Annotated in this window: 47 protein-coding genes, 1 tRNA gene and 8 pseudogenes (2 of these 56 cut by a window edge); 31 read left to right on the top strand and 25 right to left on the bottom strand. The window is 43.8% G+C overall.

Annotated features, from left to right (window positions below):
* From betA to choV, 4 genes are all read left to right on the top strand, one after another.
* Positions 1–1600 carry the 3' portion of a choline dehydrogenase gene (gene betA / locus AC3D28_RS19400; RefSeq protein WP_488536387.1) on the top strand. The gene continues 116 nt to the left of window position 1, outside the view, so the window shows 1600 of its 1716 coding nt (coding positions 117–1716); its start codon lies beyond the left edge, outside the window; its stop codon occupies positions 1598–1600.
* A 38-nt stretch (positions 1601–1638) separates the two neighbouring features.
* Positions 1639–2577: a choline ABC transporter substrate-binding protein gene (locus AC3D28_RS19405; RefSeq protein ID WP_488536388.1), complete on the top strand. Its 939-nt coding sequence runs from the start codon at positions 1639–1641 to the stop codon at positions 2575–2577.
* An 81-nt stretch (positions 2578–2658) separates the two neighbouring features.
* Positions 2659–3501 carry a choline ABC transporter permease subunit gene (choW, locus tag AC3D28_RS19410; protein WP_098413813.1) on the top strand — a complete coding sequence of 281 codons (843 nt, stop codon included), beginning with the start codon at positions 2659–2661 and terminating at the stop codon, positions 3499–3501.
* A gap of 2 nt (positions 3502–3503) precedes the next feature.
* On the top strand, positions 3504–4679 hold the full coding sequence (gene choV / locus AC3D28_RS19415) for a choline ABC transporter ATP-binding protein (RefSeq protein ID WP_488536389.1): 1176 nt from the start codon (positions 3504–3506) through the stop codon (positions 4677–4679).
* A gap of 195 nt (positions 4680–4874) precedes the next feature.
* On the opposite strand, the gene AC3D28_RS19420 is transcribed toward choV, so the two are convergent.
* The gene (locus tag AC3D28_RS19420) at positions 4875–5687 is read right to left on the bottom strand and encodes a slipin family protein (RefSeq protein ID WP_488536390.1); all 813 of its coding nucleotides are present in this window, start codon (positions 5685–5687) and stop codon (positions 4875–4877) included.
* Positions 5688–5696: 9 nt separating this feature from the next.
* Positions 5697–7073: an NfeD family protein gene (locus AC3D28_RS19425; RefSeq protein WP_488536391.1), complete on the bottom strand. Its 1377-nt coding sequence runs from the start codon at positions 7071–7073 to the stop codon at positions 5697–5699.
* A 418-nt stretch (positions 7074–7491) separates the two neighbouring features.
* Between AC3D28_RS19425 and AC3D28_RS19430 the strand changes: the two genes are divergently transcribed.
* The 3 genes from AC3D28_RS19430 to AC3D28_RS19440 all read left to right on the top strand — a co-directional run bounded on the left by AC3D28_RS19430 (position 7492) and on the right by AC3D28_RS19440 (position 9816).
* Entirely contained in the window at positions 7492–7614 is a 123-nt protein-coding gene (locus AC3D28_RS19430; protein WP_488536392.1) for a hypothetical protein, read from the top strand.
* A gap of 326 nt (positions 7615–7940) precedes the next feature.
* A complete protein-coding gene (locus AC3D28_RS19435; RefSeq protein WP_488536393.1) occupies positions 7941–8951 on the top strand; it encodes a DUF2804 domain-containing protein in 1011 nt (336 codons plus the stop codon).
* Between the two features lie 7 nt (positions 8952–8958).
* Complete coding sequence (locus tag AC3D28_RS19440) at positions 8959–9816, top strand: sterol desaturase family protein (protein WP_488536394.1); 858 nt, start codon at positions 8959–8961, stop codon at positions 9814–9816.
* Between the two features lie 34 nt (positions 9817–9850).
* On the opposite strand, the gene AC3D28_RS19445 is transcribed toward AC3D28_RS19440, so the two are convergent.
* Together AC3D28_RS19445 and AC3D28_RS19450 are read right to left on the bottom strand one after the other, a co-directional pair.
* Positions 9851–10636 (bottom strand): ABC transporter ATP-binding protein, encoded by a 786-nt coding sequence (locus AC3D28_RS19445; RefSeq protein WP_098413819.1) that lies wholly within the window; start codon positions 10634–10636, stop codon positions 9851–9853.
* Positions 10637–10710: 74 nt separating this feature from the next.
* Complete coding sequence (locus AC3D28_RS19450) at positions 10711–11469, bottom strand: siderophore ferric iron reductase (RefSeq protein ID WP_488536395.1); 759 nt, start codon at positions 11467–11469, stop codon at positions 10711–10713.
* A gap of 218 nt (positions 11470–11687) precedes the next feature.
* On the opposite strand from AC3D28_RS19450, the pseudogene AC3D28_RS19455 reads away from it, so the two are divergent.
* The 5 genes and pseudogenes from AC3D28_RS19455 (at position 11688) to AC3D28_RS19475 (ending at position 19813) form a co-directional block, all read left to right on the top strand.
* Positions 11688–12597, top strand: a pseudogene (locus tag AC3D28_RS19455) (AraC family transcriptional regulator).
* 209 nt (positions 12598–12806) lie between these two features.
* The gene (locus tag AC3D28_RS19460; protein ID WP_488536396.1) at positions 12807–14954 is read left to right on the top strand and encodes a TonB-dependent siderophore receptor; all 2148 of its coding nucleotides are present in this window, start codon (positions 12807–12809) and stop codon (positions 14952–14954) included.
* A gap of 166 nt (positions 14955–15120) precedes the next feature.
* On the top strand, positions 15121–15999 hold the full coding sequence (locus AC3D28_RS19465; RefSeq protein WP_488536812.1) for an iron-siderophore ABC transporter substrate-binding protein: 879 nt from the start codon (positions 15121–15123) through the stop codon (positions 15997–15999).
* Positions 15999–17993, top strand: coding sequence for a Fe(3+)-hydroxamate ABC transporter permease FhuB (fhuB, locus tag AC3D28_RS19470; RefSeq protein ID WP_488536397.1), 1995 nt, complete (start codon positions 15999–16001; stop codon positions 17991–17993). Before AC3D28_RS19465 ends, fhuB begins: the two co-directional genes overlap by 1 nt.
* 446 nt (positions 17994–18439) lie before the next feature.
* On the top strand, positions 18440–19813 hold the full coding sequence (locus tag AC3D28_RS19475) for a carbohydrate porin (protein WP_488536398.1): 1374 nt from the start codon (positions 18440–18442) through the stop codon (positions 19811–19813).
* A gap of 119 nt (positions 19814–19932) precedes the next feature.
* Here AC3D28_RS19475 and AC3D28_RS19480 read toward each other — a convergent pair whose 3' ends face one another.
* Positions 19933–20919: a LacI family DNA-binding transcriptional regulator gene (locus tag AC3D28_RS19480; protein WP_488536399.1), complete on the bottom strand. Its 987-nt coding sequence runs from the start codon at positions 20917–20919 to the stop codon at positions 19933–19935.
* 235 nt (positions 20920–21154) lie between these two features.
* Between AC3D28_RS19480 and AC3D28_RS19485 the strand changes: the two genes are divergently transcribed.
* From AC3D28_RS19485 to AC3D28_RS19500, 4 genes are all read left to right on the top strand, one after another.
* The gene (locus AC3D28_RS19485; protein ID WP_488536400.1) at positions 21155–22594 is read left to right on the top strand and encodes a sucrose-specific PTS transporter subunit IIBC; all 1440 of its coding nucleotides are present in this window, start codon (positions 21155–21157) and stop codon (positions 22592–22594) included.
* A 163-nt stretch (positions 22595–22757) separates the two neighbouring features.
* Positions 22758–23717 (top strand): fructokinase, encoded by a 960-nt coding sequence (gene cscK, locus AC3D28_RS19490; protein WP_488536401.1) that lies wholly within the window; start codon positions 22758–22760, stop codon positions 23715–23717.
* Positions 23714–25159, top strand: a complete 1446-nt coding sequence (locus tag AC3D28_RS19495) for a sucrose-6-phosphate hydrolase (protein WP_488536402.1) — start codon at positions 23714–23716, stop codon at positions 25157–25159. The genes cscK and AC3D28_RS19495 overlap by 4 nt, the downstream gene beginning before the upstream one ends.
* Positions 25160–25413: 254 nt before the next feature.
* The gene (locus tag AC3D28_RS19500; protein ID WP_488536813.1) at positions 25414–25467 is read left to right on the top strand and encodes a hypothetical protein; all 54 of its coding nucleotides are present in this window, start codon (positions 25414–25416) and stop codon (positions 25465–25467) included.
* 558 nt (positions 25468–26025) lie between these two features.
* Here the strand turns inward: AC3D28_RS19500 and AC3D28_RS19505 are convergent.
* The 4 genes from AC3D28_RS19505 to AC3D28_RS19520 form a co-directional block, all read right to left on the bottom strand.
* Positions 26026–27747, bottom strand: a complete 1722-nt coding sequence (locus tag AC3D28_RS19505) for a SulP family inorganic anion transporter (RefSeq protein ID WP_488536403.1) — start codon at positions 27745–27747, stop codon at positions 26026–26028.
* Positions 27748–27782: 35 nt separating this feature from the next.
* Complete coding sequence (locus AC3D28_RS19510) at positions 27783–28193, bottom strand: protein tyrosine phosphatase family protein (RefSeq protein ID WP_488536404.1); 411 nt, start codon at positions 28191–28193, stop codon at positions 27783–27785.
* Between the two features lie 15 nt (positions 28194–28208).
* The gene (locus tag AC3D28_RS19515) at positions 28209–29072 is read right to left on the bottom strand and encodes an MBL fold metallo-hydrolase (RefSeq protein WP_488536405.1); all 864 of its coding nucleotides are present in this window, start codon (positions 29070–29072) and stop codon (positions 28209–28211) included.
* A gap of 109 nt (positions 29073–29181) precedes the next feature.
* Positions 29182–29832 (bottom strand): peroxiredoxin, encoded by a 651-nt coding sequence (locus AC3D28_RS19520; protein ID WP_488536406.1) that lies wholly within the window; start codon positions 29830–29832, stop codon positions 29182–29184.
* A gap of 181 nt (positions 29833–30013) precedes the next feature.
* On the opposite strand from AC3D28_RS19520, the gene AC3D28_RS19525 reads away from it, so the two are divergent.
* Positions 30014–30841 (top strand): AraC family ligand binding domain-containing protein, encoded by an 828-nt coding sequence (locus AC3D28_RS19525; protein WP_488536407.1) that lies wholly within the window; start codon positions 30014–30016, stop codon positions 30839–30841.
* Here the strand turns inward: AC3D28_RS19525 and AC3D28_RS19530 are convergent.
* From AC3D28_RS19530 to AC3D28_RS19540, 3 genes are all read right to left on the bottom strand, one after another.
* A complete protein-coding gene (locus AC3D28_RS19530; protein WP_488536408.1) occupies positions 30838–32154 on the bottom strand; it encodes an NAD(P)/FAD-dependent oxidoreductase in 1317 nt (438 codons plus the stop codon). The genes AC3D28_RS19525 and AC3D28_RS19530 overlap by 4 nt on opposite strands.
* A 140-nt stretch (positions 32155–32294) precedes the next feature.
* Positions 32295–32636: a carboxymuconolactone decarboxylase family protein gene (locus AC3D28_RS19535; RefSeq protein WP_488536409.1), complete on the bottom strand. Its 342-nt coding sequence runs from the start codon at positions 32634–32636 to the stop codon at positions 32295–32297.
* A gap of 30 nt (positions 32637–32666) precedes the next feature.
* A complete protein-coding gene (locus AC3D28_RS19540; RefSeq protein ID WP_488536410.1) occupies positions 32667–33647 on the bottom strand; it encodes an SLAC1 anion channel family protein in 981 nt (326 codons plus the stop codon).
* A gap of 336 nt (positions 33648–33983) precedes the next feature.
* Here AC3D28_RS19540 and AC3D28_RS19545 point away from each other — a divergent pair.
* Together AC3D28_RS19545 and AC3D28_RS19550 are read left to right on the top strand one after the other, a co-directional pair.
* Positions 33984–34172: pseudogene (locus tag AC3D28_RS19545) on the top strand (integrase core domain-containing protein); the annotation flags it as partial.
* A 193-nt stretch (positions 34173–34365) separates the two neighbouring features.
* Positions 34366–36384: a methyl-accepting chemotaxis protein gene (locus AC3D28_RS19550; protein ID WP_488536411.1), complete on the top strand. Its 2019-nt coding sequence runs from the start codon at positions 34366–34368 to the stop codon at positions 36382–36384.
* 86 nt (positions 36385–36470) lie between these two features.
* Here AC3D28_RS19550 and AC3D28_RS19555 read toward each other — a convergent pair.
* The 4 genes and pseudogenes from AC3D28_RS19555 to AC3D28_RS19570 all read right to left on the bottom strand — a co-directional run.
* A pseudogene (locus tag AC3D28_RS19555) lies at positions 36471–37126 on the bottom strand (integrase core domain-containing protein); the annotation flags it as partial.
* Positions 37127–37458: 332 nt separating this feature from the next.
* Complete coding sequence (locus AC3D28_RS19560; protein WP_488536412.1) at positions 37459–40116, bottom strand: alpha-amylase family glycosyl hydrolase; 2658 nt, start codon at positions 40114–40116, stop codon at positions 37459–37461.
* A 129-nt stretch (positions 40117–40245) separates the two neighbouring features.
* A complete protein-coding gene (locus tag AC3D28_RS19565; protein ID WP_488536413.1) occupies positions 40246–41682 on the bottom strand; it encodes a helix-turn-helix domain-containing protein in 1437 nt (478 codons plus the stop codon).
* 788 nt (positions 41683–42470) lie between these two features.
* A pseudogene (locus AC3D28_RS19570) lies at positions 42471–42653 on the bottom strand (IS110 family transposase); the annotation flags it as partial.
* On the opposite strand from AC3D28_RS19570, the pseudogene AC3D28_RS19575 reads away from it, so the two are divergent.
* Positions 42651–42770 (top strand): annotated as a pseudogene (locus AC3D28_RS19575) (IS3 family transposase); the annotation flags it as partial. The pseudogenes AC3D28_RS19570 and AC3D28_RS19575 overlap by 3 nt on opposite strands.
* A 116-nt stretch (positions 42771–42886) precedes the next feature.
* A complete protein-coding gene (corA, locus tag AC3D28_RS19580; protein ID WP_488536414.1) occupies positions 42887–43843 on the top strand; it encodes a magnesium/cobalt transporter CorA in 957 nt (318 codons plus the stop codon).
* 58 nt (positions 43844–43901) lie between these two features.
* On the opposite strand, the pseudogene AC3D28_RS19585 reads toward corA, so the two are convergent.
* Together AC3D28_RS19585 and AC3D28_RS19590 are read right to left on the bottom strand one after the other, a co-directional pair.
* Positions 43902–44089: pseudogene (locus tag AC3D28_RS19585) on the bottom strand (integrase core domain-containing protein); the annotation flags it as partial.
* 114 nt (positions 44090–44203) lie between these two features.
* Positions 44204–44416, bottom strand: a complete 213-nt coding sequence (locus AC3D28_RS19590) for a hypothetical protein (protein WP_488536415.1) — start codon at positions 44414–44416, stop codon at positions 44204–44206.
* Positions 44417–44592: 176 nt separating this feature from the next.
* Here AC3D28_RS19590 and AC3D28_RS19595 point away from each other — a divergent pair, with 176 nt between their 5' ends.
* A complete protein-coding gene (locus AC3D28_RS19595; RefSeq protein WP_488536416.1) occupies positions 44593–44817 on the top strand; it encodes a helix-turn-helix domain-containing protein in 225 nt (74 codons plus the stop codon).
* Positions 44818–45054: 237 nt separating this feature from the next.
* On the opposite strand, the gene AC3D28_RS19600 is transcribed toward AC3D28_RS19595, so the two are convergent.
* Positions 45055–45129 (bottom strand) — tRNA-Gly (locus AC3D28_RS19600).
* A gap of 253 nt (positions 45130–45382) precedes the next feature.
* Between AC3D28_RS19600 and AC3D28_RS19605 the strand changes: the two are divergent.
* Positions 45383–45494 (top strand): annotated as a pseudogene (locus AC3D28_RS19605) (DUF4136 domain-containing protein); the annotation flags it as partial.
* 257 nt (positions 45495–45751) lie between these two features.
* On the opposite strand, the gene AC3D28_RS19610 reads toward AC3D28_RS19605, so the two are convergent.
* The 3 genes from AC3D28_RS19610 to AC3D28_RS19620 all read right to left on the bottom strand — a co-directional run bounded on the left by AC3D28_RS19610 (position 45752) and on the right by AC3D28_RS19620 (position 47558).
* Positions 45752–46075, bottom strand: coding sequence for a hypothetical protein (locus AC3D28_RS19610; RefSeq protein WP_488536417.1), 324 nt, complete (start codon positions 46073–46075; stop codon positions 45752–45754).
* A gap of 19 nt (positions 46076–46094) precedes the next feature.
* Positions 46095–46649, bottom strand: coding sequence for a hypothetical protein (locus AC3D28_RS19615; RefSeq protein ID WP_257145707.1), 555 nt, complete (start codon positions 46647–46649; stop codon positions 46095–46097).
* 267 nt (positions 46650–46916) lie between these two features.
* Positions 46917–47558 carry a murein L,D-transpeptidase catalytic domain family protein gene (locus AC3D28_RS19620; RefSeq protein WP_488536418.1) on the bottom strand — a complete coding sequence of 214 codons (642 nt, stop codon included), beginning with the start codon at positions 47556–47558 and terminating at the stop codon, positions 46917–46919.
* A 488-nt stretch (positions 47559–48046) separates the two neighbouring features.
* On the opposite strand from AC3D28_RS19620, the gene AC3D28_RS19625 reads away from it, so the two are divergent.
* The 3 genes and pseudogenes from AC3D28_RS19625 to AC3D28_RS19635 all read left to right on the top strand — a co-directional run bounded on the left by AC3D28_RS19625 (position 48047) and on the right by AC3D28_RS19635 (position 49562).
* Positions 48047–48433: an MAPEG family protein gene (locus AC3D28_RS19625; protein ID WP_098413877.1), complete on the top strand. Its 387-nt coding sequence runs from the start codon at positions 48047–48049 to the stop codon at positions 48431–48433.
* Positions 48427–48959 (top strand): annotated as a pseudogene (locus tag AC3D28_RS19630) (DNA mismatch repair protein). The gene AC3D28_RS19625 and the pseudogene AC3D28_RS19630 overlap by 7 nt, the downstream one beginning before the upstream one ends.
* Positions 48960–49247: 288 nt before the next feature.
* On the top strand, positions 49248–49562 hold the full coding sequence (locus AC3D28_RS19635) for a DMT family transporter (protein WP_488536419.1): 315 nt from the start codon (positions 49248–49250) through the stop codon (positions 49560–49562).
* A gap of 69 nt (positions 49563–49631) precedes the next feature.
* Here AC3D28_RS19635 and AC3D28_RS19640 read toward each other — a convergent pair whose 3' ends face one another.
* Positions 49632–50537: a DMT family transporter gene (locus AC3D28_RS19640; RefSeq protein WP_488536420.1), complete on the bottom strand. Its 906-nt coding sequence runs from the start codon at positions 50535–50537 to the stop codon at positions 49632–49634.
* 169 nt (positions 50538–50706) lie between these two features.
* Between AC3D28_RS19640 and AC3D28_RS19645 the strand changes: the two genes are divergently transcribed.
* Positions 50707–51255, top strand: a complete 549-nt coding sequence (locus AC3D28_RS19645; protein WP_488536421.1) for a GNAT family N-acetyltransferase — start codon at positions 50707–50709, stop codon at positions 51253–51255.
* A 130-nt stretch (positions 51256–51385) separates the two neighbouring features.
* Complete coding sequence (locus tag AC3D28_RS19650) at positions 51386–52798, top strand: coniferyl aldehyde dehydrogenase (protein WP_488536422.1); 1413 nt, start codon at positions 51386–51388, stop codon at positions 52796–52798.
* 68 nt (positions 52799–52866) lie between these two features.
* On the opposite strand, the gene AC3D28_RS19655 is transcribed toward AC3D28_RS19650, so the two are convergent.
* Positions 52867–54270, bottom strand: a complete 1404-nt coding sequence (locus AC3D28_RS19655; protein ID WP_488536423.1) for a DASS family sodium-coupled anion symporter — start codon at positions 54268–54270, stop codon at positions 52867–52869.
* A gap of 272 nt (positions 54271–54542) precedes the next feature.
* Here AC3D28_RS19655 and AC3D28_RS19660 point away from each other — a divergent pair, with 272 nt between their 5' ends.
* The gene (locus tag AC3D28_RS19660) at positions 54543–56117 is read left to right on the top strand and encodes an ATP-binding protein (RefSeq protein WP_488536424.1); all 1575 of its coding nucleotides are present in this window, start codon (positions 54543–54545) and stop codon (positions 56115–56117) included.
* Positions 56114–56791: a response regulator gene (locus AC3D28_RS19665; RefSeq protein ID WP_488536425.1), complete on the top strand. Its 678-nt coding sequence runs from the start codon at positions 56114–56116 to the stop codon at positions 56789–56791. Before AC3D28_RS19660 ends, AC3D28_RS19665 begins: the two co-directional genes overlap by 4 nt.
* A gap of 80 nt (positions 56792–56871) precedes the next feature.
* Here AC3D28_RS19665 and AC3D28_RS19670 read toward each other — a convergent pair whose 3' ends face one another.
* Positions 56872–57351, bottom strand: a complete 480-nt coding sequence (locus AC3D28_RS19670) for an aminoacyl-tRNA deacylase (RefSeq protein ID WP_098413884.1) — start codon at positions 57349–57351, stop codon at positions 56872–56874.
* Positions 57352–57495: 144 nt separating this feature from the next.
* On the opposite strand from AC3D28_RS19670, the gene AC3D28_RS19675 reads away from it, so the two are divergent.
* On the top strand, positions 57496–57671 hold the start of the coding sequence (locus AC3D28_RS19675) for a glutamate synthase-related protein (protein WP_488536426.1). Its footprint extends 1372 nt past the window's final position; only the first 176 of its 1548 coding nucleotides appear in the window; it begins with the start codon at positions 57496–57498; the stop codon falls past the right edge of the window.

Consider the following 57671-nt stretch of genomic DNA (forward strand, 5'->3'; position numbering starts at 1 on the left):
GGATAAAAGTATTTTTATCCAGATGCCGACGGCGCTTTCTTACCCGATGAACACCGAAAAATACGCGTGGCAATTCGAGACGGTAGAAGAGCAAGGTTTAGATGGACGCCAACTGCATTGCCCTCGCGGCAAAGTCTTGGGGGGGAGTTCGTCAATTAACGGCATGGTTTACGTTCGTGGCCACGCTTGTGACTTCGACCAGTGGGAAGAAGAGGGCGCGAAAGGTTGGAACTATCAAGCGTGTTTACCTTACTTCCGTAAAGCGGAATCTTGGGTTGGCGGTGCAGATGAATACCGAGGCGATAATGGTCCAGTCGGCACATGTAACGGCAACGACATGCAGCGCAACCCACTGTATCAAGCCTTCATTGAGGCAGGTAAAGAAGCGGGTTATCCAGAAACAAAAGATTACAACGGTTATCAGCAAGAAGGCTTTGGCCCAATGCACATGACGGTTGATAAAGGCGTGCGTGCTTCAACCTCTAATGCATACTTAAGCCGTGCTAAAAAACGCAAAAATTTCACCCTAATGAAGCGAGTCACGGTTCATCGCGTTTTACTCGAAGAAATCGGCTCTGAAGGTAAGAAAGCAGTTGGCGTTGAATTTGAAAAGTCAGGTTCCATTCAGCAATGTTTTGCAAATCGTGAAGTCATTTCGAGCGCGGGCTCGATTGGCTCTGTACAGCTATTGCAGCTTTCAGGCATTGGTCCTAAAGCGGTATTGGAAAAAGCGGGCATTGAGGTAAAACATCCGTTGGAAGGGGTAGGTAAAAACCTGCAAGACCACTTAGAAGTGTACTTCCAATATCACTGTAAACAACCTATCACGCTCAACAGCAAATTAGGTTTGGTGAGCAAGGGCTTGATTGGCACTGAGTGGATATTAACTCGCAAAGGTCTTGGGGCAACCAACCACTTTGAGTCGTGTGCATTCATCCGCTCTCGTGAAGGATTAAAATGGCCAAATCTTCAATACCATTTCTTGCCTGCCGCCATGCGTTATGACGGGCAAGCCGCCTTTGATGGTCATGGTTTTCAAGTTCATGTTGGCCCAAACAAGCCCGAGAGCCGTGGGACGGTAGCGGTAACGTCTGCGAACCCTAACGATAAGCCGAAGATTGAGTTTAACTACATCTCAACCGAGCAAGATAAGCAGGATTGGCGTGACTGTATTCGTCTAACCCGCGAAATTTTAAACCAACCAGTGATGGACGAGTTTCGAGGCGATGAGATCCAACCAAGTTTGAGCGTTACTACCGACGATCAAATTGATCAATGGGTAAAGCAGAATGTCGAGAGTGCTTATCATCCATCTTGTACCTGCAAAATGGGCGCGGATAACGACCCATTAGCGGTTTTGAATGAGCGATGCCAAGTACGCGGTATTCAAGGCTTGCGTGTGGTGGACTCTTCTATTTTCCCAACCATTCCGAACGGGAACTTAAACGCGCCAACCATCATGGTGGCTGAGCGTGCCGCAGATATGATTTTGGGCAACGCTTTAGAAACCTCTAACAACACACCAGTTTGGATTGCTCCGGACTGGCAAGAGATGCAACGAATGCATCCACCGAAAAGAGATCTTGATTCGATCTCATAACAATGAAAAAAGTCAGTAATCATTACAAGGAATTCAATATGTCTAAGACGACAAAAATCTTCTCAACCATCGCACTAAGTACGTTAGCAACAGGCGCTTATGCCAACCAATGTGAAACGGTACGATTCGCCGATGTAGGGTGGACCGACATTACCGCGACAACAGCAGTGACATCAGAGCTACTAAAAGGACTGGGTTACAAAACCAAGACTGATCTGCTGTCTGTGCCAGTGACTTATTCTTCAATGGCGAACGGCGATATCGATATTTTTCTCGGTAACTGGATGCCAACGATGGAAGGTGATATCGCGAAATACCGTGATGCAGGCACAGTAGAAACCGTCAGAGCGAACTTAGTCGGTGCAAAATACACACTCGCGGTACCGAAATACGTTTATGACGCAGGTGTGACAAACTTTGCTGATCTAATAAAACATGCCGACAAATTTAAAGACCGCATTTACGGCATTGAACCAGGTAACGATGGTAACCGCTTAATCCAATCAATGATTGATACTAACGCGTTTGGCTTGCAAGACTTCAACCTCGTTGAATCGAGCGAAGCTGGCATGGTGTCGCAAGTTTCACGTGCTGCACGTCGCAATCAGTGGATTGTTTACTTAGGTTGGGCACCACACCCAATGAACAGCAACGTTGAAATGGAGTACCTAGCGGGTGGTGACGACTTCTTTGGCCCAAATTACGGCGGCGCGAACGTCTACACAAACGTACGTAAAAACTACCTTTCTGAGTGTCCAAACGTAGGCCAACTGGTGAAAAACTTAGAGTTCAGCCTAGAAATGGAAAACGAACTGATGGAAGCGATCCTTAACCAGAAGCAAAAGCCAGCGAAAGCGGCCCAAGCGTGGTTAAACGCGAACCAAGACCAAATTGAAACGTGGTTAAAGGACGTGAAGGCGGCAGATGGTCAAGATGCAACGACAGCTATTACAAGCTATTTAAAAACCAACGCTTAAGTATCTGTTCTGCTTTTTTAGAAAGTTTTTTGAGAAAAAGGTGGGCAGCCATGCCCGCCTCATTAACACAAAGGTTTTATTTTGAATTTTATTACGGACAACAAACTACCGTTGGGCCAATGGATGGAAACTGGCGTCGATTGGTTAACCATCAACGCATCGGGTTTCTTTGATGCTATCTCTATTACACTAGAAACGGTCATTCTTTTTGTGGTGGACATTTTTAAATGGATGCCACCTGCCGCGCCAATCATTATGACCGCGGCAATTGCGTGGTTCTTACATCGCAGTGTTCCGCTTGTGGTATTCATTGTGTTGGCCTTGCTTGCAATTCTCAACCTTGGTTACTGGCAAGAAATGCTGGAAACCTTTGTCCTTGTATTTGCAGCGACAACGATTTCCGTATTAATTGGCGTGCCGCTGGGCATCATGGCGGCACACCGTCCTTGGTTATACACGTTATTACGGCCGATTCTCGACTTGATGCAGACCGTGCCGACATTCGTTTACCTGATCCCAACTTTGGTTCTGTTTGGTCTCGGGATTGTACCAGGGCTCATCTCGACCATCATTTTCGCTATCGCTGCGCCAATTCGTTTGACGTACCTCGGCATTATTAAAGTGCCAGAGGAACTACTTGAAGCAGGAAAAGCATTTGGTGCCAGCCGTATGAAGTTACTGTTTAAGGTGGAGTTACCTGCGGCGCTTCCGAGCATTATGGCTGGTGTCACACAGTGCATTATGTTGTCTCTTTCAATGGTGGTGATTGCTGCTTTGGTGGGGGCCGATGGACTCGGTAAGCCAGTCGTACGTGCCCTTAATACGGTAAATATCTCACAAGGTTTTGAGGCGGGCTTAGCCATTGTGCTTGTTGCCATCATCCTTGACCGCCTATGTAAAGCACCCAATCAGAAGGAGGCGTAATCATGGACGCAATTACTATTCAAAACCTTGATGTTGTCTTTGGTCAGCAACCGAAACAAGCGTTAGCACATTTGGATCAAGGTAAGTCGAGACAAGAAATTATCGACAAAACGGGTCAGGTTGTTGGCGTCGATAATGTTTCGCTGAATGTGAAGCAAGGTGAGATTTGTGTCCTGATGGGACTATCTGGTTCGGGAAAATCAAGCTTATTGCGCACGGTAAATGGATTGAATGAGATATCTCGTGGCTCTTTGAAAGTCAAAGATAGTGACGATATGGTTGAACTGTCAAACTGTGATGAACAGACGCTGCGTCACCTGCGTACTCATCGTGTATCGATGGTGTTTCAGAAGTTTGCATTGATGCCTTGGTTAACCGTATTGGACAACGTTGCGTTTGGTCTGGAAATGCAAGACATTGCGAAAGCGGAACGCCGTAAAAAGGCGCGAGAACAACTGGAAATGGTTGGTTTATCTGAGTGGGAAACCAAGTTTCCTCATGAACTTTCTGGTGGTATGCAGCAGCGTGTTGGCCTAGCTCGTGCCTTTGCCATGGATACCGATATCTTATTAATGGATGAGCCATTTTCAGCGCTTGATCCACTGATTCGAGCGCAGCTTCAAGATGAGCTAATGTTACTGCAAAAGAAACTGAACAAGACCATTTTGTTTGTCAGCCATGATTTGGATGAAGCACTTAAAATTGGTAACAATATAGCCATTATGGAGTCGGGTAAGCTGATCCAGCATGGCAAACCAGAACAGATCATTCTCGCGCCAGAAAACGATTATGTGGCTGACTTTGTGGCTCATACTAATCCGCTGAATGTTTTAAAAGGCCGTTCGTTAATGCTGCCGAGTGACACTCTTCCGCGTGAAGAGCGACGTGTTCTAGTTTGTCCAGAGCAAAATATTTGGGTAACCCAAGAGTCTCAGGGGCTCACGTTGGCAAACTCAGATAAGTCATTGTTTAATTGGGTAAGCGGTTCTTCTAATTTTGATGATGTGAATGAAAGTACGCTCGTACAAGCAAATCCAGATATTAGTATGCGTGAAGCGATAGAGCTTAAACAGCGCAGTAATCACCCCCTGTTGATGGTGGAGGATAATAAACTGGTGGGCGTATTAGGTAACAATGAACTTTATGATGCCTTACTGGGGAATTTCAAAGCCTACTGATTAATGATGCATTAAATCTAGAGGCTGGCGTCCATGTTACATTTTCTGTGAACCGAAATGACGCTGAATAGGTCGTCTTAGGGGTTAACCCAGATGATGTAATGAGGGGGCTGATAGTATGGCATCACAATGGTAGCCGCGCCTCGCCGATAGAGTCATAGGAAGCAACAATATATGTTGTTGCTTCCTTCTTATTTATCGTTCTTTATCTTTATCTTTATCTTTATCTTGAGTTTGTGTCGCTTTGTTTTGTTTAACGGCATCGGCAATGTCGCTTACCGCTTCAACCAGGTTAATTGGCATAGGGAAAATGATCGTGGACGTTTTATCTGTGGTGATTTCTGTTAGCGTTTGCATATAGCGTAATTGCAGCGCGTTGGGTGCTTCGTTCAGCATTTGTGCTGCTTCTTTCAATTTATTCGATGCTTCTAGTTCACCCATCGCGTGGATGATTTTTGCTCGGCGATTACGTTCTGCTTCGGCTTGACGGGCAAGTGCACGAACCATGCTTTCGTTCAAATCGACGTGCTTAACTTCAACGGTTGCTATTTTAATCCCCCAATCGTCGGTTTGTTGATCGAGGATCGTTTGCAAGTCTTTATTCAAGCGATCTCGCTCAGATAACAATTCATCAAGTTCATGCTGACCTAATACCGAGCGTAACGTTGTTTGTGAAAGTTGACTGGTTGCATCGCTGTAGCTTTCAATATTGTTAATCGCCATTTGTGGGTCAACGACACGAAAGTACACTACGGCATTGACACGAACAGATACGTTGTCTTTGGTAATGAGATCTTGTGTTGGGACATCCAAAACGATGGTACGCAAATCCACACGAACCATTTGTTGGATAAAAGGGATCAGGATGATTAAGCCGGGACCTTTGACTTCTTGGAATCGACCCAAGAAGAATACAACGCCTCGCTCATACTCTCTCAAAACCTTAAACACTTGTGTCGCAAGTGCAAACAGCAGCACCACGATCACCGAAACAGTATAAAGCATCATAAATGCCTCCTATTTTTTAGGGTGGTCTTTAGGCATCACGGATAAGGTCAGCCCTTTAACATTGACAATGGTGACTTGATCACCTTGTTTGAGTTCTTGATGGTCTTTGGTGGTTGCTTGCCAAAGTGCCCCGTCCATACGAACGCGTCCTTCACCGTCCACAAAATCATCGCTGACAACGGCAAGTTTACCGGGATAAGTTTCTAAACCTGTGGTTACACGCCGACGGCGTATGTTGAGTAACAGTCCGACGGTCAGAACAATCAATGCCACTGAGAATATAGAGATGCCAAAAATTAAAGGGAGAGCGATTTGAAACCCCGGTAAATCACTGTCCATAAGGAATATGGACCCTAAAACAAAGGCCACTACGCCACCAAGACCTAAAATGCCGAAACTTGGGCTAAAGGCTTCGGCGATCATTAATGCGATTCCTAGCAGCAACAGACCGAGCCCTGCGTAATTAACTGGCATCATCTGCAATGCGTACATCGCCAGCAATAAGCAAATCCCACCCAAGACACCGGGTAAACCAATGCCGGGGTTATAAAATTCAAGTAACAAACCATAAATACCAATGAGCATTAAAATATAGGCGACATTAGGGTTTGTGATAACGGCCAACATTTCTGCTCGCCAGTCAGGGGTTCTCTCAATCCAAACTGGGTTTTCTAGTGACAATGTCACTTCTTGGTTGTTGATTTTGACCGTTTTCCCATTAATGGCGGTCACTAAGTCTTCGGGCGAATTCGCAATATAGTCAATAACGTTGAGCTCCAGCGCTTCGGTCGCATCTAAGCTGGCGGCTTCGCTCACTGCTTTTTCTGCCCATTCTGCGTTTCGACCATGAAGTTTTGCTAGCCCTTTAATGTAGGCTTTTGCATCGTTAATGACTTTTTTTTCCATCGCTGTTTTAGCTGGGACTTTTTCTGAACTGTCACTGGCGTCTTGTGGTTTCTCTTCTGCCTCTTGGTTTTGTCCATCGTCAGAAGAGGGGGCTTGTGGCGCCCCACCTAAAGCGACAGGAGTCGCTGCCCCGAGATTGGTGGCCTCGGCCATTGCGGCTATATGACTGGCAAGTAAGATATATGTGCCTGCGCTGGCGGCCCTAGAACCTGAAGGTCCAACCCAAGTTGCGACGGGAGTTGTGGAAGTGGTGATAGCATGAATGATATCTCTCATTGCGCTGTCTAGGCCTCCTGGTGTGTCCATTTCCAAGATAACTAAACTAACGCCATTGAGCTGCGCTTGCTCTATTTCACGAGACAAGTAGTCACTGGTGGCGGGCCCAATGGCGCCTTTGACGGGGACAATCCAAACCGTATTTGCGAGTGCTTGGCTGGCAAGCATGAGTAGTGGTAAGGCCCATATCCATATTCGTTTCATCCAGTCCTCCTTGTGTGGTCACAGGGACTTATTAAAATCTATTTCAAGTATATACGCAGTAATACTAACCCAAGTAAGTAATTGATCATTCTCGTTGGCTAAATTGTTAGCGTTACAGGGGATGGAGAAAGGCATCACCGTTACTAACGCTGGTTTGCCCTTTTTTACACAACGATTTTTATTGGTGATTATTTTGGGTATTTAGGTAAGTAAACAAATCAAGTGCCCGTTAGTTTGAATCTACAATTAAACTCTTTGTGACGATGGGCATAAACAATGATGAACTGGCTTAGAGTGTCCCAAGCTTCTCCAGTGACTTTTTCATTTAAGTAGAGTTATGGACGTATTTTGAAGGTTCAATCGATATCTAAATCTCGTTTGAAGTAGTAAACTGCGCAAAAAACTGTAGGTAATCGTGATGTTTATTGTTCAACGCTTGGTCAAGTTGGCCATTATCTGTGTGATTTTCTTCACTATCTTTGATCTTATCTCTTACGGTGAGATAACATGGGTTCAGCGGCTACTGGCGGCGATAAGTTAAATCAAACTGACTCTTTATTGTCAGTAGACCGATGAAGCGAGCAAAATGTATTTCTGCTCGTTTTTTTGCTTCTTCCCACCTTGAACGTTACAGCAAAGCGGCGTTGCTCTTACTTGCATCACTGCGCTCTCAAAATGGAAAAAACCACAAGCGCGAAAGTACTCGAGGTAATCCTTTATACAGGATTGATAGACTGATGCTTGGGTAAGCAGTTTCACGGTAAGAGAATGACGCCTGTCTAAGCTGGCATTGTTGTGCGGTCACTCAAATCTTTATTGTTAATGAAGTGTTAATCTTGAAGGGTGTGAACTCGAAAAGATAAAAGCATGGACGTTCTTAACCCTCTAAATTCTTTTATTCGGCAGGATGGCATACCAACTTTTGGTCATCTTGATGGGATCCCCCAATCGTTGCAGCTTGAGAAGTTTACGTATTTCAATGAAATGGATAAACCAGCATCGAAGTGGAGACACTACTTCGACTTCAAGCAGTTTCAGTTCGTTAATTTAGTGACACCCGACTACGTTATTGGGGTTGCGATTGCAGATATCCGTTATTTGGCGTCTGGCTTTTGTTATCTATTTGATATAAAGAATAACGAGTTGATTGAGCAACAATGGCTGCAACCTTTTAACATTGGCTATGAGACTCAACCTTCTAGTTGGTCGAGCAACGCTCATTTTGCTAGCAAGAGTATTCAATTTTCTATCCGGAAAGGGCGTTGGCATATCCATGTTGTGAGCAAGTCTGTCAATGCGGATCTTCACTTATGTCCATTACATGAGAGTGTGCCGTTGATGTTGTGCACCCCAACGGGTTATGCAGGCTGGACATATACGCAAAAACACAATGCATTAACTGTACACGGCAACCTGTATATTTTAGGGAAGGAGCAAGATCTTTCCTCTGTCTCTGCGGGTTACGACTTCTCCGCGGGTTATATGAGAAGAGAAACCAGTTGGCGCTGGGCAAGTATTAATTGTCTGGATAGCAGCAAACGCTTTGGTTTGAACCTTGCTTCAGGTGTTAATGAAACGGGGTATTGCGAAAATGTAGTTTGGGTTAATGGTGAACGTCATCTATTACCACCTGTGCAGTTTCACTTTTCTAGAATGAATGAGAGCGACGCGTGGCGTATTACCTCACAAGATCTACGGGTTGATTTAACGTTCTTGCCTTTAAATCGACGCAGTGAAAAGAAAAACTTTTGGTTTTTGAAAAGTAATTTTCGTCAGTATATCGGTTATTTTTCTGGTCATGTAATGGATGACCATGGCATTAAGCACAAGCTAGATGGTGTCATTGGGCTTACTGAAGACCACTATGCTAAATGGTAGAAACACAATGGATTGGACGCAATTAATGGAACGCCCAGAATTACTCCTCATGATTCTGGCCCCCATTTTCATGCTGTGTATGGCCGCAGAATATTGGTTTGGACAGCGAAAAGGACGTTTACCGGAAAGCGCAAGGTATTCTATCCCGGAAGTTACCTGTAACTTTGTGTTAGCCGGTTTACATCAAGTGACCGATATTTTGGCAGGTTTACTGATCGCCCAGCTGTATTTGTGGTGGTTTGATTGGCGACTGTTTGATATCGAAATGGAGACTTCCGCTTTGGTATTGCTCGTTGTTCTTCAAGACTTTTTTTATTACTGGTTTCATCGCGCTAGTCACCGAATTCGTTGGATGTGGGCCGCACATGTGGTTCACCATAGCTCTGAAAGAATGAACTTCAGTACGGCATTTCGTCAAAGCCTGATGTATCCGTTAGCGGGAATGTGGTTATTCTGGTTGCCGCTGGTGATTATCGGTTTTGATCCCAAGTGGGTAGTTTTCGTTGTGCTGTTTAATCTCGGGTTACAGTTTTTTGTGCACACCCAATCCATTCGTTCACTGGGTCCTTTAGAATGGGTATTTAATACTCCTTCGCATCATCGCGTTCATCATGGTGTCAACCGTCAGTACATTGATAAAAACTATGCAGGCGTGTTGATTATCTGGGATCGGATTTTTGGGACATTTGAACCAGAGGTTGAAGCGGTTCGCTATGGTATCTCTAAGCCTGTAAATAGCTTTAATCCGATTAAGGTCACGTTTGCAGAATGGAAAGACATGTTTCATGAAGTCAGTCGACCAAACTTGACGTGGCAACAACGTTGGCGTTGCTTGTTTTCTCCGCCATCGGATTTTGTTGAGTAGTGACCGAGTGCCGAACTTGCTTGGATGGTTTTAATCATTCACAGACGACCGCAATTTTCTTACTAGCAGCGGTATTGGCTGGAACGGGATGATCGATCAGTCGGATAGGGGACTCATACAAGGTTGATAATGCTTGTTCATCAAGTAACTTGTCAGCATTACCTTCAAACGCGATTCGGCCTTTTTTCAGTGCGATAATTTGTGTGGCATAACGTAGTGCAAGGTTTAGGTCATGTAAAATGACGATCACCCCAATATTTTCGTTTTTATTTAGCTCAGACAAGAGTCTCATTAGCTGGAATTGGTGATGAACATCCAGTGCAGAGGTGGGCTCATCAAGGATCAGCACTGGAGATTGTTGGGCGAGTAACATAGATACCCACGCTCGTTGACGTTCTCCACCGGATAAGTCATCAGCCAATGCATGTGAAAACTCAGCGACGCCGGTTCTTTTCATCGCTTGTTGAATTATCTCTTTATCTTGAACATTCCAGCGACCTAACGCGCCTCTCCAAGGGAAACGCCCTAGACGAACTAGTTCTTCCACCGTTAAACCTGCCGAAGCAGGAAGCTTTTGCGGTAAATAGGCAATCCTTTTCGCTAAGTCCTTACTTTTAAATGTAGAAAGGGGGGTTCCATCTAATTCAACGTTGCCGTGATCTGGTGACATTTGTCCCGACAGCAAGTTAACTAATGTGGACTTTCCAGAACCATTATGACCAAGCACGACCGTCAGCTCATCGGTCGGAATAGTAAGCTCTTCAATAGAGAGGATTGTACGGTTATCTCGAACGATTTTTATGTTTGAAAGTTGAAACATGTCAGTCCTATACCTAGCTCGATAATGATGCTCAATGAAACAAATTTGTCGTATTGAGCTTTAAAAATATAGCGTTATGAAAGTTTTTTGTTATTGGGATGCCTTGGGCAATCGTCGCAATACACCCTAGAGTCGCATTTATAGACTAAGCAACAGCTGACTCTAACGAGTTTAAGCATTCCTGACTGGCTATCGATTTTAAGACTCTCTAAATGACTATTTGAAAGTTGGCACGCGTCTAACCAAAGCTGTGCTTGTGCAGTAATATAGTCGTTGGTTAGGCTAGGTTCGTGCTGCTGCAGTTTTATCAAGCTGCTTAACAACAGATCAGCAAGTAAATGATTGGTAAACCCTGGGCGAATACGCGTCCATTGACTTATCTGACTGCGGTAAAATTCGGCCAATGCAACAATGGCTTCACCGGCGAGTGGAATCAGCTCCTCTGGTGAACCGTACTGATGATCAGCATTGAAGAAGCGGTATCCAGTGACAAACTCTTTGTCTCTAAACTGACCGATGTTTTTGATATCAGGCAGTGAGTGAAGACCATAGATAGAAATGAAGGTCACATAGATTGGTTGCCAACACACCAGATCCCACGTTCGGGTTAACCAATATGCTTTGCCTGCTTCAGGGTGATTCTGCGCAAGGCCATCGTAAACGCGCTTGATTTCTTTATGGCTATTATCATTCGTTACAGCAATGACCTTATTATGCAGTACGCCAAAGCTTCCGCTTAAATAAGGAGTCATTTGTTTTGAGTACGCGAAGATTTTTTGATGTAGAGACGGCGCTCTTCTACGAGTGATAATACGGTGCAATTGGGAAAGCATTTTAAACTATTAAATGAGAATCAGTAGCGTTATCATAACGAACATAATTAAGGATAACCATACAAAATGGAGCATCTACTCGGCGGTTTTGCCTTGTTGATGATCTATACATGATGTGTGGCCTCTGCGTTTTAAGTGATAGCAGCCGTTTTGAATGATAAAAGCATTGATGAGTTTAATAGGTCACTGCCAATGATAGAGAAGACTAAAGTTTGAATATGAACACTCCAGCATTTGATCGTATTCAGCCGCGTTCTGGCTTATATCCATGCGAACCTTAATTCTGCGTTATCGCTAGAAGATATTGCGAAACAAAGCTGTTGGTCTCGCTGGCAACTTCAACGAGTCTTTCAAGCAGAAACAGGCCTTACCGTTGCAAACTATGTGAGAGAGCTAAAGCTAAGCCAAGCGGCAGAGTATCTGCTTGATGGAGAAGAGCGCGTCATTGATATCGCGCTCGGGCTCGGGTTCAATTCAGAAATCAGCTTTAGTCGTTCGTTTAAGCAAATGTTTGGGGCTAGCCCCAGCCAATATAGAAAAGCAGGCAAAAGAATAGGGTTAAGAAAGCCCATACAAGTTTCTGAAACAGGGGGGGCTGCAGAGAAAGGTGCGCTCAGTTTTGTGGAGGTGCGTATTGATGAAAGAGTATCATTCCTTGTTAAAGGTATGATGTCAGAAATCAGTGGTTTGTTTTCACTTACTCAAGACTTCGCCCAGAAAGTACCTCAGCTTTGGTCTCGTTTGGAGCATGAAGTCACGGTCCCAAATGATAACGTGGTTCAGTTTGTTGGTGTTGTTGATCTTACTCAGTCTTGTTTCGATGGCACGAATATTCACTATTGGGCTGGCGTTGAACTTCATGAAAGCATTTCAATCCCACAATTATCGAGCATTATCTCTGAACGATTAGAGGTGCTCACTATCCCAAAGCAAACCTATGCCGTGGTGAAACACTGTGGGCCTATTGAGAACCTTCGATATACCTTGAGCTGGTTTGTGCTTAATTGGCTGCCAAACTCGGGTTATCGTGGCGTTGATGGTTATGAACTCGAAGTGTACCCGTTGGGTTATGAGGCCCATGCTGCTAATGCGGAAATGGAGTACTGGGTCCCTATCATTAAAGCGTAAGCATATCCCGATTATTTTTCCTTCTAGAAAGCCTTTTTATAATCTAGGGGAGTTGTGTTTTTTTAACCAGCAATGGACTAAGCTCTTTGTAAATGAAGCCCAGTTCTTTTTGAATTTGCACCAAATTGTTAATTATTCTATCCCTAGACACATACAATGCAAATGATATTCGTTATTATTTGTATTAATTGTTGATGTCCGAGGGAACCATGACCACTCACACTTGTTTTAAGTATTCATCGATTGCAGTCGCGTTGCTGACTGTGTTCTCAGCGCCAGCTCTGGCAGCAGATCCTGTTACTTTGACTGACTCTAAAGTAGAAACTGTGACTATTATGGGTAAAGCTTATCGTAATACAGCAACGAAATCGGCACTTGCGCCAGAAGAAACACCCCAAGGTATTACGGTCATTGATGAAGAACAGTTAGAACACCGGGGGGTAAAGTCTCTCAACCAAGCGCTTAGGTATGCGCCGGGTGTTGTCACGGAGAAGAAAGGCGCATCGGTAACAATGTACGATACGTTTTCTATTCGTGGCTTTTCTAACAACCAAAGCTACTACGACGGCTTGGTGCTGCCTTTTTTGACCGGCTGGAATTTGCAGTCTCAGATTGATCCTATTGCGCTTCAACAAGTTGAAGTCTTTAAAGGGCCTACATCTGTATTGTATGGAGCGATGCCTCCGGGTGGAATGGTCAACATGATTGCGAAGACACCACAAGGCGATGATTCTACAATAGTTGGTGTATCTACGGGGTCAAGAAACTTAATGGAGGCCTCAATTGATACTTCAGGCCAGTTAGGTGACAGTGATTTTTCATACCGTTTGATAGCGCTAGCTCGCCAACAAGACAGCCAAGTTGATAACGCCGAAGAAGAGCGTTACGTCATTGCCCCATCGTTAAATTGGCAGGTGTCTGATAGAACTTTGGTCAACTTTAACCTGTACTATCAGAATGATCCTTCAATGGGGATTAACTCTGCAATGCCACTCGAAGCATTAAAGGCAAGTGATCCATCAGTGTCTATGGGAGACAAAAACTGGAGTGCCTTTGAGCGCGAAGTGTTGATGTTAGGCTATAAGGTTAACCACCAAATCAATGATAATTGGACCTTCCTGCAGAACGCTCGTTATTCCAATGCGTCGCTATATCAAGAAAACACATACCATCGTGGGACGAACTTTAACCCTTCGACTGGCCGTTTAATTCGAAACGTGTATAGCACGGATGAAGAGTCTCAAAGTTTTGTTATCGATAACCAAGTTTCAGGACTTGTCGAAGTTGCTGGCTTAGAGCACAACTTACTGTTTGGTGTCGATTACCTAAAACTGACAGGCGACTCTTTGTATCAAGAGTTCACCGCGAACGCTGGTTTTAACGGGTTTAATGCATACAACCCGAATAATGACCTGCTTGATAAGAGTCAGCTTCAGGAGAATTACCGCGAATCACATGACATAACGACCGAGCAATTGGGCTTGTACTTCCAAGACCAAGTTCGCTACGACGCCTTAGTGTTACTTGCTGGTGGACGTTACGACATGTTCAAGGCAAGTGATGATAAAACCAGTTCTTACCCAACAAGCGATGGCACAGAAGAAGCCGATCATAATCAGTTCTCGTACCGTGTAGGCGCCTTGTATGAACTAAAAAACGGCATCTCTCCATTTGTAAGTTATGCGACGAGCTTTGAGCCGGCTGCAGGTACTGACATTAATGGTAACGCCTTAAAACCTCAGTTGGGTGAACAGGTTGAGTTGGGGGTGAAATATCTTTCTGCTGATATGTCACAACAACTTACGGCGTCATACTTTAACATCACTAAGAAAGACTCAATTGCTGCCGATCCTTCTGATCCAACGTATCGCTCTAAGATTCAGTTAGGTGAAGTACGTTCTCAAGGGATGGAAGTTGAAGGTCGATGGTTTGTCACGGACAACTGGGATGTAAACGCCAGCTACACCTATATCGATATGGAAGTGACGGAAGATGTAAACCCAGATCTTGAAGGCACGACGCCAATTTATGTACCGACACATGCCGCTAACCTATGGAGTAATTATTATGTCTACGGTGGCCCCTTAGCCGGTACGCGTTGGAGTGCAGGTGCTCGTTATATGGACGAAATGGAAATGGATGCAGCTAATACCCAAGGCAAAGTGCCGTCTTACACGGTGGTTGATTTATCAGTGGGTTATGACTTAGGTGCGGCGAGCGATACGCTCTCTGGTGCAACAGCGAACCTACTCGTTAACAACCTGTTAAATGAAGAATACTACACCTGCTACGACCAATCTAACTGTTGGTTCGGTGCAGAGCAATCTGTTGAGCTTAGCGTTAATTATGAATTCTAATTAGGTTAGGGTTATCAATTTTAAAGCAGCCTTAACTAGGCTGCTTTTGTCGTTTGAAGAAATAGAGATTTTAGGTTTAATAGGCAAAAGTATGAATTCTAAACGAGTAGGTTCCCACTTTTCTAATGTAACGAGCGTAAATACAAAAGTCGTATTAACCGTGCTAATGGCTGCTTTATCGTTTCATGCGATGGCGGACTTTAAAGTTGAAGATAGTGAGGGTGTTAAAACTCTTGAAGCTCAACCAGTTAGAGTTGCCGCGCTGAGTTGGGATATCACCGAACAAGTGATTGAATTAGGTGTTACGCCTGTGGCGGTGCCTGATATTGCAGGCTATAGCGATTGGGTTGTTCAACCGGCGATTCCTGAAGGCGTGACCGATATAGGTACCCGCACGGAGCCTAACTTTTCAGTACTTAAGAAAATAAATCCTGATGTGATTTTGATCGCTTCTCCTCAAAAAGACCTTCAGGCTCGCCTTTCTGATATTGCACCAGTGCTTTACTACCAAACGTACAGTGAGCAGCATAGCAATGCAGCGGCCGCTATCGACAACTTCAAAATGATCGGTCAATTGCTGGGTAAGGAAGATGAAGCCAACAAGAAACTGGCTGTGATGGATGAACGTTTCGCCGCTCTTAAGGCTGAACTAGATAAAGCGTACCCGGGCGACAAGCCAGAAGTTACGTCCTTTCGTTTTGCGAGTACCACATCGGTGTATATTTACGGTGATAACTCGATTCCACAATACGCACTTGAAAAGCTAGGGTTTAAAAATGCGATGGATCTTCCCGCGAGTCAGTGGGGGATCAGCCAAAAGCGCATGACTGAACTTAAGAAGGTGAACGAGGGCATTGCGCTGTATTTTGAGCCTTTTCCGTATCAAGACAAGTTAAACCATTCGCCAATATGGAAGAGCATGCCTTTTGTTCGAAGTGGTCAATTTAGCCCGGTTGCAGCAAGTTGGAGCTATGGTGGCGCTATGTCGATTCTATATAACGCAGAAGCTATGGCGCAATCGCTCTTGAACTTAGCGGAGCAGTAATGAAATCCAGTGGTTTTATGATGGGGGCGGCCTTGTTTTTCGCTGCCCTTGTGCATTTATGGTTGGGGCAATCTGAGTTTGGTCCTGTTGGTGAGTTGTTCCAGGAAATCTCACAAGTTAGTGAAATGGCGTTGCTCAGTAGAATGGTCGATGAGTCATTCGAACTGATGGCATTCATCTATGTCAACTTACCGCGTTTGGTGATGGCTGTTTTAGTTGGTGGGACTCTTGGTACGATCGGCAGTTTATTTCAACAACTGACTCAGAATCGCATGATGTCGCCGCTGACATTAGGAACGTCATCAGGGGCATGGCTTGGTTTAGTCATATTGAATGTTGCCGCCCCGATGTTGGTGGCACAATATTCAGTCTGGTTTGCACTCATTGGTGCACTGCTTGCAATGGGGCTTATCGTTTCCATTGTTGGTATCAAAAACATGAGCGGCTTACCAATTGTACTCGCAGGTATGGCGGTCAACTTATTGCTCGGCGCATTCGCGACCGCGATTATTTTGCTCAATGACCAGTATGCACAGAACCTGTTTGTATGGGGGGCGGGCGACCTAGGACAAAATGGCTGGGAACAAGTGCTTTGGTTGATGCCTAAGTTGTTGCCGATCTTACCCATATTTTTATTGGCACCACGGATACTGACTCTGCTTTCGATAGGCATTGAAGGGGCGGCAGCACGTGGTCTCAATCTTGGCGCGACCTTCTTTGTTTTGATGACGGTCGGTGTTTGGTTGGTGTCAGTGTCGATTACCTCGGTGGGGGTGATCAGCTTTATTGGTTTGATCGCCCCTAATATTGCTAGATATTTGGGCTTTTTAAAGGCCAAATCCGAGCTCATCGCAAGTTGTATACTAGGCGCGGTATTACTTTGTACCACTGATAGTTTGGCGATTTTCTTGGCTCAGTGGTCTATGGATATGATCCCTACAGGGACGGCAACCGCAGTGATCGGGGCCCCTGCATTGATCATGATTGCTCGTAAGCAAATGTCTGCCCAAGACCAATTATTTTTCTCCATGCCGAAAGGGCCAAAGTCTATTTCAACTTTCGCTTACGTCTTGTTGTGTACAATAATTTTCGGGTTGTTGGTTCTTAGTGTGTTTTCACAGCCATCGTCTAATATGAGTTACTTTGTTGTCCCAGGTACTTTTGAATGGTCTATTCGCTGGCCGAGGATGTTAACCGCAATATTTGCTGGTGGTGGTTTGGCCGTTGCTGGGGTGATTTTGCAAAGGTTAGTCTACAACCCACTGGCGAGCCCAGACATTCTCGGGGTGTCTGCTGGTGCTGTTTTAGCTTTGATCTTTAGTAGCTTATTTATGGGGTATTCGATTCACTCATTAAGCCCTTGGGTTGCGTTTTTAGGCAGTGCGATTGCACTTTGTTTGCTGCTTCTCCTTGGAAGAAAGCATCAGTTTGCTCCGTCGATTTTGATTCTGACTGGGATTTCGCTTACCGCAGTATTGGAAGCTTTGGTGCAATTCTCTTTGACGCGAGTAGGTGAAGGAAAATATACCTTGCTGGCTTGGTTGGCGGGCTCTACATATCGTGTCAAACCCGAGTCAGCAATGATAATGGCAATCGTTATAACCGTTTGTATTTTTGTTGCTCTATTATTAAGTCGTTGGGTGACGTTGATAGCCATTGGCCGTCAGTTTGCGAGTGCTAGGGGGCTGAATCTCACTATCGCTTACGTAATATTGCTTTGTCTTGTTGCCGTCTTATGTTCGGTAGTGACAACCACAATGGGACCTGTTGCTTTTGTCGGGTTATTGGCACCACATATTGCAGCTATGGTCGGTGCCCGTTTGGTTCGAGAGCAGCTTATCTTGTCGTTTTTGGTTGGGGCTGCACTCATGCTATTTGCAGATTGGTTGGGGCAAGTGATGGTGTTTCCTGCACAATTAGCCGCAGGTACTTTAGTTTCTATTATTGGCGGTAGCTACTTTATCTTATTGTTGTTGAGGTCTGGCAGAGCATAGATCAAGCGTCCGATAACTGTGAGTCAGAGAATACTCATAAATGATGAACAAGATATGCGTTTCAAGAGTACAAAACATCATGACTGGTAATTTAGCCTACTTTTTCTAATCAATTTAGTGCCTAGTGAAATGGGGGGCTTATCAGGCATCGTTCGTTTCTCAGCTTACTTCTCCAAGACAATCAATGTGCGCGAGGCACTATTTTTCATTCATTAATCCATTCCACTTGTGACAAAGTTATCAGAATTATGCATTTACGGTAACGTTCCCGAAAATAAAGATCTATTATCCATCCAGAGATGAAAAGTGAAGTAATCAACACAACTGACTTTTATTTATTCTTTTATTTAGCGCTGGTGCATTAAAAGTATAGGCCAAGCTGTGCTTACGAATTATTTTGGGAACGTTTGCAGGTTACCTTAAATTATTAACGTGAGAACATAAGAATGAAACGACACACTTTAGCAGTTGCTGTAACAATGGGGCTAATGACGACATCGGTATTAGCAAGTGAAGACGTTGCTGCATTAGAGCAACGTATTAATGAATTAGAACAAAGAGTTGCACAAACGGAGCAGATCTCTAGCGAAGCCAATGAAAAGGCTTCTTCGTTTGAGTTTCACGGTTATGCACGTTCTGGGTTATTGATCAACGATGACCTGAACGGTGCAACAGGTACTGGACCTTACATGACAGCGGCGGGGGCAATTGGTGCGCCAGTTGGACGACTTGGTGTTGAAGATGACCATTACGTTGAAGCGAACTTGATTCATAAGCGTTTTGCGGACGATGGCTCTAGTGCTTTGTTTCGTATCATGTTAGCCGACAGCACTGAGACAAATAACGAGTGGACTGCCAGCGAAAGCCAGTTGAATGTACGACAAGTTTATTCAGAACTGAGTCGCCTAAGCATGTTCTCTGAATCAGAAGCATTCTCTGAAGCAATGTTTTGGGCAGGTAAACGATTTGATCGCGACAATTTTGATATTCACTTTTTCGATTCGGATATCATCTTTTTATCAGGTACTGGCGCGGGCGTTTACGATGTTCAAATGAGCGACAGCTGGAAAGCGAACTTTTCGATTTATGGCCGAGACTTCGGTGAGATCGACAGCTCATCGACTGATGTAGAAAACTACATAGCAACCATGAATAACCGTATTGGCCAATGGCAAGTGATGTTGAGTGGCATGACCTCAGCAGACAACGATAGCCGTCTAAATGGCGCTGCTGAAAGCGGTGTACACGCAATGTTTGCGTTCCATGGCGACAACTTCTATGGCTTGAGCGAAGGCTTTTCTAAAACCGGTATGTTGCTTGGTAGCGGATTAGGTGCGGAGCTAAAAGGCATCGGTTCCAATGGCGATCTACTGGATGATGCAAAAGCCGTTCGCCTGTTTAGCTACGGTGTGACTCGCATTGGCGATAACTGGCGTCTAGCACCTGCATTAATGGCAGAGCATAGCCAAGACCGTCTGAAGAAGAATGACGAATTCACATGGGCTTCTTTAAACGTTCGATTGGCTCAAGAGTTCACAGAGAACTTTGAGATGGTTTACGAAGGATCATTGCAGTACATGGACTTGGATAATGCGACGGAGCAAGCGAGCGGCGGTTTCTATAAAGCCACAGTTGCGCCAACGCTAAAGCTTTCAACCAGTACCGGCTTTTTTGACCGACCAGAACTGCGTTTCGCTGTGAGTTATGTGGATTGGAGTGAAGACCTGAATGGTTACTCGGTGAGCACCGATGCAGATGCAGCAACAATGGGCGAGGGTGGCGAGGTTCTGTTTGCATTGCAGATGGAAACTTGGTTCTAATTGCCAGATATATCGTTTAGATAGAGAGTTTTGTTCATGATGCGATAGCCGCATCAATAAAATGCCAACTTTATCGTTTTAACTTAAAGGTTGGCATTTTTGTATTGCTAGTTGACTAGTTAGCAAGACTCTCTTTCGATGATGCTAAAGGTCAGCACCACCTTACTCATTTCAAAGCCTTTCTTCTCAATGCGGTCGAGTAGCAACTTCGCTCCATTTTCTCCTGCTTTATCAAATGCATAGTTAAACGTGGAAAGCGTTGGAGTGCATACTGAAGCGAGTTCATCGTCACCGACCCCCAGCACCAATATATCCTTTCCAGGAACAAGCCCCGCTTCCTGAATGGCTCTAATCGCACCAATTGCAATACGGTCCGTCGCGCAGAACAAGCCGTCGAGCTTGGTGTGTTCTTTCAGGTATTGCTTAGCCAGCTTGTAGCCTGAATCTATGGTGAAGTCACCACGAGCGTGAAATTGCAATGTGAGGCCGTTGAATTGAAGCGATTGAGCGAACCCTTCTGATCTCATCTTATCAACCGCGATATCATCACCTTGTACGCCAATGAATCCCATATGCTTACAACCTTTCGAGATAAGTCGGTTGCCAGCTTCAAATCCTACACGGGCATCATCGTGAACAATACTTGGGATATTAAACATTGAACCGTCTTGACCAACCAACACCACGGGCACAGCAGAGTTTTGAACCGCTGTGATTAATTTGTTATCGAGGTGAGTGGCGTAGAGAATAATACCTTCTACGCGTTTTTGGTTAAATATTTGAATATATTCAATTTCTTTATGGTGTGTCTGGTTGGTGCTCGCTAAAAGAACATGCTTGCCAGCTTGCTCTAGTACCGTCGTTAACCCGTCGACACCTTGAGAGGTCGCGTGCGAAGAAACCCGAGGAACAATGACGCCAACCAAGTTGGTTTTCTGAGATTTTAGGTCTTTCGCGACTTGGTTTGGGAGATAGCCACACTCTTCTACCGCTTTACGAACCTTAACCTTGGTTGCGTCTTTTACGCCATATTCATCATTGATTACTCTTGAGACTGTCGACTTGGAAACTCCAGCGAGACGAGCCACATCATGAAGACTAGCCATTATAAATTATCCAATTGTAATTTTAGTTTTGGGATTGTTTTCAAACAGGCCATTTAAATTCCTTGCCTGCTAGAAGATTTTAACCTTGTCACCTTATCCTAAGGAGATAATTTGAAGATCATTCTCACACTATTGAGTCGTTATCTTTGATCATTTGTTGTTTATAGGCAAAAATTTGTTTTGCAAACGTTCCCGAAAGTTCAAGAGCCCAAATGATAATCCAATGGGGTATGTAATGAATTATCCAAACATAGCAAAAGAGCTGCTCATTCTACTAGGTGGTAAAAGCAATATCACTGCACTCGCACATTGTGCGACTCGTCTGCGTCTTGCTGTCGCAGATCAAGACAAAATTGATGAACAGGCGATTGACAACCTAGAAGGGGTCAAGGGCCAGTTTAAAGTTGCGGGTCAATATCAGATTATCTTTGGTTCCGGAGTCGTTAACCAAGTTTATGCTGAATTGGCTAAGCAGACTGAAATGACGGAAATGTCGACCAATGATGTGGCGTCTGCAGGGGCTGATAACCAAAATATTGTGCAACGTGCGGTGAAAGGTCTGTCTGATATTTTTGTACCAATCATTCCTGCAATTGTGGCTGGTGGTCTGTTGATGGGTATCTACAACCTATTGACGGCTCAAGGTTTGTTCATTGATGGCAAATCTTTAATCGACGCAAATCCGGGTTTAGCTGACTTAGCAAGTATGATTAACACATTTGCTAATGCCCCTTTTGTTTATTTACCTATTTTATTAGCATTCTCAGCGAGTAAAAAGTTTGGTGGTAACCCATACCTTGGCGCGGCTTTAGGTATGTTGATGGTTCACCCAGATCTTCTTAATGGTTGGGGATTCGGTGGCGCATCGGTATCTGGCAGTATTCCAGTGTGGAATATCATGGGTTTCGAGATTCAGAAAGTTGGATATCAAGGTTCTGTACTGCCCGTTCTAGTGTCTGCGTTCATTCTTGCGAAAGTCGAGCTTGGCTTGCGTAAAGTGATCCCTTCAGTTTTGGATAACTTGCTAACGCCGCTATTGGCTATTTTTGTAACAGGCTTGTTGACATTCACGATAGTGGGCCCATTCACTCGTGATATCGGTTTCCTGCTTGGTGATGGCCTAAATTGGCTATATAACAGTGCTGGCTTCATTGGTGGTACTGTGTTCGGTTTGATTTATGCGCCATTCGTTATCACAGGTATGCATCATAGCTTTATCGCGATTGAAACTCAGTTATTAGCCGATATTGCAACGACGGGGGGTACGTTCATTTTCCCTATCGCTGCGATGTCGAATGTGTCACAAGGTGCAGCTGCATTGGCCGTCGGCTTTATGAGTCGTGATAAGAAAATGAAAGGTATCGCCATTCCTTCTGGTGTAACAGGTCTGCTTGGTATTACTGAACCAGCAATGTTTGGTGTTAACTTAAAGCTTCGCTACCCATTTATTGCTGCCGTTTGTGCTGCTGCTGTTTCAAGTGCATTTATCACTATGTTTAATGTGAAAGCGCAAGCGCTTGGTGCGGCGGGTATTCCAGGGATTATCTCAATATCTCCAGAAAAAGTTGGTTACTACGTGGTAGGTATGCTTATCGCGTTTGTTACTGCTTTCACATTGACCGTGGTTTTAGGTCTGCGTGAGCGTAGTAAGCAAAACATTAAAGCAACAGCTTAACGTTTCTCCCTAGAAGTGAAATTCCTCCAATTTCACTTCATTTCTTAAGCTTTGGGTGCTAGCTAGGTGATTTGGTTTAGCTAGCCTTTTTATATTTATGCATGACAACGTGAACATTCACATGCATTCGGTTGTTATGATTTTGAGTTTTAAGGTAAGAAAGATGAATCAAGTTTGGGTCACTGGAGACGCCGTCGTCGACCTCATTCCGGAGACTGACGCGACATTATTGAAATGTCCGGGTGGCGCTCCTGCTAATGTCGCGGTAGCGATTTCTCGCCTTTTAGGCAAAAGCGCATTTTTCGGCCGAGTGGGTAACGACCCGTTTGGCACTTTTATGGCAATGACTCTGCAAAAGGAAGGTGTGAATACCGAGCGTTTGGTTAAGGACTCGGAACAACGCACGTCAACTGTGGTGGTTGATCTTGATGACCAAGGCGAACGCAGCTTTACATTTATGGTTAAACCAAGTGCCGACCAGTTTATGTCTGTTGAAGACATCCCCGAATTTAAGAAACACGAGTGGCTACACGTCTGCTCAATCTCATTGGCCAATGAGCCAAGCCGAAGCAGCACATTTGAAGCAATACGACGAATGAAAGAAGTGGGGGGGTACATTAGCTTTGACCCTAATCTTCGAGATGAAGTGTGGCAAAACCCATCTGAAATTAAACCTGTTGTCATGAGAGCGGTTGAGTTGGCCGATGTGGTTAAATTCTCAGAAGAGGAGTTGAATTTCCTGACCGACGCTACTTCTATGGAACAAGGGTTGGCTCATATTGCGGAGCTTAACAACACGCTTGTTCTGGTTACGCAGGGCGCAAAAGGCGTTTGGCGAGTATTTGAAAATCAAGGCGCGTTGATGTCAGGTCGCTCAGTGACACCAGTGGATACCACGGGTGCAGGCGATGCCTTTGTTGGTGGTTTACTGGCCAAGCTTTCACTGCATGAAGAGTGGAACAATCAACAAGTCGTCGACGCTGCAATTTTGTGGGCGAATGGCTGTGGCGCATTGGCGACAACGAAAAAAGGGGCGATGACAGCACTTCCAACGCAAGAGGCTCTTACTCAGTTTATTTATCCAGATGTCTCAAGCGCGGCCAACCCCGAGGGGAATGTATGAGCTTGAATTCGAACTGGACGGTGGAGCAAAGGTATTGCCGTGTAGAGCAGGTTTCTCAGGACAGTATTGACGCAATGGTCAAGCTTCGCAAGCAAGACTCTGGATACCCTGACTACCACATAGCGCCTAAGTTTGGCCTGCTTAATGATCCTAATGGCCTATGTTTCTTTAATGGTGAACATCACCTGTTTTATCAGTGGACGCCAGTTGGCCCTGTGCATGGTATGAAGTATTGGTACCACCTTTCTACCAAAGACTTCGTTCATTTCGAAGACCACGGCATTGGCTTACATCCAGACCAAGATTACGACTCTCACGGTGTTTATTCTGGTGGTGCGTTGGTTGAGAACGACAGTGCGTTACTGTTCTTTACCGGTAATAAACGTGATGACAATTGGCAACGAGTCCCCACCCAATGTTTTGCCAAGATGTCTTCCGACGGCAAGATTGAAAAGCACGGCGTGGTTATTAAAAACGAACACTACACCGAACATTTTCGCGACCCAAAAGTGTGGAAACAGGGTGACGATTATCTGATGGTTGTGGGTGCTCAAACTTTTGAAGAAACGGGTTCAATGGTTTTGTATCGCAGCCGTGACCTGATGAATTGGCAACACAAAGGGCCAATTAAAACCCGTTACAACAACCTTGGTTATATGTGGGAATGCCCTGATTTCTTTGAAATCGACAATCGTTCGGTGATGTTGTTTTCTCCACAAGGTGTGTCTAGCGATAACCCATACGATTTCAAAAACATCTATTCGGTGGCTTATATCGTCGGTGACCGTCTAAATCTAGATTCGGTGGAACTGGAAAACCACCAAGACATTGCGCAGCCAGATTACGGCTTTGATTTCTATGCCCCACAGACTTACTTAGATGATATAGGTCGCCGCATTCTGATTGCTTGGATTGGGCTTCCAGAAATTGACACGCCATCTGTCGAGTATCAGTGGGCGGGTATGTTGTCGTTACCGCGCGAGCTGAAAATCAAGGATGGTTATCTCGTTCAGTCTGCTTTACCTGAACTGAAAGCACTGCAAGGCGAAGCCGTTACGGTTAAGAATGCGTTAGAACTCGATACGACGAGCTTCATGGTTCAGCTCGAAACGGATACGGACGAGTTTGAGTTAACGCTTGCTAATGCTTCAGGTGATAATATCGTGTTCGCTGCCACAAAGACGGAGTTCATTTTTGATCGCAGCAAGATGTCTCACTTGTACGCTGAAGAGTTCGGGTGTGTGAGGAAAGCGCCTAGATTGAGCAAAAAGCAAACTATAGCGATTTATGTCGACAAGTCGGTTATCGAAATCTTCATCAATGGCGGTAAACATACAATGAGCAGTCGTTTTTTCATTGATGATTTAAGTTCGTTGTCCATCACTGACGACGTGAATACTGTTTATCACCCGATGAGCCCCATTAAAGGGTTAGATGACTAAATTACTTGAATAAAAGAGGCCGTATTATATACGGTTTCTTTTTATTGAGGGTATGTCAGATTGCGGTAGATGAGCGTTTGTAATTACGGAACTAGAAAATTCTCATACATGAAATAATCGACGAGCTATGGAATGTTCGGATGAAACCTATTTATTGGAGCTCTTTAATTGTTCGCGAATCACACGTGAGCCGTACTTAATGCACCCACTAAATTGTCACTTATGTACAAACTAAGTTTGGTCTCCGCTATTCCATTGCTGGAATGAACAAGTGGCTACATCATCACGGTTTCTTATATGAGAAGTAGAAAGCGGTACTGCTCAAGTTTAATTCAGAGAGGTAATAAGCATTTATCGAACACTAGGACAAGACGCTAAGAAATAGCGAAGACCCTGTGTTGTTCATGATGCCGTTCATCCCACGAAATCAACATAACTCAGTTATGGCGGGATACATAAAAACCAAGACAAAGACAAAGTTATTGAGCCCACAGGCAGTCGAACTCATCTTAATATTATCAGTGCGTTACCACTTTAAAAGCTTGGCGAAATGGTGTCAGAAATCTATGATTCCATAGCAGTAAGGGCATCGTTCAGGCCTGTTGAAGATGCGTCAAAAGTGCTCAATGTCGAGCTTCATTACTTACCTCCTCACTGTCCAAATTTAAATCCCAATAGAACCGCTTTAGAAAGTGATGAATGAGCATATGAGGAATAGTATTTACTTGTGCCCAATTCACCCATCAAAGAGTTTTTCGATGTAAAGCAACCAGAGGGTGCAGGAGAAATCTCACCCAGAATTACGGATAATTTTCAGATTTTGAAACCTGATTCTTCAAGTTGAAAGGGTATAATTATATTAATTCTTATTTTTCGATACACTTAAGAGAGTGATACGCAGTATATTGATCAAAATAGACATGTCCTGTAATACTTTGTATAAAATTAGTATGGTTAAGAATATCCATGACAGGCCCTTTAATTTCAGAAAAATGTACTGTAATACCTCGTTCTTGCAAATCTGACATTATTTTTTTAAGACTGTCTAAGGCACTCAAATCAACATCATTGACTCCTGAAAACATCAAGATTAAATGCCTAGTGAGTGGTTTGTGAGTGATGAATGAAGGGATTTTTTCTTCTAAATATTGTGAGTTCGCGAAATACAGGCTTTCATCAATTCGAATTGTAACAACCGAAGGCGTTGTCTCTACCTCATATCTGTCGACGTTGCGAAAGTAGTGAGTACCATGTACAAGACCGACAACTGCGATATGTGGGCGACTGGTGCGCCAGAGAAATAATACGAGAGATGCGACCAGTCCTGCAAACAAACCAATCTCAACGTTAAAGGCCAGTACACCGATAATGGTAAGAAACATGGCAATAGCATCACTTTTTGCACTTTTCCAAGTATGGATGATGGCTTTTACATCAATTAGTGCCGATACCGCCACGATAATGGTTGCCGCTAATACCGTATGTGGCAAATAGGTAAACAGTGGAGTGAAATAAAGCACCGTAATACCGATTCCGATTGCGGTAAATGTGCCCGCTAATGGTGTTTCGGCGCCGGCATCATAATTGACTACTGAGCGCGATAGACCACCGGTAACCGGAAATCCCCCGTTAATAGCCGAAGCGATGTTGGCACCACTTAAGGCAATCAGTTCCTGATTTGGCTCAATTCTCTGGCGACGTTTCGCCGCGAGTGTCTGGCCAACCGAAGCCGATTCGACAAAACCGATAATACTCAGCAGAATCGCGGCCGGAAGCAGTTCTCCAATTAGTGCGAGATCGAGTGATGGCAGTGAAAAGCTCGGCAAACCGCTTGGGATCTGGCCGACCACGCTCACGCCCTTTTTGTCCAGATCAAACAGGGCTACCAGTACAATACTCAATATCATCACTATCACTGGAGCCAGTTTGGTTACATGACCTGCCAGTTCTGATGAAAGTCCCAGCTTGATTAAATTGGGTCTAAGGCTCTTGCGTGCATAGATCAGGGCAATCAAGCAGGATACGCCAATCAGCAAGGTATAGAAATTGGTTTGGGGCAATGCAAGAATCAAATTGGTCAGGCGTTCAATCACATTTTCTCCGTGCAGTGGCACGCCAAGAATATGTTTAAACTGTCCGATAGAGATAAGAATACCGGAGGCGGTCATAAAACCGGAAAGCACTGGATGGCTTAAAAAAGTGGTCAGAAATCCCAGTCTAAGTACCGACATTAGCAACAGCACGATACCGGAAAGAAATGCTAATGTTGCAGCAGCCGTGATATAGCCTTGGCTACCCGTTTCAAACAACGGAGCAACGGCTTCTGCGGTCATTAGCGAGATAACCGCAACCGGACCGACAGCCAGTGTTTTACTGGTACCAAGCAGAGTATAAGCGATCAGCGGCAGGATACTGGCGTACAGACCAACAACGGGTGGTAGGCCAGCGACCATCGCGTATGCAAGGCTTTGAGGAATTAGCATCAAAGTCACGATGATAGCAGCTAAGCCATCTTTCGTCGCATCATGACGCGAATAGTCGGGCAACCAAGACGATATCGGCAGCCATTTCAACCAGGAATTTTTCATGCCTTGGTTATCCTAAGTAATGTGTGTGAACTCGGTTAATCGGGTTGCTTAACCCAACTCAGGTCAAAACCCATTTTGGCGGCTTGAGCAATGCGTTGATCAAATAAACCCAATTCGTTGCTGCTCATCGACCAGAGTACGCTGCAACGTGTTCCAGTGCGACAGAAAGCAAAAATTGGTTTAGGAGCCTGTGCAAAGAACTGACCAAACTGTTTCCCCTGCTCTTGAGTAATACTTCCGGAGATCACTGGTAGGTGAAAATAGGCTAAGCCCTGTTCTTTAGCCAGTTGTTCAATTTCTCTATTCAGAGGCTGACCATTTTCTTCCCCGTCCGGGCGGTTGTTGATGATCGACTTAAACCCCATTGTCGCCAGACGTGCTACGTCGCTGGGCTGAATTTGTGGTGAAACGGTAATTGAATCGGTTAAATAGATTGGTATCAGCATAACAGCAACTCCGTTTCAGACTTTATTCAATGGTATTTTCAGATAACGCACACCGTTATCTTCTTCCGGTGGTAATTTTCCGGCACGCATATTGACCTGAACCGAAGGCAAAATCAGGGTCGGCATATTCAGTGTGGCATCACGTCTTTCACGCATTTCAACAAATTGCTGCTCCGAAATATTCTGTTTGACGTGAATATTATGTAAGCGCTCATCACCGATCGTAGTTTCAAACTGGTACTTTTCTCGGTTTGGGGCTTTGTAGTCATGACACATAAAGACGCGTGTTTTATCAGGCAGAGCGAACAATTTCTGAATTGAGTGATAGAGGGTCGCTGCATCTCCTCCGGGGAAATCGCAACGGGCGGTGCCGTAATCGGGCATGAATAAGGTGTCGCCAACAAATACACAGTTATCAATAACATAAGCCATACAGGCAGGAGTGTGTCCCGGAGTATGGATTGCCTGTGCTTGAATCCCCCCAAGAGTAAAAGTTTCCTGATCAGCAAACAGGTGATCAAACTGGCTGCCGTCCATCGCAAAATCATTACCGGCATTAAACAGCTTGCCAAACGTATCCTGTACCACCGTGATTTTGTCACCAATACCGAGTTTGCCACCGAGTTTCTGTTTGATATAGGGGGCCGCGCTTAGGTGATCGGCATGAACATGGGTTTCAAGAATCCACTCAACCTTTAAGCCATTTTCCACAACAAACTCAATTAGTTTATCGGCCGTTTCGTATGAAGTTCTGCCTGATGCCGGATCATAGTCGAGCACTGAATCAATAACAGCACATTGTTGACTGGTTGAATCAACGACGACATAACTATAGGTGAAAGTTTTCAGATCAAAAAATTCGTAAACGTTGGGAGTCATATTACGTCCTTAGTTCGGTAAAGGATGAGTGATATGTGACCAAGATAACGAGTGCTGGTGAGCACCCGTTTACATAGTTACTCAGTTTATGGTCAGCAAAGTTTGCCGATTACAGCGTTTTTTTGCTGAAGTACCAGTCAACGTAGTTGTAACCTTGATCTTTACGCACTTCCGCTTCCTGAGTGGTTGTTGGTGGTGGAACAATTACTTCATCGCCAGGAGTCCAGCTTTCCGGAGTCGCACATGCGTTTGCATCGGTAGTTTGTAGTGCTTTAACCAGACGTAGTATTTCTGCAACTGAACGGCCGTTGCTCATTGGGTAGTAAAGCATCGCACGTAGTACGCCTTCAGGGTCGATAACGAAAGTGGCACGAACCGCAGAAGTATCACTTGCACCAGGTTGGACCATGCCGTAAGCGCCAGCGACTTTCATATTCAGGTCAGCGATAATCGGGAAGTTAATTTCAACACCAAAGTTATCTTTAATGCTACGAGCCCATGCGATGTGCGCATGGACACCATCAATAGACAGACCCATCAATTCGCAATTTAGCGCTTTAAAGTCATCACTTGCCTTCGCAAAAGCCATAAACTCTGTTGTACACACAGGCGTAAAGTCAGCAGGGTGAGAAAATAGCACAAGCCATTTGCCTTTGTAGTCCTCTAGCTTAAGCATTCCGTGTGTTGTCTTAGCATTGAATCGTGGTGCCGGTTTGTTTAATTGTGGCATTGCAACAACTTGGTTTTCATGTTCGCACATAGGTAACCCTTCTATTATGTTTCGGTCAATTAATTATCATTAGTTCAGTAATAACTAACTAGTTAAAAAGATATGGTTTAGTCTAATATCAAATAATCGCGTAAGTTATAAAATGGATTTACTCAATTCACCCTTTAACATTGAACAATCGACCAACCATATTTAGAGTATATATTTCTGAATGACAAAAAAGTCACTAAAAATGCCAACAAGTTATCCTAATACGACAATTCTCAAACCAAGCACCAAGGCATACATCCTTGATAGTACGAAGCCCGTGTTGATGGAAAAAAGACAGCTAGAAGCGGGCACTGGTGTTCCTGAACACCAGCATCCTAGAGGGCAATTTATTTGGGCTGAGTCAGGTACTTTCAGTATCCTTAGTAATAACAAGGTATGGATAGTACCGACATCATGCGGGATATGGATTCCGAGTAATGCCTTTCATGAGCTCTCCAGCGACACAAAAACAGTATTGTTGAGTTTATATGTCGATCCTTTTTATGAAGTTCTTTCAGAAAACGAGCACGCCGTCGTAATGAAACTAAGTAGTTTATTGAAAGACGTTATGAAAAGACTTGTTAGTGAAAATACCAATCAAAACTACAGTCGGTTGTTGGGGCTCGTTGTATTAGAGGAATTATCTTGTTTAGAACAAACGACTTATTGGATGCCATCTGGGACAGATCCTCGTCTAAAAAAATTATTAAGCTTACTGATTAATGAGTTTTCTTCTGACCACCAACTGCGCGCACTTGCACCTAAGGTTGGTGCGAGCCCGCGTACGATCGAACGGTTATTTATCAAAGAGATAGGACTCACGTTTAGAGCATGGAAAAGTCGATATAAGTTGATTCTGGCTAGGGACCTTATAGAACAAGGACTGACAACTAAATCTGTAGCACATGAAATTGGGTACAAGAGTATTCCAAGTTTCACTAGAGAATTTAGCAAATTTTTCGGAGTTCCTCCTCAGCAATGTGGAAAGTCCAAGTGCAATGATAACTAAATTGGCGTATACCCGTGTAACATCATGTCATATATCGGGCGGAGAAGTGTTTCCTCCATTCTCCAAGCTAACTTACTTTTTTCAAGTGGGTCAACGACTTGAAAAGGCAGCGCTGTGACTGGTTGTAATGAATAGTCAAACTCCCACAACATCGCATGGCCCACATCGAGAATCATTGGACATGAAGTATAACCGTCCCACTTGTGATGAGGTGTTTTACCTGTAAGCAGCGCACATATATTATTAGTAACAACTGGTATCTGTGACTTCACCGAAGCTGCGGTCTTACCAATGGGCGTTCCAACACAATCTCCAAGGCCGAATACATTCGAATAATGTATGTGCTGCATTGTATACTGATCAACGTTTAGATAACCTCTATACGTGTCGTTATTCGCCAAGTCAGACTCAATAACAACCTGTGGAGGAAGCATTGGCGGTACAACATGTATGAAATCCCAATCAAGTCTTTTTGTAGAGCCGTCTTTTAATATAAAGGTTACTGTTTTTTTGTCAGAATCTATGGAGCTTAAAATGTGCTCATAATTCGGTGTGATTTGCCGTTTATTCCAAATGTTTTTGATTCTTGTGTCAAAGTTTTTAACTGAGAAAAGCAACGATTCTGATGTGAAATATTGAAAATTAAGGCCATTGCGATTATCAGATTTCTGTGCAAAGCTTTCTACTAAATTCGTCGCTTTCATTGGTGCGCCTGCACATTTTATAGCACCCTGTGGTCGAGTAAATATTGCATTTCCTCCGCCCGGATTATCCAAAAATTGTTGAGCTTGTTGGTAACTTTTAATACCTGCTTCCGGGCTATGGTAAATGCTGGAGATTCCACTTTTTCCAATAAGGTTTGTATCTAGGCCGTCTATCAAGTCGTAGCGTAAGCTTAGTCCTGTCGAAACAACTAAATAATCGTACTGTATCGACTCTCCATCTGACGTTATTACCGTGTTCTTATCGGGAATGAACTCTCTCGCTGAGCTTCGTTTCCAGGTGACGTTGTTATTTATGTAGTCTCCAATTGGTCGTATGACATCACAGGTTTTGGAGTATGATCCCGCAAGAAACAGAGTTTGACCGGGTTGGTACCAATGAAAGTCTCTTGGTTCGATAATTGTTATCTGAGCGCCATCTAAATGGCGTAAAAGCATATTGGATAACCCAATACCTGCGGCACCACCACCAACAATCAATATTTTTGCATTGGTACTCACTTTCTGGCTTTCTTTATATGTAAGTCCAACTGCACCTAAAACACCCATGCCTATGCCAGACTTTATTAATGTTCTTCTGGAAATCTCCATTTCTAACTTCCTTAAACAATGAACGACTAAGCTTTTCATTTCACATAACGTTATGTGTCAAAAAATTAAGCGAGTGAATTGCCAGTTAATAAATCTTTATACGTCCTACTTGTCGCTCTAAGTAGGACGGGTATATTTAATTATTGGCTAAACTCGTCCACAGCAGCCAGAGCTTGTGTTCCATAAATTACAGCAGGGCCTCCGCCCATTAAAATAGCTACATTAATGGTCTCAACCAACTCTTCTCTGGAAGCTCCTGCTTTTACAGCCGCTTCAACATGGGAGCCAATACAGCCATCACAACGGACATTGATGGCAATCGCAACAGCGATAAGCTCTTTATATTTGGTTTCCATAGCGCCCGAAGAAAAAGCTGCTTTGTGAAGACTTAAAAAAGCGTTAAGAGTCTCAGGGCTCTCTTTTCGAAAAGCGGAACCTAACTTGCGTTGTTGCTGATTAATGTCTGTATAGTTTTTGCTCATAATTTACCTCAGTTGTATATTCAAATTTATTTACTCTGGCTTGCATATTTCACCAGCTTTTATGGCTTTGAATGTATTAAGTGAAAGCCACAGAATTAGAAGGGTCAAGCATCCTAATAGCGCTATCCCCACGTAGAAGTATGCAGGTGACTGAGCTAGCTCAGCATATCTAAACAGAGCGACGTTAAAAGCCGCTACCGGAAATGAAAAAGCCCAGGATGAAAGATAAAACCCACCTTTTCGAAATTGATTGATATTAAGCATCAGCAAAATAGCGGTGAATAGTGCAACAGAGGCAAGTATTCTAGAAAAGTCAGTCAGTTCTGGTACTAGCGAGCTATAGGAAACAAAACCAATGGAGGGCGGAGCTAACAAGATAAACAGCATAGGCTTAAAACGTGCTGGTAAAGCTTCATGAAAAATCAGCCGGTTAATAATGATGGTTAATAGTACCAGCCAGAAAATAATACCAACGCCGAAAAAGAACCAGCTTACTTCGATATAACCCAGTTTAGCACCGGTGATTGGAGCTATGATGTTACCGACAACCGGGATAAACCAACTCGGGTTAGCGTGCTCGAGTCGATAGTGCTCATGATGTATCCAGCTATGCATAACCATTAAAGTTAGCGAAAGCTGAACGAGAGCGCCAATACCCCACAAACAATAGGAAAGCGATTCAAACCTATGCCAAACGACGGAAAGAAGTAATAGGCTGATTGAGAAGGCTGCAAAGAAATTAATCTTAATTGGGTGTTTTGTTTCTGCAATCACTGCATTGGGATAGCGAAAGAGCTTTAGCAAATAAAGGCTACTAACCAGCAGCATAACGATGCTTGCTAAAACACTGGTGAATGCTGTCACCACAGGTAAAGACATCCCCAGAGCTTTTTGCCATGCGATTGAAAATCCGCTCAAACCCATAACGATAGAGAACATTGAAATAGGGAAATGTATTAATCGGCTTTCTACCTTTGCAGAGGATAGGTGGTTTATCGATAAATCGTTCATATCAAGCCTTTTCAGTTGGTAGCTGTGACCATTAGTTGAATCTAATATACTCTTATCTGGCTGACGTTTTTAGTCGAAAGCATGACAAGGAATATTCCTAATGCGACAAAAGGTTTTTTAACAAAATGAACTGTTATAGAGTGGTGTTATCGCCTTTTATGCAAAAGTAGATCTGAAAAGCATATCCTCGATAGAGTCTTCTATACTTATTTGCTAAATGTTTTCAATCAAGGAGTGTAGTGGCATAGTGAATTTGGTCACTTAGTTAGAGGTGATATCATCACCTCATAAGTTAACAGGTGACACTATGACAAAACGTACAAGACGACTATTTAGCGCAGAGGAAATTGCTGGGATAATGCGCCAATGGAGCGCTTCTTTAGAAGTCTGAAGACGGAATGGGTGCCAACTGTGGGTTATCGTAGCTTCGCTGAGGCTCAACAAGAGATCAACCGCTACATTATCGGATATTACTGCCAACTCAGGCCACATCAGTATAACGGTGGCCTAACGCCCAATGAATGAGAACGATTATATTGGGAAAACTCTAAAACCGTGGCCAATTTTAGTTGACCACTACACATCTCCATGACTTAAAACTGAAATATCAGTGTCATAACTAATGCCTACTATGGACTGAAAATCACGTTTTTGTCTCACTTATGTGGCGAACAAACGGAAAGTTGATTCAAAACCAAGAAAGAATATAAAATTGATTATGACAGAGCACAAACGTTTACGCCTTTCTCTTTCACTGATTCAAACTATCAGTGCAACATTTTTAACTATCATCGCACTTGTTATAGCCCTTTCTGTCTCAAGTTTCAAAGGAATGGAACGGATTGGCGAACAATTTGATGAGTTGTCTCAAAAAGCCTTACCCATGGCAATGGCAAATGCGACACTCACAAGGAATGTGTTAGAGCAGGTCAAATTGCTTAACTATGGAATGCAAATTACCGATCCGAATGAACTTCCTCTTATCACTTCTCAAATTGAAGAACTAGCACAGCAAAGTGATGGACTGATAGAGCAAACTTCCGGTGTTGCTGAACACCTATCAAGTATGCTCAAAGAAAACGTTGCTGAGTTGCATCAAGTCACCAATTCCATTTTATCTAAACAGTCTGCGGTGATTCAGATGCAAAGCGACATTAACTCGGCGGTCGGTGGGTTTCGATATGGGCTAAGTTCGATTGGTCCAGAGATGAATCGTATCAGCTCATTTCTAAGCAACGACAACCCTGAATCGAATGATGCGGCAAATCGCTTCATTGCATCTGCAAGCTCGATGGAAAGCACTTTCTTGGTCATGATGATGCAAACTGAGCTAGAGAAAGCGGAGCAAGAATACCGAGAAATGCGAAACCGTATCGCGGGTATTAATCTCGCTTACGATGACTTCAAAGAGTGGCACCCTGAAGTGAGTGAGTTCGCCAGCCTAACTGCGCCTTATGAGATGGTACAAGCTGGGTTCAAAGACGAAGGGGTTTTGCGCTTGATTCTAGCGAAACTTGAACAAAGCGAGCAGCAAAAAGCGGAGTTTCAACGAGCCTCTCAGCTATCAAACGAAACCATGTATTTACTCGATCAAGTGTCTGATTCTGCCTCAGCTCTTATTGATGAGCGTGAAACTGTCGTCCACAGTACCATTCAAAACGTCAGCTTGATGGTTGTTGTTGCGTCTGGCGTTATCTCGCTCGTAGTTTTAGTTACTTGGTTTGTCCTTCGAACTTGGATCAATCGAGGGTTGAAAAACATCCTTACTCGTCTCTCCATGTTAACAGAACATGATTTCCGAATTAAAGCGCAAGAGATTGGCCCGTTTGAACTTAAAGAAGTCGCACGCAAACTCAACCAAGTTATCGACTCAACACACGATTCGATTTCTACCGTCACGCGTAACTGCGAAAATTTGTACCAAACCGCTGAGATCAGCCACGATGCGGCAGAGCAAACAAAGCAAAGCTTAATTATACAAAATGAAGCGCTGGCGAGTATGGTTACAACCGTTACTCAGTTAGAAGCTTCGATTAGAGAGATCGCCACGGTGACGAACGCATCTTCCGAAGATTCACATTTAGCGACAGAACATACAGTGAAAGGTGTTGGTGTGGTAGAGCAAAACCGTCAGCGTTTGGAGTCACTAGAAAGCTCACTCAACACGAATGAACAATCCATGATAGATCTCGACCAAAAAGTTAAACAGATCCGCGAGATGGTAGACATGATCAGTGGCATTGCCGATAACACCAACTTACTTGCTTTGAATGCGGCGATTGAAGCGGCGCGTGCAGGAGAACAAGGGCGAGGCTTCGCGGTAGTCGCCGATGAGGTTCGCAAATTAGCCAGAGATACCTCGCAGCAGACCACCAATATTCGTGAAATGATGAATGAGTTAGTGGCGGCGGCAGAACGCTCACGCAAAGCGGTGAACGACTCACGTGAAGAAATGTCTTACGCGTTGCAGTCGAGTGATGAGGTGAAATCAGCGTTTTCAGACATCAACAAAGCGGTTCAACATATCCAACAACGTGTCGAACAAATTTCCGTTGCGACAGAAGAGCAAGAACGTGCGACGGCTGATGTATCACATGCGATCACGCATATTTCTGACCAAGGTGAACACACCAAACTCCAATTGGAATCCATGGTAGAAAGTTCGGAGCAAGTCGCAGACATCGCGGGTCATCAACAAGCGATGCTGCATAAATACGAACTACACCAAGTGAGTTGATCCAACTTGAGGTGATACTAAACGAACTTCCAATACGACCAAAGACAAGGCAATTGCGCTAATGCCGTTCACTTAAGGTGTGTGATTCATAGAGATGGTTTCAATTTTCTTAGCTGAGGATCGAGCTTGTAATTCTGCTCTTGAAACCGCTCTTTCTTGATCTGGTCATGCTGAGACACCTCTTCAGACAAAGGAGTTTGATCAGATATCTCAGTAATCCTGTCTATCGTTAGCCCATTTAACGAGCTATGGGCCGTTCCCAGTTGTAGTAGTGTTGCCATTCAGCTAGTAACAGATCCAGTTCTTTCAGCCCCACAGAGACATCTATGGTCGGATAGAATTCACTTTTATCTGTTTTCTGCGAGCGTTCCATTTTGCCATTCAGGTGAGGTGAGTCAGGCTTATTTGGGTGAAACTTGATCCCATAAATCATGAGTTGTTTCTGGACTTTTTCAGCAAAGAATTCACGCGCTCTGTCCGTCTGAATACGCTGGATAGGAAATGGCATCTCTTCCATGACACAATCGATAAAGTCAACTTTATTTGCTGCTGTTCGTCGAGAGTAGCACCTGAGAACCCGATAGCGAGAGCAGTCATCAATAGCTGTATACTGGTAAATTCCAGGCGCTATTTTACAGGTATTCATCTGGACTCTATCACCAGAAATTGGGCACTCATATCTTTGGAAATCTTTTTTGCTTCGGTAGGTTACGATGGGTTTGACTGATGCTTCGGATTGTAGTTGCTGTAGTGGAACGGTGAATTAGTTCCTTCCTAACGAACTTCTTCATACAGGACTCAGGTTAATTGGTATTGGCAGAAAATAGGTACAAATAGCATCGCTATTACTGGAGCAATATTGAATACCTGATTTAACTCGCCCTCTCTTGATGCGTAGCATCGATATCTTGGTGAGTTCTTTTAGTTGTTGATTTCATAACACTCTCCAATTTTTGGGTTGGAAAGTGTCAACCTTATTTAGGGCGGTACATTCATACAAAGAAAAGCAGCTGGAAGACAAGCTGCTTTTTACTTTCGTTGATTTTGTTTTGGTGCTTATTGCAGTTGCGGTGATTATTCAGACAAGGTTATGGTTGGTAAATCATCCCAAATCTTGCTCTCATCCGATGCGCCGCCAGAGAAGTTCCAAGGTCCTTTGTCTTGCTCTAGAGGACGGTAAGTAGCAGACAGTCCATCCAAGTCCCAAGTTGTGACATAGAAACGAATGCCATCCAGTGAATCAGGTCGACCTAGCGCATCACTCGCAAAGTCCATCGAAATGGTGTTTTTGGCTTTGTCTACTGTGACCATTGGCGCTGGTGTTACCGCTTTGCCCCATGTTGTCGTGTTTGAGCCTTGAGTGTTGTAAATCGAGCTTTGCCAGCCGAAGACCACGGCGTTACGGCTCCATGTTCCGCTTGGCATAGAAGCGTTGATTTTAGGCAGTTCCGTTAGGTTGGTTGCCGCTTCTTCCGGTAAATCAATGAAGATGGTGAAACCAATGTGGTCAAAGCCGTTTGGCGGCAACCAAGTGTCGGTGATCTTGTCCATGGTGAAGGTCAAGCGCACGTTACTGCCGACGGTGAATACCTCTGCTTTGTTGATCGCGAGTTGGCTGTTGTCTTTGTCGAACGTTGGGTCAGTTGGTAACGAGTAGTTACCGTTTGGACCGCCCATACCATCTTGCGCGTCGCCTGCGTCATCAATGGTAGCGTTTGGCGTGTATGACCAGCTTAAGTCAGACACAAAGTTCACATCTTCAATGCCTGCTTTTTCCTCTATTGAGTAAATAGCGAAGCGGTGTTGCTGCTCGCCAATCGCAAAGTGACGAGTAGATAAAGTCACGCTAAATTGACCGTCGGCACCGACGGTAATGGCTTGCGCTGTTTCTAGATTACCGTCAACGACGAGATGCAGCGCCTCGTTTGCGTTAGCAGTACCAGCAATCACGATGTCATCGGTGATGGTTTGTTCTTCCCAATCCTTCGCCAGTTGGATGTTGAGGTTTGGAGTATCTACAGATTGTGTGTCGTTTGTCTTCGAATAAATCACTGTAGACTTGGCTGGTAGCTCAAGCGATACGTGACCATTTTCATCTGCGACTAACTGTTCTGGAGCATCAGTCCAGTTCGACTTGATTTGTTGTTTGAAGACGGTGCCGCCAGCTTGCTCTACATCGAGTTGATTCATCAACATTGGTGAGTTCGATGTGTTCATTACCACCAAGATTTCGTCATTATACAACGTACGGGTAAAGGCGAACACACCTGCGCCGGCTTTATCGCTGCCAATTACTTTCATTTCGCCGCGTGTCATGACTTTGTTTTCGGTACGCAACTTAGCAAGCTCTTGGATGAACAAGTACATCTCGCTGTTTTGGTAGAATGAGTCTACGTAGTCGCCGTCTCCATTGTAACCGCCGGCAAACATCGCATCGCGCGCCGCTGACATCGCCTGTTCTGTACCTTGGTAAATCACAGGGATGCCCGGTACAGCCATCATGGTAATCAGTGCTTGCTTCATATCATTGACACTGCCTTGCGATAGAAAACGTGGCATATCGTGGTTATCAATGAAGTTCGGCATGATGTATGGATTAGGGAACATCTCCATCATTTTCTCAAGACGGAAGCGTAAGTAATCGGTTGGTTGTCCTGCAGCAAATACGCGCGTCATGGTCGCTTGTAACGGGAAGTTCAACACCGAGGTTAACTGCTCCGGTGAGCCACTTTCGCCGATGTAAGTCAGCATCTTTTCTTCACCTTCGGTGTTGTAAGGTGTAGACGTTTCGAATACTTCGCCAAAGGTCAGGAAGTTATCGCGACCAGTTTCAACCGCTTGAGTCATCACGCCATCATCAGCGTGTAGGAAGTCGTTCCAGAAATCGTGCTCAACAAACTTCACGGTATCGATACGGAAACCGTCAACGCCCACTTCTCGTATCCATTTACGGTAGCTCTCTTTTAGATAAGCGCGTACTTCAGGAACGGACGTATTTAGGTCATCCAGATCCGACAGTTGCCAGGTTTTTTCTTGTACGGGATCGTTGTGGTCGGTGATGCTTGGCGTCCAGTGGTAAATGCCAGTACCGTCTTCTTTACACTCATTCATGTTGAGCGGGTAAGGCAGTTCTTGCCCCGCTGGCAGTGCATTTTCAATCAAGCGGAAACCTTGGCAAGGTAGGCTAGGATCGTAATTGTATGGGTCATCGTAAGTGAAGAAATTACCCACATGGTTGGTCACGATGTCTTGGATCAAGAACATGTTACGAGCGTGCACTTCTCGCGCTAAAGCTTGGTAGCTTTCCATGTCACCAAAGTGTTCATCCACTTTTTGGAAATCACGCGCCCAGTAGCCATGGTAGCCGCCATAGTTTTGTTCTGCATCCCACCATTGGTTTGCCACTGGCGGCGTAATCCAGATAGCGGTAGCACCTAAGTCTTCGATGTAGCCCAGTTTGTCACTGACCCCAACAAGGTCACCACCACTGAATTTCTTGTTTGAGGAGGGGTCGTACTCATTCTGACCTTGATCGTTGAGAGTGTTGTCGCCGTCGTTAAAACGGTCGATCATCAAGAAGTAAATGATCTGGTCTTGCCAATCAGGAGATGCCACGTGGCTTCCTGTATCTGTTGGCGTGGTTTCATCGCTACCACAGCCAGAAAGAGCTAGGGCGATCGCTAAAGGTAGTATTTTTACTTTATTCATAGGGTTAAGTAAGGTTTCAAACACGGTTTTTGTCTCCGTTATGCAGAAATGCAGAAACAATAAAGCAAAGGTTTGAAATTTAGAGTGTCATTTAACGCCAGAATAGACGTGAAATGATGTCACGAAGTGCTGAATTTGAACTGTGCCACATATTTAACTGAGTGGTTGCACAATTGGGTATTGAATCGGATAATGTTCTTTGGCTAACTCATTACCAAAATGCTCGTAGAGTCGGAATCGACACTGTTTAGCCGTTTGAGTGAGGGGCAGTTTCAGCGCCCAGCATGTGTAATCTTCTGCATTCTGAGTCAGGTTCATTGTGTGTGGAGTTTGCGTGTCACCCACATAGCAATCGATCTTCGCCACGTCTTTTAATCGACACGCGAGTTCCACAATCAACGTGTACTGAGTGCCGAGTTGGATCTGTTGTCTAGTAGGGACAATGTATTCCGTTGCGCCAATTAAAAGCCCTTTAGAAACCACGTAATCACGCTGGTGGTTGTTATCAATGTAGCGTTCACCATCGACTTCATAACACAGTCTAAACGTAAGTGGATGAGCGACAGGAAGCTCTGTCGTCGCCCATAGTTCGGTGCCATTGTTTAAGAAGCGCTCGAAGAAGGCAGGGTAGCGACGCCACGCGCCATCACGATCTCGACACTCAACTGAGACCACTTTTTCAAACGCAATGTTATCCACTTCCATCCAGATTTTACCGACGGGCTGATCAATGTCGTTATCAGCTAGAGTATTGGCTTTGGCATAGTACAAGCGGATGGGTTGGTTATTGAGATGAGTGCTGTTATCCAAACATTGCTGGCGATACTGCATTGGCGAAAATGGATACCATCGGCGAAAGGTTCGGTGGAAGTTGGAAGGCTCTTCATAACCAAGCTGATAAGCGATTTGCTGCGTCGTGAGTTGAGTGTCTGCAAGTAGGGCAAGCGCGTGCTTTCTCTTAGCGAAGTCAACGCATTGCGAATAGCTTATTTGTTTTTCTTGCAGGCGACGTTGCAAGGTGCGCTTGGATACCCCCAGTTGCAGCGCGGCTTGCTCTAATTTCAGCGCATAATTGCTGTTTTTGACGAAGAGAGCATTAAGCACGCTCAACAATTCTGGCTGTTCAATTGGTTGATGAGAAAGCAGCAAATAGACATGTTTTACCAAATCGAACACTATTGAGTCCGGCGTTGATTTTATTTCTTCTTCTGGTTCGAAATAAGCAGAGTATGGGTCATGGCTATGAAGTTGAATGTGAACAGAATCACTCAACCTTAGAAGTTCTAATTGCATCATCAACAGATCATAAATCGATTCTGCCCAGCTCGGCATCTCAGCAGTCCTGCACTTTAGCTGCATCTGAATCTGGTTATTTCTCTGCTCAAAAACAATGTACAGGCTGCGGTCGAACAGCGAAACGCTTTTGCTCCACCATCGAAGCCCTTCTTCTAGATTCGGTGCTTCTTGCAGCATCATACATTGCAAGGCAATCAGCTTTTCAATGTGCCAGTATTCGCCAGAAATTCTTAGGTGATTGTGCCCAAGTCTTTTGCATAGAAAGGGCGTGATGATGTTGTCTTGAGGTAGCATAAAAGTGGTTTGGTCTCAGAGCAAAGTACGCATTATTGATTAAACCATGTATTTGTTCAGTGAGAGCGCTCAAAGCCTGTCACATCGGCTATTTTCGGGGTGGTTAGAACCTTCTCGTGAAGAAGATTCAGTTGCCAATACGAACTGTATTTAGGTCAAATAATCGAAGGCTTGTTTATGTTCCAAAGAAATTTGGCTATCGCAAGGAGTGTAAGATAAGTACTTAAGCTTATCTCAACGCTAGAAGACAACGATTGGGATGAATGTTCTCAGGTTCGCCCAGTGAAGTTTGCCAGTTAAGCTTCCAAGCAGAATGTTATCAGTACTTTCTTACGTTGTTGGCTGAACTTTTCATGAGTAAATTCAGGAAAGGTGCGAATGGTCGGCGTTATCGAACGACAATTAGCGCGTACTGATCTGTACAATTGATACTGGACTCCAAGCTACGCGACACTATATTTGTGGTTATTAAGGTGTTTCTCATTTAGTAGAATCTATGGCAAGGTTTTGTCCGTGCGACGTGAAGTTGCATGAAGCGCTGTTCATCGCGATAAGAGTGAATGTATGGTACGCCCCCGCATTTGCAAGTAAATAAATAATAACGAGCTGATTTGCGCTAATGTATTCAGAGTCTTTATGAAGTCACTACACAACTTCGCTCTACGATGAGATCCGCCCCAGATTGTCCTCATAACTATCAAAGCATTTTAATTTGCTTGTTCACTCAACAGGTTTCAATCTGGTGGTCTAAGCGTTTTGTCATCACTTATCATCATTGCAAATCTGGTTTAAATTTTTAGTGAGAATTCTTTCTTTGTGACCATAACAGACCACGCTATTCTTGCGAGCTTATTAGCTAAAGCAACAACAACCACATTAAATGGTTTTGTGCGTTTTAGATTTACTACCCACTCCCCAAAATGCTTTTCAGCAGTTTCTGTTCTTTTTAATATTGATCTAGCTGCATGGATATCTTTGAATATATTGAGATGTTCTACAACGTAAAACGCAGGCATGGTTCCAATAATCAATTGTCGCCTGTAGAGTATGAGAAGCAATATGAGAGAAGACTAACTAGTGTCTACTGACTCGGTGGCTATTCAACTCTTATACTTGATAGCTAAATCGTTCGGACGGATGCGATTCTGATAGTTTTGCTTCGAGAGGCTACATTACTATCTTGTAAACATAAAAGGATGACCTTATGTTACGTTTTTTTAACATTCAAAATGGTGTTATCACTACAATTGGAGAGAACTCTGACCGAGATTTAAGTGAACTAGTGTCTCAGGCGGACTGGATCGATGCTCATGAGCCTAGTGACGAAGAGAGAGAGCTAATCGGCTCATTACTACGAATTGAACTGCCTGATTCAGAAGAAGTAGAAGAAATTGAAACATCTGCAAGGTGCTTTATTGACGCAGTTGGTATACATGTTCATTCCTTGTTTTTATCCCCAGCAGAAGGTCGACATAATACGGTTACGGTAGCGTGTATATTGCAGAACCAGAGGTTGATAACAATCAGAGAAGAAGATGTTGCAGATTTCCGGTTGCTTCGATTACGAGCGAGAAGAGGCCAAATTAAGTGTAGTAACGTTGATAGTTTGTTAGTTACTCTATTTGAACAGAAAGTCGAAAATCACGCTGATACGTTGGAAGATATTCACCGTCAATTAGAGAAAGTTAGCCACGATGTATTAGAGACTAGTGATGTTGATTTAGAGGACAGCATCAGCCGGCTTGCAAGGTTAGAAGACAGCAATGGGAAAATTAGATTATGTCTTATGGACTCTCAAAGAGACATTTCATTCCTTCTGCGACATTTAAAATCAAGAAGTGACCATAGAGAAACGTTAAGTGAAATTAGCCGAGATATAGATGCTTTGATGTCGCACACGACTTTTTTATTCGATAAGATCAACTTTTTGATGGATTCAACGCAAGGATTTATCAATATAAAGCAAAACCAAATTATCAAAATTTTCTCTATAGCGGCTGTTGTATTTCTTCCACCAACAGTTATAGCTAGTATATATGGGATGAACTTTGAGTTCATGCCTGAGTTATCATGGAAATGGGGATATCCAATTGCTATAGGGCTAATGCTGGCATCAGGTTTTGCTCCATACATATATTTTAAAAGAAAAGGATGGCTATAAGGTGTAGTGGTTAACTAAAATTGGCCACGGTTTTAGAGTTTTCCCAATATAATCGTTCTCATTCATTGGGCGTTAGGCTACCGTTATACTGATGTGGCCTGAGTTGGCAGTAATATCGATAATGTAGCGGTTGATCTCTTGTTGAGCCTCAGCGAAGCTACGATAACCCACAGTTGGCACCCATTCCGTCTTCAGACTTCTAAAGAAGCGCTCCATTGGCGCATTATCCCAGCAATTTCCTCTGCGCTAAATAGTCGTCTTGTACGTTTTGTCATAGTGTCATCTGTTAACTTATGAGGTGATGATATCACCTCTAACTAAGTGACCAAATTCACTATGCCACTCCACATCTTGACTTCCTTAGATTCCCACAATAAACGAACTGGTTGTCGCACCATTCAACATTTCTTCTTCGACTCTCTCCCAAATAAAGAGAATTTTTCGTCCGCCAAAAGGACGGATATAATGAATACCTTCAAATAAAACAGAGTCTTTAAGCTGCTCGCGAATCACTCTCTTATCATATTTGATAGCGGAAGATAGCTCTTCAGTGGTTAAGTATGTGTAGTTCATAAGGCCTCCTAGGTATTTAATGTGCCTGTTGAGGGTCATTACTACCCCACTGGAGGTTCTTGTAAGGTATTTTTGGTGCATTTTGAGCCAGTTTGTGATCATTTAAGACCTGTAGCGGAACTAAATCCATAGACAGATCCTACGGTATAATCAAAAGCAGTAAATAGGTAAACAAAATGATCAAATGTCACCTTTCAGCCTTAATGGGGGGCAAAGCGGCTAAAAATCTCTGCGTAGTGAGAGGAGTAGGGATCAATCGAAATACGGTTACCCGCCTTTATCACGAAACAAACAACCGAATAGATTTTGATACATTAGAGAAGATTTGCCGATATCTTGGCTGCCAGGTAGGCGATCTGCTTGAAGTTATTGATGATGAAGAGACAGATAAACAAAGTTAATGTCACAACTCTTTGATACCTTGTGAGTATTAGTTTTACTAATATTGAGCTTATGAATTTTGAATAAGCAGAAAAATGAGGGGAAAAGTCGCAAGAATCAAAGGTGGCCTCCAAATGGTCCCTATTTGGTTCCCAGGCTGGTTTGCGTTAGGATGTGAAGTCTTTAGATACACTGAATTAGATAATAAAGTGCTTTATTTACAGTTAGTTGGGATTATTAAAGCAGAAGATAAAACTTGGAGCGGGCAGCGGGAATCGAACCCGCATCATCAGCTTGGAAGGCTGAGGTAATAGCCATTATACGATGCCCGCGCATCGAAAGGACTCAGCTAATATGCCACATTAAATAAAAAATAAAAGTCTTTTCTCATCAATTGTTTGTCGGTTGCTCAAAAAACTATCTATCTGATGGTAAAGTATGCGATTGGCTCTGTTGTGGAAGGCGAGGCGCACTGATATTCGAGAGATTATCACCTAGGTTAGAAGTATCATTACGCTCAATCTACTAATCTAAAGTGCTCACGCTGTATTTATGTCATTAATATTGAACATGTGTTATCCATGCTCAACTCGGAAGCTCTCAGAATCGATGAGTCCTGAGAAAAGAGAAAAGAGAAATGCTAATCGAAGAAGAAATCGCGAAGATGTTTGAAAACTATCTGTATGGAAAAAAATAACGGTTAGAGGTTAGTTGCAAATTACTACGCGCAGGGAAATGTATTGTTCTTGGTTCGGTAACCACGGTGCTTACCGCCGTACTTATTTTTTAGGTTTGTTCTGCTTTTTGATGACAGCGCCGCTAATTACACCGCCGTTACGGTTCTATGCTTGTTTAGTGTGGTGTCAGTCAATACTGAGCATTTAAAAAGAAAGGCGCTGTCGATGCGCCTTTTGATTTTTTGTTAACGGCCGTATCGAAGTAGTTAATACCGCTTTAATAGCCAATACGATATAAATATTCACCAACCGCTTGGCATTGCTTTTTGTAAGTTTGCTCAACTTCGGACTCGTCGTGATCGGTTGCTTTAAACTCGAGTTCAGCAGACGATAACTGGTTAAAACTGTATTCTCTCTCAGACATCAAATAGTGTTTAAAAATAGCTCGATGTTCTGGAACTGCATTGCGCGCATTCGAAACATTCACACATTCCAATAGTGTTTCGTTGCTCATCTGTTCTGGTTTTTTTTCTGCGTGGACGACGGTAGAAAATGTTGCGACTACTACTGTTAGGAAGGCTGTTTTAGCGAATCTTATCATAATATGGATCTCGGATGGTTCAAGTAAACATGAGAGCTTCAATGCCTCTCATCGACACGTTTCCGTGCTTCTCTTCATTTGGTTTTATAAAATTAAACGATAAAGAAGGTTCACGACCATGAGTAAAGACATACAGTAAGTTCGCTTCTTTCCGCCCAGAAAGACGATAGAGGGAACGTTGGCTTTTGAAACTCTCGTAACCATTCAGCGGTAAAGGCGGCGTTTGCCACGCTAGCGCAAGTAACGGAGGCGGTAGGAAGGCAACGAGTAAGAAGTAGTTTGGTTTGAAACTTGACGATAATACGCCATCACTCGCAGACGTGCGGCGGCAAGAAACCAGTGCCAGTAAGTCACGTTTAATATGAAGGTAGTAACTATCAGAGCCCCAAGAGCTTGGGTAGGCAAATGAGTGAATGTCTGATAATGCTAGTTCCAAGTCTTGTGGTGTCAGTTTAAGTAAACGCTCTGACGTATAGTGTTTTCTGGCGCCATCTTCATGCGTGTATGAGGCAAGTATGCATCCAGAAAACAGTAACAGAGAAAGAACCAGCAATGTACGAAGTCGATAACGCAAGAAGCAACCCTAACCACATCAAATCATAGTTGGTCACTATGATCGCACAACATTAGCGAGACTATAAAAACAAGCAAAACTGTCGTTTGCCCAACCCCGCGTATACTAACGAGATGGAAGGAGGATGAACAGGGTTATCTGATAATTTGACCAACACTTGATAATTTTGCTTATGTTTTTAACGTAAACAGACGTTTCAGCATAAAGTCGTGCGCTATGAGAGACAAGTGATGGTCGATTGCGAGGGAAGGGTTCCCCCTCGGTCACTTACGCACTAGCGTAAATGACACTGCCACCTTTAATGGTATCAATGATCTCACGAGATAACTTCTCTGGTAAAGCTGGACATCCCCAACTACGTCCTAAGTAACCATTCTTTTTGATAAAAGAAGGGTTCGCGTAATCGGCACCATGAACCACAATATATCGTTCTCGAGCTTTGTCGTTGAGACCAGAACTCAGACCGTCTAAACGGAGTGAGTAACCGTTAGAACCGTAATAAGTCGTGTCGGTCAAAAATGTACCTAGCGACGTTTTTCGCGAGTTTACGATATTTGAAAACTGAGTCGCAGTCTGTTTTCCACTATTCACACCGTGTGATACATAAGTGTTGTAGATCAGTTTCTTTTTATCTAAATCAAAAACATAGAATCGCTTTTCAGTCGATGGTTTACTGTAGTCAATGATGGTGAGTATTGGTTTCTTTTTATCAGGCGTTTTTAAATAGGCGGTGTAAGCATCATTAAATAGCGTGAAGTCAATTACACCTTCAAGGTTTGCTTCTTTAAAAGTTTGGTCGATTTGTTTTTGAGTTCCATGACTCTCAATTTGGTTACCCGACTGTTTGGCGAAGGCCAAAGGGGAGACAGACAATAGTGTCCATATAAACAGTAAAAAATTTTTTTTCATTTTGGCTAAATAAAACTCTATGGTGTTACAAACTTATCGGTAGATTCATGTGTTCATTAAAACAACATGCACATCAATATAACTCTATTCTCAATGTTTCTTAATCTGCATTTTGCACTTAATATTAGGTTAGGGGTTAGGTTTTGACCTTATTAACTAACTTATTGAAAGTGTTTAATAATATAAAGTTCGTTGTTGTTTTCGGCAAATGTAAGCGTAAATACTATCCGATTTGAGTAATTAATAAAACTGTGTTTAACAATATTTGTGACTTTATAGATTTATAAAGCAATGTTGTATTTGTCGTCTTAGTCAGCTATCTAGGCCATAGATATTTAATTATTTGTCTGATAAATAAAGAGATTATGGCACGTAATAATTTGAAGTAACTTACGCATTGTCATGATGCTACAGTTATACTCATGGTATGTGGTTCAATTTAGCCCTCGCTCCGTTTGGGGGTATAACAAGACTAAAAAGGATTAAGTATGATCACTGCACTATACGCCAGTATTCTTGCATTACTGATGATTTGGCTAGCCGTTCAGGTCATTAAACAGCGTCGCTTAAATCAAGTTGCTTATGCAGACGGAGGGGTAGAGGCGCTTCAAATTGTGCGCAGTGCACAAAGTAATGCCACAGAATATATTCCTATTACTCTCATTTTGATGGTGCTCCTAGAACTCAATAGTGCTTACCCAACCTGGATACATCTGACTGGCATCATCTTTATCATTGGTCGAGTTATCCATGCGCGCGGGATCTTAAAAGAAGATTTGAAGAGGCGAATCAGAGGAATGCAGGTGACTTTTTTAGTGATTCTTTCGCTGGTTGCATTAAATATGATCTACCTCCCTTATGGTAAGTTATGGTAAAGCTGCTTCGTTATTTTCCGCCACCTTGGGTTCTCGTTCTTATTGGCTTAGTGCTGAATATCGGAGCCATTATCGTGACCAGCCTAATTCTCGATAGATTAAGTAAACAACATACGCTGCTAGCAGAGCAGGAATCCGATAATTTGTATTCCATTCAACTTGCGTGGAACAGTGTGGAAACATTGGAACGGAAAAGAGAAGCCTTATTGCTGCATTTGCATTTAAGCCAAAATGGAGCCGTTTCTAAAGAATTAGAGCAGTGTTGCAAGGGCACTTATCAATATGGGTAAATAATGATATTGGTGAGATAGAAATAAAAAGACTTCCAGAGTTAATGTCTAAGATAAATCAAGCTCAATCCAATTATCGAGATCGTATTGATGAGCATTACATTAATAATATTGAGATCAACGAAATAATGGCCCGACAGGATGAGAAAATCGTTTGGTATAAGAATATTGGACTGTTTTTGCAAGTGTTCGGACTCGCATTAATTCTTGCAAGAGATTTAGCGAGAAAGTCATAGAGTATATGAAATGAAAAAGTATATTGGCAATTTCTAGCTATGGCATGCGATTCCTATAACGATTTGGGTGTTGCCACGAGTTATGTAACGGATTTACAGATGAAGCTGTAAACCTTACGCTTAAGTTACGGCGTAACTCGTGTTCTGCTTTTTAAGACTCTGAGTTTTCAGTAGCTTATTTTTAACTCGCGATTTTTTTGATTATACTACAGGGCCACTAAGAAGTGAGGACGACCTCACCGCTCTACTTTTGTCGGGGACGACCCCAATCTCGTTGGGAAATATAAAATGGCTTGGGTAATACTCTTTATCGCTGGCTTATGTGAAATCGCATGGGCTGTAGGCCTTAAATATTCACAAGGTTTTACTAAACTTGCCGCGTCTAGCTTTACTGTCACTTTTATGATTTTGAGCTTTTGGTTACTGGGAATCGCGCTAAGGACGTTACCGCTGGGGGTCGCTTATGGAGTCTGGGTGGGTATTGGCGCGATCGGTACGGCAATCGTTAGTATTTATATGTTTAATGAGCCTGCAACGCTTATTAAACTACTAAGCTTGTTATTGATTGTGGCTGGCATCGCGGGCCTAAAATTGTCGGCTTAATGTCTGCTTAAATACTAGAAGGAAAAGCCAGAATAGGTTCTGGTTTTTCTGTTTTAACAGTACGAGTGGCTACGCTCTGCGTTTTACGAACGGTACTCTCATATGCTGACCAAATACGTTGATCAGTGCGCCCGCCACAATCAAGGCTCCACCAATGTAGGTCCATATTGCGGGTAGTTCACCGAAGAAAACAATGCCAATCAGAACCGAAAATACAATTTGAATATAAGAGGAAGCGGATGCTTTACCCGCTTCCTGAGTTTGCATCGCTTTGGTTAATCCTAACTGACCGATTTGAGTAAATACTCCAACCAGCACGAGCATGAAAGTAAGGTAGAGATCGGGAAGGACAAAATCGTCACCAATTAATGCAATAGAGACAGGCAGAGCAACCAATGGAAAATAGAAAATGATCACCGAACTGTCTTCGGTTTGGCTCAATTTTCTCACAATCACGTAAGCGATAGAGCTGCCGAATGCGCCTAAAATTGCGATCATGACACTAAACATGGGTAATACGTATTCTGTTTGAGCTCCTGCTTCAGGTTTTACCATTACATAAACACCAATTAAGCACAAAACGATACAGGTAAAGGTCGACGGCTGAATGCGCTCTTTGAGAAAAAAAACAGCCAATAAAGCGGTAAATACCGGATGGATGTATTGAAAGATCGTCGCCTCTGCCAAAGGTAATGTCGTCACAGAATAATACACGCACATTAATGCCATTGTTCCGACAGCGCCGCGGGCAAGCAGCAATGGTTTGTTATTACCCCAAACGGAAATCCGTTTTCGTTTCACATCTAAGAAGCTGATCACGAGCGAGACAAGCGCCCTCGCGGCAACGATTTCAAAAACCGGAATACCGTGTAGGCTTACGTACTTGACTGTTGCGGACATGAGTGCGAAGCCAAAGGCTGAAAGCACCATAAAGCGCACGCCAATGGGAACCATCGCGTTGAATGAATTCGACATTTTTCTGCTCACTTTTTGCGTTAGCTCGCACTTTAGCATATTCAACTAACAAATGACCAAGTGAATAGGCACTGGTTTTCTTATTGCTAAATCGAGTGGTCAGATTCGAGTTGGTGACGAATATGGATAAGTTGAGATACCCTATAGGGCTTAAACAGTGGGAGACATTATGTATCACGGGAAGGAGCAACAAGCACGCTTTTCTGTTTCTGAAAGAGTATCGATTGAACCACTGTCGATTAAACATGCAGCTGTATTGCTGGATGTTGTAAATACATATCGCGACAGCCTTACGGGTTATTTACCTTGGACTGATTCTGTGACCAACAGGCGGGAAGCGAATGACTACATCTTTCAACGAATTAACAACAAAGCGTTAGACTCGTACTGGTGCGCGATCTATTTTGATGAGTGTTTTAGCGGAGTGATAGGCGTGAAAGGCGTTAATTTAAATACGCGTGCCAATGAAATCGGCTACTGGTTAGCTGAAAACGGGCGAGGGCACAAGGTGATCGATCAAATCCTTGAGGTGCTAATCCCTCTTATTAAGGATAATGGTCATGCACATTCAATACAGTTCCATTGTATGGAAGAAAACGTTGCGAGTATCAAAATTGCAGAACGAGCCGGAGCTCAGTTGAAAGAATACGTCGACCATGATTTTGAGATGCTGGATCGTTCTCAAAGGCTTGGTATTTACGAGCTTTCTCTAACATAATCGATGTCATAAAAACACGCTTTGAGCTCCTGAGTTCAAATTCTACTTTCACGAGCGCTACAATAGTAACATTGTTGCACTCGTGTTAATTTGGGGCATATCAATTCAGAACTAGGCTAGGAGAAGTACCATGAGCGCAATCGCAGAGGTTGAAGTCGACCATTATTTACAGCACAGTCTTAACCAGTTAAAAATGGCGTACGCGTCTGATCCCTATCCGAGTTTAGATGAGCGTAAGCAGCGACTCGTTTTGCTGAAACAAGCCCTGATTGATAACAAGCAAGCTTTGGTCGAAGCGTTGAGTGAAGATTTCGGTTACCGCTCAGAGTTTGATACTGCAATGACCGATGTATTGCCGACCATTTCTCACATTAATTACACTCTTAAACGGTTCAAAAAGTGGTGTAAGCCGAGTAAACGCGAATCAGGTTTATTACTCGCGCCTTCCAAAGTCTCGGTTCAATATCAGCCACTTGGTGTTGTGGGTATCATTTCTCCTTGGAACTTTCCTATTATCCTAAGTCTTGCTCCTGTGGTTACTGCATTGGCAGCTGGTAACCGTGTGATGATGAAGTTGAGTGAGTTCACACCGAAAACCAATCAGGTGATCGTGCATATGTGTCGAGATTTTACTGAGCATATTCAAGTCATTGAAGGCGAAACCGATGTGGCACAAGCGTTTAGCAAGCTGCCATTTGATCACCTTTTATTTACAGGGTCAACCAACGTAGGACGAGAGGTCGCTAAAGCGGCAGCCGAAAACCTAACCCCGGTAACTCTTGAGTTGGGTGGCAAATCTCCGGTTATTATCGCTGAAGATGCCGACATGAAGAAAACGGTCGATGCTATTTTGTTTGGTAAATGCACCAACGCGGGCCAAATATGTGTTGCGCCAGATTACGCTTTTGTGCCTGAAGAACGAATGGAAGAGTTTATTACGCAGTTTCTAAAACGTTTTGAAAAGCTTTATTTGAAATCGAATAAGGATCAAAAGCTCACGCATATCATCAACCAAAAACAATATGATCGCCTAACCTCTTTGATTGAAGATGCCAAAGCGCAAGGGGCGAAGGTTCATACGGTTGCATCCTCTCCTGAGGCAGAACGTTGTTTGTATCCGCATTTAGTCACAGATACTTCGCCAACAATGCGGATAATGGAAGAAGAAATCTTCGGGCCACTGTTGCCAATTAAGCCTTACTCAAAGGTTGGTGAGGCCATTGAATACATTAATCAACATCAGCGCCCATTGGCGCTGTATGTCATGTCAGACAACGAGTCGACCATCAAATATATCGTTCGCAATACGCACAGTGGTGGCGTCGGGATTAATGACACCGTATTACACGTTGGGGCCGAGGATGCGCCTTTTGGTGGTATTGGTGAATCAGGTATTGGTCACTACCATGGTGTGGAAGGCTTTAGAACCTTTAGTCATGCCAAAACCGTGCTCCACACGCCTAAATGGCTACCAAGAACAGGGATGTTAATGCGACGCCGCGCAATGGCAATTAAAACGATCCAGAAGCTATTTCTTCGATAATATTATATTGGATAGACTAAAACCGCCGAATCCGGCGGTTTTTGTATATTTACGTTGCGATGCTTACCTTACCAAAGGCCGAGGAACTTCCACCAAGCGCCACCGACGAAGATAAAGATTGGAATGACGATAAGTGAGAAGATAAAGCCGATCTTCCACCAGTTTTGTAACGTAAGGAAGCCAGTACCAAATAAGATAGGCGCAGGCCCCGACGAATAGTGCGTTGTCGACATATACAGGTTACTGAATATACCGAGTACGATAGCGGCGAGCATTGGAGGGGCACCAGCAGAGATCGCGATGGCTAAAAATGCCGAATACATCGCACTGATATGCGCCATCGCACTTGCCATCAAGTAATGACTGTAATAGTAAACGAGCAGCAGTACGACGACGGTTGTCACCCAGCCAAAACCGGAAAGTGATTCTCCTATTGATTGACTAAACCAACCAATAAAACCGAGTTTATTCAGTTGTGCCGCCATCATTACCAATACGGCGAACCAAGTAATGGTGTGCCAGGCTTCTTTTTCACCCAGAACCGCATCCCATGTGATGGTGCGTGTCAATAGTAAAAAAACGAGCCCAAGTAACGCGGTAACGGTTGAGTGAATCCCCAATGTTGGGCCAAGAACCCAAAGAGACACCATACCGATAAAGGTGATGCAAACCATCAATTCATCGCGAGTCATTCTGCCCATATCCACCAGTTTCTGACGTGCAATTTCGCGCATCTCTGGCGTTTTCTTAAGCTCCGGTGGAAATACTGCGTACATCACTAATGGAATGAGGAACAAACATAATAATCCTGGAACAACAGCGGCCGCAGCCCAACCAGCCCAGGTAATTTCAACACCTTGTTCTTTAGCAAAATTTGCCGCGAGTGGGTTACCTGCCATGGAAGTGAGGAACATGGCACAAGTGATCGCGTTGCATTGGAAGATACATTGCACCAAAAATGCGCCAATTCGGTTTTCGGTTCCTTTTTCTGGATCGGAGTCATAAGCGCTGGCAACAGAGCGGAAGAGTGGCGAGATAATGCCGCCACAACGCGCTGTTGTACTTGGCGTGGCCGGTGCAAAGAGCAAGTCAGTTAACACTAAACCGTAGGCAAGGCCTAATGAATTGTGCCCAAGCTTGGCGATAAACCAGTAACCGACGCGTCGCCCGAAGCCGGTGGTGATAAAACCGCGAGAGATAAAAAATGCGGCGGCAATCATCCAAATAGTAGGGTGAGCAAAACCGGTGAGGGCGGTTTTTATCGGCAGCACGCCAAGTAATGTGGCCAGCGTCAATCCCATTAACGCCATGGCACCAAGTGGCAGTGGGGCGAGGATCAAACTCAATACCGTGGTGACGAAAATCGCCATCATTTGCCATGCCTGATCGGTGAGCCCTTCCGGGGCTGGGAGAAACCATAAGATACAGCCTATCGCAACCAATAGGAGCATTTTCATTTGAGAACTATTCATACATCCATCTCCAAGTTATTTTTCATCATCATAGAGTTTGGAAATGGCAAAAAACTGAGATAAATCAATTTCATCATCGTCATGCTTGTGTTCTTTATCATCTTGCATGTCATGGCAAAGTCCGTTTGAAAAACAATTAAGAAAAAACGCATTAAATTAATAAAACTCATAAAAATCACCACTGAGATCGGTGTCAAAAATCGTGTGAGAACCACCAAGTCGAAGTGGGAATTGCGGTAAGCTTGGGCCAAGCAATCTCTTGGAGTTCTATCGTGCCGTTTACCTCTTTTTCTTTTACTAAACAATTGGCCGTTTTACTCAGTGGCGTGATGTTGCTCGGAATGGTGAGCTGGTGGAGTTACAGCGCCCATCAATTGGATGACATTCTCACTCATCAAATCAGTCTGCGTGCACAAGTGCAGTCACAACAGCTATCGCAATTATCGAGTCTTGTCACGGCGGTTCAATCTGGCAGTGCTAACAAGGTGTCTGACATCATTAATGCGGTTCAAGCGGTCAGTGACGCGGACTTCATCACTGTCAGTGATCGGGCGGGTATCCGGCTTGCCCACCCAGTGGCAGAGAGAGTAGGCCTTCCTGTTGTTGGTGGTGATATTGAAAGAGCGTTGGACAGCGGCGAGTCGTACCTTTCTTACAGCGTTGGTTCATTAGGCCCTTCTGTTCGCTACATATCGCCGATTTTCTCGAACGATGGCGATGTGATCGGTATGATTAAAGTCGGCTATTTGATTGATACATTGGATCTATGGACAAGCGAGCATCTGGTTCCGTTGGTGTTGTTCGGAATGATTGCGGTCGTTATCTGTATCTGGCTTTCTTGGAAGTTTTCCCGTTATGTTCGAAAGCAAATGCAAGAGCTGGAACCTTGGCAGCTTAAGCAGGCATTAAAAACACATCGGGGCGTGCTGCAAGCGACATACGAAGGGCTAGTCGCGGTTAATTCAGCTGGTTATTTGTATCTGATTAACGACTCGGCACGTACCATGCTGGACTACAAGCAAGCGTTGGGGGAGATATTCACTGATGGCATTGATAACCCAACGAGTTTTGCGCTTGATGGTGATGATTACATTAACAGTCTGATCCGTGTTAATGGCAAAAGCTTGGTGGTGAATCGGGTCACTTTGCGAACCTCAGTAGGGGAGCCTTATGGCGCGGTGTTTAGCTTGCGAGACCAAAATGAGGTGTACGTTCTTCTAGAAAAAATCGGTCAAGTGACGCAATACATGGATAACATGCGTGTTACTCGGCATGAATACCAAAATAAACTCTCGACTATCTCAGGATTGTTACAAATGGGGGCTTACGATAAAGCATTGGCCGTCTGTTTATCCCAAGCGAAAGCCAGTCAATCTCAATTTGATTCGTTAAATACCCTCCATACGCGTCCAGCGTTGTCAGCATTAATTTTAGCAAAGGCGAGCAAAGCCAATGAACTTGGCGTGGCTTTGAGTATTGATTGCCAAAGTGATTTAAGTGCCTTAGCTCGCAGCTTGTCGGAAGATCAGTTGTGTGGGCTTATTGGCAATTTAGCGCAAAACGCATTAGAAGCAGTAAAAGGGCGAGAGAACGGGTTCGTGAGTATTCGTATTTCGGAGTCAATCAGTGAATATACCATTCAGGTTTTGAATAACGGGCCAGTGATAGAAAGCGAATTTGACGCATTGTGTGAATTGGGTTTTACCACCAAACCAAACAAGATGGAACACGGTGTTGGTATGTATCTTGTCCGATCTATTGTTGAGCAGGGTCAAGGTCATATGGAACTTGACAGCGATGAGACAGAAACAGCGTTCACGGTGTATTTTCCCAAGGAGTTAGCATGATAAAAGTTGTTATAGTGGAAGATGATCCCAATATCGCGGAGCTTCACCATCATTTCATCGAGCAAGTGGAGCAATATCAAGTGGTTGGCATTGCTGGCAGTATTCATATTGCTCAGCAGTTAGTGACGCATATTCAACCTGATTTGGTTATTGTCGATAATTATCTACCGGATGGGCAAGGTGTAGAGTTGGTTTATCAATGGCTAGAAAGCAACCAGAAACCAGAATGTATTTTGGTGACGGCGGCGAATGATGCTACAACAGTTCAAAAAGCGCATCGCTTCGGGGCGTTTGATTACTTAGTGAAGCCGGTCGACTATTCAAGGTTAACAGAATGCTTGCAGCGCTTTGCTAAGGTAAAAAGCCACATACGCAATCAAGAAAATTTTCGACAATCTCAGCTCGATGATTTATTTCATCTCGGCAAATCAGCGCAGGTCGATTTAACTGGTTTAGACCCATTTATGTTTTGTCAGGTGGTTGATCTTTTCACCCATGTTCACGTTGAGCATACTGCGGCCAATGTGTCAGAGAGTTTAGCGATCAGTAAAAGTACCGCGCGTCGTTATTTGGATAAGGCGGTTGAACAGGGCGACCTGGTGGCATTTTTAGAACATGGAAAAGTAGGGCGCCCCACGCGGGTTTACCGTAATAAACGGATGTCAGGAAGTTAGATATCTTGGGTTATTCACCAAAGAAAGGCTCCATTGAAAGAGCCTTGTCTTTGAACGTCGACAGGTATTAGGGAAGAACTTTAGTGAAGAACCTCGCTGCTGAATCTTAAATATTTACAGTTACCCATCAGTTGTTTAAATGCCTCTTTATCGAGCTTGATCAGGGTTTCGTGGTCACCCGCTTCAAGATAAACATGATCTAAATTGGCCAGCCTTTCATCACAGACTGTCGACATGTGGTAAGGGCTACCAATGGGTGGGATCGCGCCGTTCTCACAGTCGGTAAAGAGGTGATAAACCATTCTCTCTTTAACCAGATGGAAAGTGGCGTTGAACTCATCGTTTAATCTCGACAGACTTACTTTGTTGTTAGCAGGTAAGACCGCCATCATATGGTGACCTTCATGATCTTCAAGAATTACGCCCTTTGCTAAATTCATTAAAGGCACACCTGCAGCGACGCCACTTTGTAGCGAGCTATGACTGTGGCTGTGATTCACTGTTTGAAAGTGAATATTGTGTTCAGTCAGATATTGATCGAGTCGGGTTGCAATCGTCATAAAGCCTCCACGTGTATGAGACCTATAAAGAGTATAGGAGAGAACGCGCACAATGGTGTGTTTTACTTGGGTTTCACTGACGCATTTTGGCTCCTGTTCTACCCTTATTGGAAGCAGAATAATAAACAATAATCTGGGGACAATATGAGCAAGCCGATAATCGCGGACAACAAACCGGTTAGAGTAGACCTTACCGAAGGACAAGAGTATTACTTTTGCCGCTGTGGACGTTCAAAAAAACAACCATATTGTGATGGGTCTCATGCTGGAACAGGGCTCAAGCCAATGAGCTTTGTCGCAGAAAAAGATGAAGAAGCCTA

This window comes from Vibrio sp. TAP-3B, assembly GCF_057784735.1.

What these genes read in the sequence shown, in the direction of transcription:
- AC3D28_RS19405 (WP_488536388.1), top strand. Translation starts at nt 1,639, where the DNA reads ATGTCTAAGACGACAAAAATCTTCTCAACCATCGCACTAAGTACGTTA.
- choV (WP_488536389.1), top strand. Translation starts at nt 3,504, where the DNA reads ATGGACGCAATTACTATTCAAAACCTTGATGTTGTCTTTGGTCAGCAA.
- AC3D28_RS19420 (WP_488536390.1), bottom strand. Translation starts at nt 5,687, where the DNA reads ATGATGCTTTATACTGTTTCGGTGATCGTGGTGCTGCTGTTTGCACTT.
- AC3D28_RS19425 (WP_488536391.1), bottom strand. Translation starts at nt 7,073, where the DNA reads ATGAAACGAATATGGATATGGGCCTTACCACTACTCATGCTTGCCAGC.
- AC3D28_RS19430 (WP_488536392.1), top strand. Translation starts at nt 7,492, where the DNA reads ATGTTTATTGTTCAACGCTTGGTCAAGTTGGCCATTATCTGTGTGATT.
- AC3D28_RS19435 (WP_488536393.1), top strand. Translation starts at nt 7,941, where the DNA reads ATGGACGTTCTTAACCCTCTAAATTCTTTTATTCGGCAGGATGGCATA.
- AC3D28_RS19440 (WP_488536394.1), top strand. Translation starts at nt 8,959, where the DNA reads ATGGATTGGACGCAATTAATGGAACGCCCAGAATTACTCCTCATGATT.
- AC3D28_RS19445 (WP_098413819.1), bottom strand. Translation starts at nt 10,636, where the DNA reads ATGTTTCAACTTTCAAACATAAAAATCGTTCGAGATAACCGTACAATC.
- AC3D28_RS19450 (WP_488536395.1), bottom strand. Translation starts at nt 11,469, where the DNA reads ATGCTTTCCCAATTGCACCGTATTATCACTCGTAGAAGAGCGCCGTCT.
- AC3D28_RS19460 (WP_488536396.1), top strand. Translation starts at nt 12,807, where the DNA reads ATGACCACTCACACTTGTTTTAAGTATTCATCGATTGCAGTCGCGTTG.
- AC3D28_RS19465 (WP_488536812.1), top strand. Translation starts at nt 15,121, where the DNA reads ATGGCTGCTTTATCGTTTCATGCGATGGCGGACTTTAAAGTTGAAGAT.
- fhuB (WP_488536397.1), top strand. Translation starts at nt 15,999, where the DNA reads ATGAAATCCAGTGGTTTTATGATGGGGGCGGCCTTGTTTTTCGCTGCC.
- AC3D28_RS19475 (WP_488536398.1), top strand. Translation starts at nt 18,440, where the DNA reads ATGAAACGACACACTTTAGCAGTTGCTGTAACAATGGGGCTAATGACG.
- AC3D28_RS19480 (WP_488536399.1), bottom strand. Translation starts at nt 20,919, where the DNA reads ATGGCTAGTCTTCATGATGTGGCTCGTCTCGCTGGAGTTTCCAAGTCG.
- AC3D28_RS19485 (WP_488536400.1), top strand. Translation starts at nt 21,155, where the DNA reads ATGAATTATCCAAACATAGCAAAAGAGCTGCTCATTCTACTAGGTGGT.
- cscK (WP_488536401.1), top strand. Translation starts at nt 22,758, where the DNA reads ATGAATCAAGTTTGGGTCACTGGAGACGCCGTCGTCGACCTCATTCCG.
- AC3D28_RS19495 (WP_488536402.1), top strand. Translation starts at nt 23,714, where the DNA reads ATGAGCTTGAATTCGAACTGGACGGTGGAGCAAAGGTATTGCCGTGTA.
- AC3D28_RS19505 (WP_488536403.1), bottom strand. Translation starts at nt 27,747, where the DNA reads ATGAAAAATTCCTGGTTGAAATGGCTGCCGATATCGTCTTGGTTGCCC.
- AC3D28_RS19510 (WP_488536404.1), bottom strand. Translation starts at nt 28,193, where the DNA reads ATGCTGATACCAATCTATTTAACCGATTCAATTACCGTTTCACCACAA.
- AC3D28_RS19515 (WP_488536405.1), bottom strand. Translation starts at nt 29,072, where the DNA reads ATGACTCCCAACGTTTACGAATTTTTTGATCTGAAAACTTTCACCTAT.
- AC3D28_RS19520 (WP_488536406.1), bottom strand. Translation starts at nt 29,832, where the DNA reads ATGTGCGAACATGAAAACCAAGTTGTTGCAATGCCACAATTAAACAAA.
- AC3D28_RS19525 (WP_488536407.1), top strand. Translation starts at nt 30,014, where the DNA reads ATGACAAAAAAGTCACTAAAAATGCCAACAAGTTATCCTAATACGACA.
- AC3D28_RS19530 (WP_488536408.1), bottom strand. Translation starts at nt 32,154, where the DNA reads ATGGAGATTTCCAGAAGAACATTAATAAAGTCTGGCATAGGCATGGGT.
- AC3D28_RS19535 (WP_488536409.1), bottom strand. Translation starts at nt 32,636, where the DNA reads ATGAGCAAAAACTATACAGACATTAATCAGCAACAACGCAAGTTAGGT.
- AC3D28_RS19540 (WP_488536410.1), bottom strand. Translation starts at nt 33,647, where the DNA reads ATGAACGATTTATCGATAAACCACCTATCCTCTGCAAAGGTAGAAAGC.
- AC3D28_RS19550 (WP_488536411.1), top strand. Translation starts at nt 34,366, where the DNA reads ATGACAGAGCACAAACGTTTACGCCTTTCTCTTTCACTGATTCAAACT.
- AC3D28_RS19565 (WP_488536413.1), bottom strand. Translation starts at nt 41,682, where the DNA reads ATGCTACCTCAAGACAACATCATCACGCCCTTTCTATGCAAAAGACTT.
- corA (WP_488536414.1), top strand. Translation starts at nt 42,887, where the DNA reads ATGTTACGTTTTTTTAACATTCAAAATGGTGTTATCACTACAATTGGA.
- AC3D28_RS19590 (WP_488536415.1), bottom strand. Translation starts at nt 44,416, where the DNA reads ATGAACTACACATACTTAACCACTGAAGAGCTATCTTCCGCTATCAAA.
- AC3D28_RS19595 (WP_488536416.1), top strand. Translation starts at nt 44,593, where the DNA reads ATGATCAAATGTCACCTTTCAGCCTTAATGGGGGGCAAAGCGGCTAAA.
- AC3D28_RS19610 (WP_488536417.1), bottom strand. Translation starts at nt 46,075, where the DNA reads ATGATAAGATTCGCTAAAACAGCCTTCCTAACAGTAGTAGTCGCAACA.
- AC3D28_RS19620 (WP_488536418.1), bottom strand. Translation starts at nt 47,558, where the DNA reads ATGAAAAAAAATTTTTTACTGTTTATATGGACACTATTGTCTGTCTCC.
- AC3D28_RS19625 (WP_098413877.1), top strand. Translation starts at nt 48,047, where the DNA reads ATGATCACTGCACTATACGCCAGTATTCTTGCATTACTGATGATTTGG.
- AC3D28_RS19635 (WP_488536419.1), top strand. Translation starts at nt 49,248, where the DNA reads ATGGCTTGGGTAATACTCTTTATCGCTGGCTTATGTGAAATCGCATGG.
- AC3D28_RS19640 (WP_488536420.1), bottom strand. Translation starts at nt 50,537, where the DNA reads ATGTCGAATTCATTCAACGCGATGGTTCCCATTGGCGTGCGCTTTATG.
- AC3D28_RS19645 (WP_488536421.1), top strand. Translation starts at nt 50,707, where the DNA reads ATGTATCACGGGAAGGAGCAACAAGCACGCTTTTCTGTTTCTGAAAGA.
- AC3D28_RS19650 (WP_488536422.1), top strand. Translation starts at nt 51,386, where the DNA reads ATGAGCGCAATCGCAGAGGTTGAAGTCGACCATTATTTACAGCACAGT.
- AC3D28_RS19655 (WP_488536423.1), bottom strand. Translation starts at nt 54,270, where the DNA reads ATGAATAGTTCTCAAATGAAAATGCTCCTATTGGTTGCGATAGGCTGT.
- AC3D28_RS19665 (WP_488536425.1), top strand. Translation starts at nt 56,114, where the DNA reads ATGATAAAAGTTGTTATAGTGGAAGATGATCCCAATATCGCGGAGCTT.
- AC3D28_RS19670 (WP_098413884.1), bottom strand. Translation starts at nt 57,351, where the DNA reads ATGACGATTGCAACCCGACTCGATCAATATCTGACTGAACACAATATT.